The 57,671-nt window shown below is 51.4% G+C and carries 53 protein-coding genes, 1 tRNA gene and 1 other annotated feature (1 of these 55 running past the window's edge); of the genes, 35 read left to right on the forward strand and 19 right to left on the reverse strand.

The genetic code is table 11. From position 1 onward, the window contains the following. Positions 1 to 117: 117 nt before the first annotated feature. The 3 genes from brnQ to NGM66_RS09095 all read left to right on the forward strand — a co-directional run bounded on the left by brnQ (position 118) and on the right by NGM66_RS09095 (position 2,654). Positions 118 to 1,467 carry a branched-chain amino acid transport system II carrier protein gene (gene brnQ, locus NGM66_RS09085; RefSeq protein ID WP_208910921.1) on the forward strand — a complete coding sequence of 450 codons (1,350 nt, stop codon included), beginning with the start codon at positions 118 to 120 and terminating at the stop codon, positions 1,465 to 1,467. Positions 1,468 to 1,574: 107 nt separating this feature from the next. Beyond that, positions 1,575 to 1,841, forward strand: a complete 267-nt coding sequence (locus NGM66_RS09090) for a hypothetical protein (RefSeq protein ID WP_208910922.1) — start codon at positions 1,575 to 1,577, stop codon at positions 1,839 to 1,841. Positions 1,842 to 1,970: 129 nt separating this feature from the next. Then, complete coding sequence (locus NGM66_RS09095; protein ID WP_208910923.1) at positions 1,971 to 2,654, forward strand: YjjG family noncanonical pyrimidine nucleotidase; 684 nt, start codon at positions 1,971 to 1,973, stop codon at positions 2,652 to 2,654. Here the strand turns inward: NGM66_RS09095 and NGM66_RS09100 are convergent. From NGM66_RS09100 to rpmH, 7 genes are all read right to left on the reverse strand, one after another. Then, positions 2,651 to 2,902 carry a type II toxin-antitoxin system Phd/YefM family antitoxin gene (locus tag NGM66_RS09100; protein ID WP_209279985.1) on the reverse strand — a complete coding sequence of 84 codons (252 nt, stop codon included), beginning with the start codon at positions 2,900 to 2,902 and terminating at the stop codon, positions 2,651 to 2,653. The genes NGM66_RS09095 and NGM66_RS09100 overlap by 4 nt on opposite strands. A 352-nt stretch (positions 2,903 to 3,254) precedes the next feature. Further along, positions 3,255 to 5,165: a tRNA uridine-5-carboxymethylaminomethyl(34) synthesis enzyme MnmG gene (gene mnmG, locus NGM66_RS09105; RefSeq protein ID WP_208910924.1), complete on the reverse strand. Its 1,911-nt coding sequence runs from the start codon at positions 5,163 to 5,165 to the stop codon at positions 3,255 to 3,257. Between the two features lie 438 nt (positions 5,166 to 5,603). Then, the gene (gene mnmE / locus NGM66_RS09110) at positions 5,604 to 6,998 is read right to left on the reverse strand and encodes a tRNA uridine-5-carboxymethylaminomethyl(34) synthesis GTPase MnmE (RefSeq protein ID WP_258115564.1); all 1,395 of its coding nucleotides are present in this window, start codon (positions 6,996 to 6,998) and stop codon (positions 5,604 to 5,606) included. A gap of 203 nt (positions 6,999 to 7,201) precedes the next feature. Continuing rightward, complete coding sequence (gene jag / locus NGM66_RS09115; protein ID WP_208910926.1) at positions 7,202 to 7,978, reverse strand: RNA-binding cell elongation regulator Jag/EloR; 777 nt, start codon at positions 7,976 to 7,978, stop codon at positions 7,202 to 7,204. A 784-nt stretch (positions 7,979 to 8,762) separates the two neighbouring features. After that, on the reverse strand, positions 8,763 to 9,596 hold the full coding sequence (gene yidC, locus NGM66_RS09120) for a membrane protein insertase YidC (protein ID WP_209280034.1): 834 nt from the start codon (positions 9,594 to 9,596) through the stop codon (positions 8,763 to 8,765). Between the two features lie 11 nt (positions 9,597 to 9,607). Next, positions 9,608 to 9,964: a ribonuclease P protein component gene (gene rnpA / locus NGM66_RS09125; protein ID WP_208910927.1), complete on the reverse strand. Its 357-nt coding sequence runs from the start codon at positions 9,962 to 9,964 to the stop codon at positions 9,608 to 9,610. A gap of 95 nt (positions 9,965 to 10,059) precedes the next feature. Further along, positions 10,060 to 10,194: a 50S ribosomal protein L34 gene (gene rpmH / locus NGM66_RS09130; RefSeq protein WP_081624573.1), complete on the reverse strand. Its 135-nt coding sequence runs from the start codon at positions 10,192 to 10,194 to the stop codon at positions 10,060 to 10,062. Positions 10,195 to 10,736: 542 nt separating this feature from the next. Here rpmH and dnaA point away from each other — a divergent pair. The 10 genes from dnaA (at position 10,737) to rpsR (ending at position 22,263) form a co-directional block, all read left to right on the forward strand. Then, entirely contained in the window at positions 10,737 to 12,095 is a 1,359-nt protein-coding gene (dnaA, locus tag NGM66_RS09135; RefSeq protein WP_258115566.1) for a chromosomal replication initiator protein DnaA, read from the forward strand. 265 nt (positions 12,096 to 12,360) lie between these two features. Next, entirely contained in the window at positions 12,361 to 13,500 is a 1,140-nt protein-coding gene (gene dnaN / locus NGM66_RS09140; protein ID WP_208907184.1) for a DNA polymerase III subunit beta, read from the forward strand. Between the two features lie 389 nt (positions 13,501 to 13,889). Next, positions 13,890 to 14,117 carry a S4 domain-containing protein YaaA gene (gene yaaA, locus NGM66_RS09145; RefSeq protein ID WP_125574706.1) on the forward strand — a complete coding sequence of 76 codons (228 nt, stop codon included), beginning with the start codon at positions 13,890 to 13,892 and terminating at the stop codon, positions 14,115 to 14,117. Further along, complete coding sequence (gene recF / locus NGM66_RS09150; protein WP_208907185.1) at positions 14,117 to 15,265, forward strand: DNA replication/repair protein RecF; 1,149 nt, start codon at positions 14,117 to 14,119, stop codon at positions 15,263 to 15,265. The genes yaaA and recF overlap by 1 nt, the downstream gene beginning before the upstream one ends. Before the next feature lie 3 nt (positions 15,266 to 15,268). Beyond that, positions 15,269 to 17,215, forward strand: coding sequence for a DNA topoisomerase (ATP-hydrolyzing) subunit B (gene gyrB / locus NGM66_RS09155; RefSeq protein WP_208907186.1), 1,947 nt, complete (start codon positions 15,269 to 15,271; stop codon positions 17,213 to 17,215). A gap of 88 nt (positions 17,216 to 17,303) precedes the next feature. Then, the gene (gene gyrA, locus NGM66_RS09160; RefSeq protein WP_245155356.1) at positions 17,304 to 19,802 is read left to right on the forward strand and encodes a DNA gyrase subunit A; all 2,499 of its coding nucleotides are present in this window, start codon (positions 17,304 to 17,306) and stop codon (positions 19,800 to 19,802) included. Between the two features lie 278 nt (positions 19,803 to 20,080). Then, a complete protein-coding gene (locus tag NGM66_RS09165; protein ID WP_208907188.1) occupies positions 20,081 to 20,878 on the forward strand; it encodes a hypothetical protein in 798 nt (265 codons plus the stop codon). 213 nt (positions 20,879 to 21,091) lie between these two features. Beyond that, positions 21,092 to 21,388, forward strand: coding sequence for a 30S ribosomal protein S6 (gene rpsF / locus NGM66_RS09170; protein ID WP_208907189.1), 297 nt, complete (start codon positions 21,092 to 21,094; stop codon positions 21,386 to 21,388). Between the two features lie 35 nt (positions 21,389 to 21,423). Beyond that, positions 21,424 to 21,996, forward strand: coding sequence for a single-stranded DNA-binding protein (ssb, locus tag NGM66_RS09175; RefSeq protein WP_208907190.1), 573 nt, complete (start codon positions 21,424 to 21,426; stop codon positions 21,994 to 21,996). A gap of 27 nt (positions 21,997 to 22,023) precedes the next feature. Continuing rightward, the gene (gene rpsR / locus NGM66_RS09180; protein ID WP_048733694.1) at positions 22,024 to 22,263 is read left to right on the forward strand and encodes a 30S ribosomal protein S18; all 240 of its coding nucleotides are present in this window, start codon (positions 22,024 to 22,026) and stop codon (positions 22,261 to 22,263) included. A 120-nt stretch (positions 22,264 to 22,383) separates the two neighbouring features. Here the strand turns inward: rpsR and NGM66_RS09185 are convergent, their stop codons facing one another. The 6 genes from NGM66_RS09185 to NGM66_RS09210 form a co-directional block, all read right to left on the reverse strand. Further along, on the reverse strand, positions 22,384 to 23,571 hold the full coding sequence (locus NGM66_RS09185; protein ID WP_208907191.1) for a metal-dependent hydrolase family protein: 1,188 nt from the start codon (positions 23,569 to 23,571) through the stop codon (positions 22,384 to 22,386). 68 nt (positions 23,572 to 23,639) lie between these two features. Next, on the reverse strand, positions 23,640 to 25,247 hold the full coding sequence (locus NGM66_RS09190; RefSeq protein WP_208907192.1) for a peptide ABC transporter substrate-binding protein: 1,608 nt from the start codon (positions 25,245 to 25,247) through the stop codon (positions 23,640 to 23,642). Between the two features lie 84 nt (positions 25,248 to 25,331). After that, positions 25,332 to 25,624, reverse strand: a binding site (T-box leader). 81 nt (positions 25,625 to 25,705) lie between these two features. After that, positions 25,706 to 25,918 carry a hypothetical protein gene (locus NGM66_RS09195; protein WP_208907193.1) on the reverse strand — a complete coding sequence of 71 codons (213 nt, stop codon included), beginning with the start codon at positions 25,916 to 25,918 and terminating at the stop codon, positions 25,706 to 25,708. A gap of 145 nt (positions 25,919 to 26,063) precedes the next feature. Further along, a complete protein-coding gene (locus tag NGM66_RS09200) occupies positions 26,064 to 27,251 on the reverse strand; it encodes a metal-dependent hydrolase family protein (RefSeq protein WP_208907194.1) in 1,188 nt (395 codons plus the stop codon). 99 nt (positions 27,252 to 27,350) lie between these two features. Continuing rightward, the gene (locus NGM66_RS09205) at positions 27,351 to 28,955 is read right to left on the reverse strand and encodes a peptide ABC transporter substrate-binding protein (RefSeq protein WP_208907195.1); all 1,605 of its coding nucleotides are present in this window, start codon (positions 28,953 to 28,955) and stop codon (positions 27,351 to 27,353) included. Positions 28,956 to 29,523: 568 nt separating this feature from the next. Beyond that, entirely contained in the window at positions 29,524 to 30,285 is a 762-nt protein-coding gene (locus tag NGM66_RS09210; protein ID WP_208907196.1) for a MerR family transcriptional regulator, read from the reverse strand. Between the two features lie 247 nt (positions 30,286 to 30,532). Here NGM66_RS09210 and NGM66_RS09215 point away from each other — a divergent pair, with 247 nt between their 5' ends. The 5 genes from NGM66_RS09215 (at position 30,533) to NGM66_RS09235 (ending at position 37,685) form a co-directional block, all read left to right on the forward strand. Next, complete coding sequence (locus NGM66_RS09215) at positions 30,533 to 32,548, forward strand: DHH family phosphoesterase (RefSeq protein WP_209279986.1); 2,016 nt, start codon at positions 30,533 to 30,535, stop codon at positions 32,546 to 32,548. Positions 32,549 to 32,616: 68 nt separating this feature from the next. Beyond that, complete coding sequence (gene rplI / locus NGM66_RS09220) at positions 32,617 to 33,075, forward strand: 50S ribosomal protein L9 (protein WP_208907197.1); 459 nt, start codon at positions 32,617 to 32,619, stop codon at positions 33,073 to 33,075. Positions 33,076 to 33,215: 140 nt separating this feature from the next. After that, a complete protein-coding gene (dnaB, locus tag NGM66_RS09225) occupies positions 33,216 to 34,610 on the forward strand; it encodes a replicative DNA helicase (protein WP_125574695.1) in 1,395 nt (464 codons plus the stop codon). A gap of 661 nt (positions 34,611 to 35,271) precedes the next feature. Continuing rightward, the gene (locus NGM66_RS09230) at positions 35,272 to 36,408 is read left to right on the forward strand and encodes an NAD(P)-dependent alcohol dehydrogenase (protein WP_208907198.1); all 1,137 of its coding nucleotides are present in this window, start codon (positions 35,272 to 35,274) and stop codon (positions 36,406 to 36,408) included. 149 nt (positions 36,409 to 36,557) lie between these two features. Beyond that, the gene (locus tag NGM66_RS09235; protein ID WP_208907199.1) at positions 36,558 to 37,685 is read left to right on the forward strand and encodes an NAD(P)-dependent alcohol dehydrogenase; all 1,128 of its coding nucleotides are present in this window, start codon (positions 36,558 to 36,560) and stop codon (positions 37,683 to 37,685) included. A gap of 76 nt (positions 37,686 to 37,761) precedes the next feature. Here the strand turns inward: NGM66_RS09235 and NGM66_RS09240 are convergent, their stop codons facing one another. Beyond that, positions 37,762 to 38,292: a flavodoxin family protein gene (locus tag NGM66_RS09240; RefSeq protein WP_208907200.1), complete on the reverse strand. Its 531-nt coding sequence runs from the start codon at positions 38,290 to 38,292 to the stop codon at positions 37,762 to 37,764. 141 nt (positions 38,293 to 38,433) lie between these two features. On the opposite strand from NGM66_RS09240, the gene NGM66_RS09245 reads away from it, so the two are divergent. The 4 genes from NGM66_RS09245 to NGM66_RS09260 all read left to right on the forward strand — a co-directional run bounded on the left by NGM66_RS09245 (position 38,434) and on the right by NGM66_RS09260 (position 42,441). Then, entirely contained in the window at positions 38,434 to 39,609 is a 1,176-nt protein-coding gene (locus NGM66_RS09245) for an MDR family MFS transporter (RefSeq protein ID WP_208907201.1), read from the forward strand. A 74-nt stretch (positions 39,610 to 39,683) separates the two neighbouring features. Next, entirely contained in the window at positions 39,684 to 39,953 is a 270-nt protein-coding gene (locus tag NGM66_RS09250; RefSeq protein ID WP_125574691.1) for a hypothetical protein, read from the forward strand. Between the two features lie 448 nt (positions 39,954 to 40,401). Beyond that, positions 40,402 to 42,012, forward strand: coding sequence for a peptide ABC transporter substrate-binding protein (locus tag NGM66_RS09255; protein ID WP_208907202.1), 1,611 nt, complete (start codon positions 40,402 to 40,404; stop codon positions 42,010 to 42,012). Positions 42,013 to 42,204: 192 nt separating this feature from the next. Continuing rightward, positions 42,205 to 42,441 carry a hypothetical protein gene (locus NGM66_RS09260; RefSeq protein ID WP_208907203.1) on the forward strand — a complete coding sequence of 79 codons (237 nt, stop codon included), beginning with the start codon at positions 42,205 to 42,207 and terminating at the stop codon, positions 42,439 to 42,441. A 209-nt stretch (positions 42,442 to 42,650) separates the two neighbouring features. On the opposite strand, the gene NGM66_RS09265 is transcribed toward NGM66_RS09260, so the two are convergent. The 3 genes from NGM66_RS09265 to NGM66_RS09275 all read right to left on the reverse strand — a co-directional run bounded on the left by NGM66_RS09265 (position 42,651) and on the right by NGM66_RS09275 (position 44,079). Beyond that, the gene (locus tag NGM66_RS09265; RefSeq protein WP_208907204.1) at positions 42,651 to 42,962 is read right to left on the reverse strand and encodes a hypothetical protein; all 312 of its coding nucleotides are present in this window, start codon (positions 42,960 to 42,962) and stop codon (positions 42,651 to 42,653) included. Between the two features lie 194 nt (positions 42,963 to 43,156). Then, positions 43,157 to 43,828, reverse strand: coding sequence for a DUF6198 family protein (locus NGM66_RS09270; RefSeq protein ID WP_245155271.1), 672 nt, complete (start codon positions 43,826 to 43,828; stop codon positions 43,157 to 43,159). A 178-nt stretch (positions 43,829 to 44,006) separates the two neighbouring features. After that, a tRNA-Lys gene (locus NGM66_RS09275) sits at positions 44,007 to 44,079 on the reverse strand. A 951-nt stretch (positions 44,080 to 45,030) separates the two neighbouring features. On the opposite strand from NGM66_RS09275, the gene yycF reads away from it, so the two are divergent. Genes yycF through NGM66_RS09295 form a run of 4 tightly spaced genes read left to right on the forward strand, consistent with a single transcriptional unit; the run spans position 45,031 to position 49,821 of the window. Further along, positions 45,031 to 45,747, forward strand: coding sequence for a response regulator YycF (gene yycF, locus NGM66_RS09280; RefSeq protein ID WP_048733642.1), 717 nt, complete (start codon positions 45,031 to 45,033; stop codon positions 45,745 to 45,747). 44 nt (positions 45,748 to 45,791) lie between these two features. Continuing rightward, entirely contained in the window at positions 45,792 to 47,648 is a 1,857-nt protein-coding gene (gene walK, locus NGM66_RS09285) for a cell wall metabolism sensor histidine kinase WalK (RefSeq protein ID WP_208907205.1), read from the forward strand. Further along, entirely contained in the window at positions 47,635 to 48,936 is a 1,302-nt protein-coding gene (locus NGM66_RS09290) for a YycH family regulatory protein (protein WP_258115568.1), read from the forward strand. The genes walK and NGM66_RS09290 overlap by 14 nt, the downstream gene beginning before the upstream one ends. 27 nt (positions 48,937 to 48,963) lie before the next feature. Beyond that, positions 48,964 to 49,821: a two-component system regulatory protein YycI gene (locus NGM66_RS09295; RefSeq protein ID WP_208907207.1), complete on the forward strand. Its 858-nt coding sequence runs from the start codon at positions 48,964 to 48,966 to the stop codon at positions 49,819 to 49,821. Between the two features lie 294 nt (positions 49,822 to 50,115). Here NGM66_RS09295 and NGM66_RS09300 read toward each other — a convergent pair whose 3' ends face one another. Further along, positions 50,116 to 51,372, reverse strand: coding sequence for an RNA-guided endonuclease InsQ/TnpB family protein (locus tag NGM66_RS09300; RefSeq protein ID WP_208910930.1), 1,257 nt, complete (start codon positions 51,370 to 51,372; stop codon positions 50,116 to 50,118). 106 nt (positions 51,373 to 51,478) lie between these two features. Between NGM66_RS09300 and tnpA the strand changes: the two genes are divergently transcribed. The 4 genes from tnpA (at position 51,479) to rlmH (ending at position 55,344) form a co-directional block, all read left to right on the forward strand. After that, the gene (gene tnpA / locus NGM66_RS09305) at positions 51,479 to 51,922 is read left to right on the forward strand and encodes an IS200/IS605 family transposase (RefSeq protein ID WP_208907208.1); all 444 of its coding nucleotides are present in this window, start codon (positions 51,479 to 51,481) and stop codon (positions 51,920 to 51,922) included. A 72-nt stretch (positions 51,923 to 51,994) separates the two neighbouring features. Then, the gene (locus NGM66_RS09310; protein ID WP_258115569.1) at positions 51,995 to 52,822 is read left to right on the forward strand and encodes an MBL fold metallo-hydrolase; all 828 of its coding nucleotides are present in this window, start codon (positions 51,995 to 51,997) and stop codon (positions 52,820 to 52,822) included. A gap of 158 nt (positions 52,823 to 52,980) precedes the next feature. Next, a complete protein-coding gene (locus tag NGM66_RS09315) occupies positions 52,981 to 54,324 on the forward strand; it encodes a S1C family serine protease (protein WP_245155272.1) in 1,344 nt (447 codons plus the stop codon). A gap of 540 nt (positions 54,325 to 54,864) precedes the next feature. Beyond that, positions 54,865 to 55,344: a 23S rRNA (pseudouridine(1915)-N(3))-methyltransferase RlmH gene (gene rlmH / locus NGM66_RS09320; protein ID WP_125573817.1), complete on the forward strand. Its 480-nt coding sequence runs from the start codon at positions 54,865 to 54,867 to the stop codon at positions 55,342 to 55,344. Positions 55,345 to 55,471: 127 nt separating this feature from the next. Here the strand turns inward: rlmH and NGM66_RS09325 are convergent, their stop codons facing one another. Then, on the reverse strand, positions 55,472 to 55,846 hold the full coding sequence (locus NGM66_RS09325) for a hypothetical protein (RefSeq protein ID WP_208907210.1): 375 nt from the start codon (positions 55,844 to 55,846) through the stop codon (positions 55,472 to 55,474). Between the two features lie 194 nt (positions 55,847 to 56,040). On the opposite strand from NGM66_RS09325, the gene NGM66_RS09330 reads away from it, so the two are divergent. From NGM66_RS09330 to NGM66_RS09350, 5 genes are all read left to right on the forward strand, one after another. After that, a complete protein-coding gene (locus tag NGM66_RS09330) occupies positions 56,041 to 56,283 on the forward strand; it encodes a Mor transcription activator family protein (RefSeq protein WP_208907211.1) in 243 nt (80 codons plus the stop codon). A 108-nt stretch (positions 56,284 to 56,391) separates the two neighbouring features. Continuing rightward, positions 56,392 to 56,670 (forward strand): Mor transcription activator family protein, encoded by a 279-nt coding sequence (locus NGM66_RS09335; RefSeq protein WP_208907212.1) that lies wholly within the window; start codon positions 56,392 to 56,394, stop codon positions 56,668 to 56,670. Positions 56,671 to 56,673: 3 nt separating this feature from the next. Continuing rightward, positions 56,674 to 56,976, forward strand: coding sequence for a hypothetical protein (locus NGM66_RS09340; RefSeq protein WP_208907213.1), 303 nt, complete (start codon positions 56,674 to 56,676; stop codon positions 56,974 to 56,976). 53 nt (positions 56,977 to 57,029) lie between these two features. Continuing rightward, positions 57,030 to 57,437, forward strand: a complete 408-nt coding sequence (locus NGM66_RS09345) for a hypothetical protein (protein WP_258115573.1) — start codon at positions 57,030 to 57,032, stop codon at positions 57,435 to 57,437. Positions 57,438 to 57,550: 113 nt separating this feature from the next. Beyond that, positions 57,551 to 57,671 carry the 5' portion of a DUF1643 domain-containing protein gene (locus NGM66_RS09350; RefSeq protein WP_208907215.1) on the forward strand. Its footprint extends 434 nt past the window's final position, so 121 of the gene's 555 nt are visible here — the first part of the coding sequence; its start codon is at positions 57,551 to 57,553; the stop codon falls past the right edge of the window.

Below are 57,671 nucleotides of genomic sequence, written 5' to 3' on the forward strand. Positions count from 1 at the left end.
ACCACTTTACGCCAAAACGAAAGTGGTGAGAAAAGATTCCGTCGAATCATTTCTCACCACTAAGGTTAGTCTGTTTTGGTATGCTAGTCACCAGAAAAACTTAAATAGAAAGTTGCGATGACTTTGAAAACAAAATTAACTTGGCGTCAGATGCTCTTCATTGGTATGATGCTCTTCGGCCTGTTCTTTGGGGCCGGCAACCTGATTTTCCCCGTCTACCTGGGTCAACAAGCCGGTAGCCACGTGGGAGCGGCGGTCGTGGGGCTCTTACTGACGGGGATCGGCCTGCCCTTACTGGGGGTCGCCGGTATCGGCCTGACGCGCAGTGAAGGCGTCTTTGACCTGGCGACGAAAGTCAATCGGCCCTTTGCCTACACCTTCACGATTCTGCTCTACCTCACCGTGGGGCCGTTCTTTGCCCTACCACGGTTGGCCACGACGTCCTTTCAGATTGGCTTAGCGCCGTTCGTGCCTACCACACAACAGGGGTGGGTCCTCGCCGGTTTTTCCATCGTGTTTTTCGCGTTGGCCTGGTGGCTGGCTCGTAATCCCGGCAAGCTGATGACCTACATTGGCAAATGGCTGACGCCGCTGTTCTTGATTCTCCTGGGCCTACTGATGCTCGCGGCCTTTCTCAAACCGATGGGCGGCTTTGGGGCTGCGGCGCGGGGCGCGTACGTGGCCAGTCCGGTGGCGACCGGCTTCACCGAGGGCTATAACACCTTGGATGCCTTGGCCTCACTGGCCTTTGGCATCGTGGTCATCGACAGTATTCGCGCGCTGGGTGTGACCGAACCCGGCCAGATTGCCAAGGACGTGATCAAGGCCGGCATCATCTGCGTGGCCTTGATGGGCGTGATCTACACGCTACTGGCCCTAATGGGGACGATGAGCCTCGGCAAATTCAGCCTGGCCGAAAACGGCGGGATCACGCTGGCCCAGATTGCCAACCACTACTTCGGGACCTTTGGTAATCTCCTGTTAGCCCTGCTGGTGATCGTGGCCTGCCTGAAAACGGCGATTGGCCTGATCTCAGCCTTTGGCGATACGCTGCACGGCATGTTTCCGCGCATTTCCTACGCCTGGCTGATTGCGGTAGCCAGCGTCTTGCCCTGTTTATTCGCCAACGTGGGGCTGACCAAACTGATCAGCTACTCGACGCCCGTGTTGATGTTCCTCTACCCGCTAGCCATCGTTTTGATTGCCTTAGCGGTCCTCTCCCCACTGTTGGGGACCAGTCGTTGGTTGTTTGGCCTGGGGATGCTATTTACGCTGATTCCGGCCATTTTTTCCGCTGTCGCCGCTTTACCGACCGCCTGGCAACACGCCGGCTGGGTCCAAGCGATTTTGACCGTCAATGCTAAACTCCCGCTGGCCGCACAGGGCTTCAGTTGGGTCGTTCCTGCCTTGATTGGTTGCCTTTGTGGCTGGCTGATGAGCAAACTATTAGACGCCAAAACCAGTTAAACTAACAATTACTGTCATTTATCATTTCATTTTATGAGAACATCTGGTAAAATATAATTAAATTATCATATTCTCAGACGATTGTCAGATGAAATGAGGTGAACCGGATGACTCAAGCACGTTACCCCACAACCCCGCTAAAAATTGGCGTGACGATTCTCACGTTGGTGATGTTACTAGCCATGTTGCTAGTTCCAGATCCCGTAGTCGTGGCCTTTCTGTGTTTTAGCTCGCTGATCACAGCGATGATCCATTTCAACGTCTTCGAAAGCAGCGCGGACAAGAACCCGCTCAACCGTATCGACCTCGCAATTCAGGTCGTCTATCTCGTGGCCTCGGTCGCCAAGGCCTTCATCATTGGTGGCCAGGCTTAATCGCCAACCTAAAAAGCCCCAACTAAACCCAGCACATTTCCGTGCATGGCTTAGTTGGGGCTTTTTCATTTTGCTTATTCTGCTAGCCTTGTGCTAAACTCAGGAAAACATTTCTGAAAGGTGACCCGCATGAAAAAATACGCAATCTTTGACTTAGACGATACCCTCCTGGACTTCAGCCGGGGCGAAACGGAAGGCATCACCCAGATCTTCCAAGAAAATGGCGTGACCGACATTGCCCCACTGATGCAGACCTACCTGACGATCAACCATGACATTTGGCATCAGATCGAACAGGGTGCCGACCGGGGGCCTCTGCTAGACACGCGGTTCGCCCGGACATTTGCGACCGTGGGGCTAACCGTGGACAGCATCGCACTGGAGCGCGAGTATAAGGCCATGCTGGCGCACAACTACTACACCCTGCCTGGCGCCAGCGACCTGCTGAGCCACCTCAAACAAGCGGGGCTGACCATCATCGTGGCCACCAACGGCACCAAGTCCGTTCAGGAAAGCCGGCTAGCTGGGGCCGGCATCACGCCCTTCTTTGATCAAATCTTCATTTCCGAAGACGTGGGCTATGATAAGCCCGATCAACGGTTCTTCGCCCCCATTTTTCAAGCGTATCCCGCGCTCACCCGGGCCAATTCCCTAATGATCGGTGACAGTCTGCGCTCAGACATTTTGGGCGCGCGCAATGCTGGGCTGGACAACGTGTGGTACAATCCACGACACACCACCAATACCAGTGCCGTCGTGCCGACCTATGAGGCCCACGCCTTCACTGACCTGGCCCAGTTCTTATTAGCCTAGCCCCACTCCATGCGATCCATCGTCGTGCGCTCGAAGCGCCGCGGCGTCGGTGTCAGGTGTGGTGGCAGCGGCTGTTCCAAGAATGCCAGTTGTGACAAAGCCTCCCACTCGCTTTTGGGCAGGATGACTGCGGCTTTAGCGTCGTCGCCGTCGGTCGGTGTGATCACCACAGTTTCTTGAAGCCGGTGAACGGCAGCCAGGATCAACTCCAGATCCTGTTGCGCGGCTAGCGGCGTATAGTGTTTCAAATGAACTCCCCCTTAAAATCCCCCGTTACCCGCTCAGGTGCCGGGTATCCTGTCATGGCCCGGCTCAGCGCAACGCGCCCACCAGGACCAGACCTACTCGTCATTGATGCTTCTCTCTTGCACTTGGCGGTAACTCCCAGTCGACCAGCATTGTGGCTGGCCCATAGCGGCTCCGTCAGCAGCGCATAACTGCTCTTGAGTCTACCGGTTTTATATGTTATTTCTGCAAAGAACAGGTAAAGGTTTTGTATAATCAAATTTAATTACTAATAATAGTTATTAAGTATTATTAGTAATTAAAAAGAGGTTCTCGGACGACGTCGTCCGGGAACCTCTTTTTTCTAATACTTATTTAGTCAACCTTGGCAATCTTTCCTTGCTCGATGTACACGCTCAAAATCGCGATATCGGCGGGATTGACCCCACTGATCCGGCTGGCCTGGGCCAGCGTTTCGGGTTGAATCTTCTTTAACTTCTGGTGGGCTTCCGTTGCCAGGCCGTCGATCGCATCGTAGTCGATCTTGGCGGGAATGGCTTTGGCTTCCATCCGCTTTAACTTGGCTACGTTGTCCTCGGCCTTCTTGATGTAGCCGGCATACTTCAGGGAAATCTCAATTTCCTCGATGATGTGGCGGTCTAATGGCTGTTCTGGGGCGGGGATGAACTGCGCCAACGTTTGGTAATCCACGTAAGGCCGACGCAAGAAGACAGCGGCTAAGACGCCATCTTGCAAGGGCTTGTCCCCGTGGCTTTCGATAAACGCGTTGATCTCAGCACTTGGCTTGATGCGAATGCTGTTCAGCCGGTCAATTTCGGCCTGCAGCGCCGCCTTCTTAGCCAAGAAAGCTGCGTAGCGTTCGTCACTGATCAAGCCCAGTTCATGGCCCTTAGCCGTCAACCGCAAGTCGGCGTTGTCGTGACGCAAGATCAAACGGTATTCGGCCCGACTGGTCAACAGCCGGTAAGGTTCGTTAGTCCCCTTGGTAACCAGGTCATCGACCATGACACCAATGTAGGCATCGGAACGCTTCAGGGTGAAACCTGGCTTGCCTTGGGCTCGTAGACCGGCGTTGATTCCAGCCAGCAGACCTTGGCCAGCAGCTTCTTCGTACCCGGACGTCCCGTTCGTTTGGCCCGCCGTGAAGAGGTTCTTCAGCGGCTTGGTCTCTAACGTTGGCCGCAATTGGTAAGGCGAGACCACGTCGTATTCAATGGCGTAACCGGGCCGCATCATTTGCGCGTCTTCCAGGCCCTTGATGGAGTGCAAGATCTTTTGCTGCACTTCTTCTGGCATGGAGGTCGACAAGCCCTGTACGTACCATTCGTCCGTCTTCCGGCCTTCTGGCTCTAAGAAGAGTTGGTGGCGTGGCTTGTCAGCGAAACGCACGATCTTGTCCTCAATAGATGGGCAATACCGGGGGCCGACCCCTTCAATCACACCCGTAAACATTGGGGCGCGGTCCAAGTTGGCCTTGATGATCTCGTGGGTCTTTTGGTTGGTGTACGTTAACCAGCAAGACAACTGGTTCTTCAAGTCTAGGTAGGCACTGTCGGGCGTGGTGAAACTAAAGTGGTTCGGTTCCACATCCCCAGGCTGTTCCTCGGTCTCGTCGTAGTGGATCGTATTACCGTCGACCCGTGGTGGCGTCCCGGTCTTGAACCGTTCTAGGTCAAACCCGTACTTGGGTAAGTTGGCCGTCAGCTTGGTGGCTGGCTGCGAGTTGTTGGGACCAGAAGAATACATCAGTTCCCCGATGATGATCTTGCCCCGTGCCGCAGTCCCGGCCGCGATAACCACGGACTTGGCGCTGTAGTGGGCACCGGTATTGGTGATGACACCCTTGCAGACGCCATCTTCTACGATCAAATCGTCCACGATTCCCTGACGCAGGGTCAAATTGGGTTCGCGTTCGATGGTGTGCTTCATTTCGGCGTGGTAGGCGTGCTTATCGGCCTGGGCCCGCAAAGCGCGGACGGCCGGGCCTTTCCCGGTGTTAAGCATCCGCATCTGAACGTAGGTCTTGTCAATGTTGCGGCCCATTTCACCACCCAGCGCGTCGATTTCTCTCACAACGATTCCCTTAGCAGGGCCCCCAACGGATGGGTTACATGGCATAAATGCCACCATATCCAGGTTGATCGTCATTAACAGCGTCTTGTTGCCCATCCGTGCGGCAGCCAAGGCAGCCTCGCTTCCGGCATGACCGGCACCAACGACGATGACGTCGTAGTCCTGGCCGGGGTATGCAATTACTTCAGTCATGGTTCTTTCCCTCCATGTCTAGCCGCTAACACGGTTAAACGATCTCTTTTCAAAAAAATATTATCTATCTATTATCAAATACTAACCAGCTCGCCAGTTGCCTGCGGCTACCAGGGGTTCCGCCTGCTATGGGGGACACCTCCAGCCTAAGAACGGGCTTCCGGTTCGCTTGAAAGCCTGGCAAGAATCGCCAGTCTCTCAAGTCGCCCCACGCTGTAGGTTGAGACAAAACCTCAGCCAACACCGTCGACACAGCTGGCTACACCCCTGGCGACCTCCGGCAAGGGTATCGTTTCAACTAAAACCGGTCTATTTTGACCATGGCCATCATTTAACGACACTCGCTATCAGAGCCGAGAGTGAAGTGAAATATGGGCTCAGCCGTGGGAGTTCCCTTAGCGGCAAGGCGGCCAGTTCATAGCCACGTTGCCGTTGAAATTATTTGCCCAGGCAGAATTGGCTGAAGAGTTGGTCGAGCAGCTCATCTTGGTAGCTGTCGCCGGTGATCTCGCCTAGGAGATCCCAGGCGCGGGTCATGTCGATTTGGACCAAGTCGACCGGCATCCCCGCCGCGATACCACTTTGGACGTCCGTCAAGGCGTCGCTGGCCTGGTGTAACAGGCCAATGTGGCGAGCGTTGGTGACCATCACCGTGTTTTGACTGGACTCGATACCCTCGTCAAAGAACAGGTGGGCAATCGTCGACTCCAGTTGGTCCATCCCCGTGCTTTGCAGAATGGACGTCTCAATAATCGGGCTGTCCTTGGCCTCGGCCTTGACCGCTGCCATGTCTAGTTGATTTGGTAAATCGGTCTTGTTTAAAATAAGGATTCGTTGGGTGTCTTGCGTGGCCTGCAGGAGCTCAGTGTCTTCCGCCGTCAAAGGCTCGCTGGCGTTTAAGACCAGCATGACGAGGTCCGCTGTGTTGATGGCCTTGCGGGAACGTTCCACCCCGATCTTTTCGACCTTGTCTTGGGTGTCGCGAATTCCGGCAGTATCGATCAGCTTCAACGGAACGCCCTTGACGTTCACGTATTCTTCGATCACATCACGGGTGGTTCCGGCCACGTCGGTCACGATGGCCTTGTCTTCGTGGAGCAAATGGTTCAACAGGCTACTCTTACCGACGTTGGGCCGCCCAACGATTGCTGTGGCCAAGCCTTCGCGCAAGACCTTGCCTTGCTTGGCCGTGGCCAGTAAGACCTTGATCTGCTTTTGAACCTCTTGGGCCTTTTCCAGCAGCATTTTGGTGGTCATGGTCTCCACATCATCGTATTCGGGGTAGTCAATGTTGACCTCTACTTGTGCCAGCGCATCGAGGATGTCTTGGCGTAAATTTCGAATCAATTTAGACAAATCACCGTCTAACTGGTCTAAAGCTACTTTCATGGACTTGTCCGTTTTGGCCCGAATCAGGTCCATGACCGACTCGGCTTGTGTCAAGTCAATCCGGCCATTTAAGAAGGCCCGCTTGGTGTATTCACCGGGTTCTGCCAGCCGGGCGCCGTAACTCAAGCACAGCTGCAAGATCCGGTTGGTGGCCACGATACCACCATGACAGTTGATCTCAATGATGTCTTCTTTGGTGTAGGTCTTAGGTGCCCGCATGACGGTCACCATGACCTCATCCACCTCTTCGTTGGTTTCTGGGTCGACGATGTGGCCGTAATGAATCGTGTGACTGGCCACTTGGGTCAGGTCAGCCCCCTTAAACAACTTCCCGGCAACGGCAAAGACTTCTTCACCGCTCAACCGAATGATGGCAATGCCGCCCTCACCAGGTGGGGTCGAAATTGCCGCAATCGTATCAAATTCTGTGGTCGTGACTGACATGAGCCATCCTCCTTTTAACGTTTATCCCCGTTTACGCGGCCCGAACAAACGGACCGGGCGTATCATTTAACGCCATAAAAAAAAGCACCTACTCCACGCCACCTAACTGTGCGTGGATAAAGTACTTTCACTACTTTATCGTAAACTTGATAAGAATGATTGTCTTCACTATAAGGGCTAACGGCGCATTTGTCAAACCCAAACTATGCTGGTTCGATCACAACCGCGCGGTGTGGCTCTTTGCCAGCCGAATAAGTGCTGACATACCGGTTCTTGGCCAGGACCGCGTGAATTTGTTTGCGCTCAAATGATGGCATCGGGTCCAAATAAATTGGCTTACCAGTCGCCACGACCTCGCGGGCCGTCGTCTCTGCCAAGCGCGTCAACGTGGCCGTCCGCCGTTCGCGGTAGCCCGCCACATCCAACACGACGTCTACGTGTGCGGCCCCATGATGGTTCAAATACAACTGGGCCAAACTTTGCAAGGCGTTAATTGTCCGTCCATGCTTGCCGATCAACAGGCCCTCCTTGTCGGTCGTAAAGGCCAGGTGGATCTGCCGGTGGGCCTGGTTCTCGACGTCTAACGTGGCGTCGATGCCCAGTTGCTCGACGATGGTTGCCAAGTAATCCTGGACGCCGTCAATGGCCGCCTGACGTTGCTGACGGCGTTTGGCCGGGTCAACGGTTGATTGGACCGGTTCGGGTGTTGCCGGAGCCGTTTGGGCCTTCACGGGCGTCTGCGGTGCTGGTTGGACTGGTTCTTTTGGTTTTGCTGGTGCAGACGCCGTTGTCGGTTGCGCCAGTTCCTTGGCGACCGGTTTGAGCGTGACGTCGACCATGGCATCGCGTTTACCAATCCCAAACAGGCCCTTACGCGGGGCAGCAACCACCTTCGTAATCACTTGGTCGCGGCTGGTGTTTAGTGCCGCCACGCCTGCAGCAATCGCTGCTGCTTCCGTTTTCCCCGTGTAGATCGTCATCGTCCATTCCTCCATGTCTTTTTCGCTAAAATTCAGTATACCATACGTGGCCACCGACCAGTTGAGATTTCCCGGTGTGATTGTCGCTCATGGATTCCAAGTGGGAACTGGCCGCCTTACCGTTCGCTAGAGATGAGTTGGAACGCTGAGGGCGCCGGGCCAAGCCAAAGAACGGTCTTGACCCTCACCTTGGAGCCGATAGCCCGCGTCTCCAAGGTGTCAGTTCCCTAAGCGCCATGAACCGTGCCGCTAAGGGAACTCCCACAGCTGAACTCATCTCTAGCGAACTCCCGGCTACGGTGGTTGTTGCTGGCGACAATCAGTTCAGTCCTCAACTACACGTCCCTTGTCCGTTGAACCTAGCTCATCCAACATCATCCAAAATGGCCCCATGCTATGCTATCATCAGCTAGGGCTCGTACCAACCAGGATCTCCAATTAGCTAACTTACGAAATGCCAATCTCCCTCAACACCGTCGTAACGGAGCCACTGGTTTAATGTTGCCGCCGAGAAAAAACTAAGAAATCCTTAAGTTCCGGTGCGGATGGGTAACAAAAATCGATTTCATTTCGTTAGTAACAGTATACCCACCTGAAAGGAGGTGAGCACCGCAAACAACTCATTTACCAAAGATAGTCTGTTACTGCCTACACTGGGGGGGAATTCTGGCTGACACCAGCGTTCCGACCTGGCATTTTACGTAACAGCAAGACGATCAGAATCGCCACAAAAAAGCCGCCCAGCGCTTAGCCAGACGACTTGAGAAATGCATTTTTTAAGTAATTACTTGCGTTTGCTTTGCTTGGCCCGCCGAATAGCTTTCTTCACGGCGCGGTCATGCTTGGATTTTTCCCGTTGCTTCTCATCACGTTCCGCTTGAATCTTCCACGGATTTTGGATGAGCAGGGTTTGACCCACTTGGAAAATGTAGGAAATCGTCCAGTACAACGACAGTGATGATGGGACGTTTAGGGCGGTAAAGAAGACCACCACTGGCATCCCAATGACCATCATCGTGTTCATGGAATTGGTTTCCGGCGCTGACTTAGTCGTTAACCACGAACTTGCGAACGTGGCCAGGGCGGCTAGGATCGGCAAGATGAAGTACGGGTCCTTGTGGCCCAATTGTAACCACAAGAAAGTCCCGGACCGCAGAACGGCCGTCCGCCAAATGGCCTGGTACAAAGCCCAGATGATTGGCAGTTGGACCAACGCTGGCAAGCATCCCATTAAGGGATTGATGCCGGCTTCCGAATACAGCTTTTGCTGCTCGGATTGCAGCTTGGCCATCGTTTCGCGGTCTTTAGACGAATATTTCTTTTGCAGAGCCTTGAGTTGGGGTTGAACCTCTTGGGTCTTCCGCATGCTGCGCGTTTGGAAGATCATCAGTGGCATCAAGATCACCCGAATAATAATGGTGAACACGATGATTCCGACACCATAACTGCCGCCGAACAAGTTAGCCAACCAGATAATCGCCCGCGAGAAGTTTAAGACGATCAGGCCGTCCCAAATCCCGGTACTTTGATTGGTGATTGGTTTGTTGCTACAAGCGGAGAGGATAAACACCAGACTCACAATGCCCAGCATCAGTAGGGTACGTTTGTACTTTTTCACGTTTTTCACGTTTATTCCTCGCTATAATTGGAATCCAGCAACTTAGCTAACTTCAACACGTGGACCATACTGCTTTTCGCGTCGGTCATGCTAATGCCATCTGCGCGGGGCCGAGCGATCACGAGAAAGTCCACATCTTGTTTCAAATGGGGCTTCAACTCGAGAAGACTCTGGCGAATCCGGCGCTTCACCCAGTTACGGTGAACGGCGTTACCAATCTTTTTACCGACGGAAATGCCGACCCGAAAGTGTTTCTGGTTAGGCTTCTCCATTGAGTAGACCACGAATTGCCGGTTTGCGACTGAATTCCTGGTTTCAAAGACCTGCTGAAATTCCGCTTCTTTCTTAATGCGGTAAGATTTTCGCATGTGCATCTCCAAAATTCTCGATTTACAGTCCGCGCGGGATTGGTGATCCAGTCTCCCCGCAGATAAAATAAAAAGACCACTGAACCATCAGCGGCCTATGCAGACAATACTTTACGTCCCTTTTGACGGCGACGTGCTAATACTTGACGGCCATTGCTAGTGCTCATGCGCTTGCGGAAGCCGTGGACACGTGAACGGTGACGTTTCTTTGGTTGGAAAGTACGTTTCATGGGTAAGTTCTCCTCTCTTAACGATGACTATTTATTTTTTATCTGGAAAAGTCCAGACAAATACTAAATGCATTTCCTGAACATATTAGCATAAAATCTCAAAGAATGAAACCTTAACTTGGGATTTCACGAAAAAAATTGTGGGGACAAAAATTTGTTTCATGCACTTTGCTTGTGGATAAGTCGATATTTCAGAAAAAGTTATTCGGGAGTTGCCAACCGAGTTATCCACCGTTCCACAGCCTGTGCGCTTTTTGAAATTAGGAATTGTGATTTCTGTGGATAACTTGTGAAACACTTGGTGTTGTCGCATTTGCAATCCACATCGGGCTGTGTATAACTGTTCCGGTCAAAGATTATCCACAGTTTCTCACACCCCTGTGGATAACTCAATTAACTTCCTGTGAAACAATTATGCACAGACCCAAATACCCTGTGGAAAACTTTTTTTCTTCATGCTACACTGGACTTACGTTTTCTTTTGGGCGAGCTACGTCCAAAAGTTCAATGAGCTTTTTAAACTAAAATAGGGGGATACCTCAGTGCCAGATATGTTAACTTTGTGGACTGATATCAAAGCGTTGTTTGAAGAAAACAACTCGAAGACGGCCTATGCGACTTGGATCGAAACCGCCAAGCCGATTGCCTTGAACGGCAACAAATTAACGTTGGAACTCCCATCACCCCTGCATCGTGATTACTGGACCCATCAACATCTGGACCAGCAATTGGTAGAATACGCATACCAAGCCGCTCACGAAGATATTCAGCCCGTCCTCATCTTAGAGGGGGAACGCCAGCAACAAGCGACGCTCAAGGCCAAGACGGCCACCCCTGGAGAAACGGTGACGACTGAACCGACGCCGACCTTTATGAAGGAAACGGCGCTCAATTCTCGCTATACGTTTGACACGTTCGTCATCGGTAAAGGCAACCAAATGGCCCATGCAGCGGCCTTGGTCGTCTCTGAAGAACCCGGCGTGATGTATAATCCGCTGTTCTTTTATGGTGGCGTCGGGTTGGGCAAGACCCACTTGATGCACGCGATCGGCAACAAAATGCTGGAAGATCGCCCGGACACCAAGGTCAAATACGTCACCAGCGAGGCCTTCACCAACGACTTTATCAATGCGATTCAAACGCGGACGCAGGAGCAGTTTCGTCAGGAGTACCGCAACGTTGACTTACTGCTAGTTGATGATATTCAGTTCTTCGCTAATAAGGAAGGAACCCAAGAAGAGTTCTTCCATACATTTAATGCCCTCTACGACGACGGCAAGCAAATCGTGCTGACGTCCGACCGGTTACCCAATGAAATTCCCAAGCTACAAGACCGCTTAGTCTCACGGTTTGCCTGGGGCTTGTCCGTAGACATTACGCCCCCGGACCTGGAAACGCGGATTGCCATCTTGCGCAACAAGGCCGATGCCGATCAGATCGACATCCCCGATGACACACTCAGCTACATCGCCGGGCAGATTGACTCCAACGTCCGCGAACTAGAAGGGGCCTTGGCCCGCGTTCAGGCTTATTCTCAGCTGATGCACCAGCCGATCACCACCGACTTGGCGGCCGAAGCCCTGAAGAGTCTGAATTTGGCCAACGCCAGCGATGCCATCACGATTCCCGTGATTCAGGACCGTGTGGCCAATTATTTCAACGTTTCCTTAAAGGATCTCAAGGGCAAGAAGCGCAAAAAAGCCATCGTCATGCCCCGGCAGATCGCCATGTACCTGTCCCGTGAACTCACAGAAGCGTCACTGCCCCGCATCGGTAACGAATTCGGCGGCAAGGATCACACGACCGTGATTCACGCCTATGACAAGATCACGGAATTCTTAAAGACCGATGCCCAGCTCCAAAAGGACATTGATAGCTTAAAAGATGAATTGCGGCGCTAGGACGGATCGTCGCTGGTCACCAATCGGCAGACTCGCGACGGTCTTTTTGTGACCACTTGCGGTATGATAGAAACAGGTGACCACAGCGCGTGTGGATAAAAATTGAAAACAGCTAAAGTTGTCCACAAGTTATCCACAGGTGGAAAGACTAGTGCGACAGCCTGTTTCTCAAAGTTATCCACAGAATACACCGCTCTACTACGGCTACTATTTTTTTCTTTTAATTAAGTTAAACAACACGCACCACGAAAAGGAGTGTCAGTTTATGAAATTCACCATCAACCGGGCTGCGTTCGTCAAAGAACTGAACAACGTCTCCCGGGCCATCTCTTCAAAGACTACGATTCCCATTTTGACGGGACTCAAAATCGTCGCTAGTGACGCTGGGTTACTCTTAACCGGATCTAACGCCGATATTTCTATTGAAACCTTGATTCGGGCCGATGATCCCGACCTGGGATTGTCCATTGATGAACCCGGTTCGATCGTTTTGACTGCCCGTTTCTTCAGTGAAATCGTCAAGCGGTTGCCTGAAAAGGAAATGACGGTCACCGTGAAGGATGGCTTCCAAACGGAGATCACCTCTGGGGCCGCGGCCTTTAACATCAACGGTCAAGATGCCAACAACTATCCGCATCTGCCCGAGATCGATGCGGCTGATTCCGTGGTCTTATCCGGCGCGGTCTTCAAGGAATTGATCGGCCAAACGGTTATCGCGGTGTCCAACCAAGAGAGTCGGCCCATCTTGACGGGGGTCCACTTCGTCTTGTCCGACAACCAATTTTTGGCGGTCGCCACGGACAGTCACCGGTTGAGTCAACGGCAAATTGAATTGCCTACGCCTAGTGACGCAACGTTTGACGTCATCATTCCTGGGAAGAGTCTGACGGAATTGTCCCGGATGATCGGGGATGACGATGCCGACGTGAAGATGCAATTCTCCGAAAACCAAGTGTTGTTCCTATTAGGTGACACCTCGTTTTACTCCCGGCTGCTGGAGGGCAACTACCCCGATACGTCGCGGTTGATCCCAAAGGAAGCCTCAACGACGGTGGAATTCGAAGCGCCAGAACTGTTGGCGGCGGTCGAACGGGCCTCACTGTTGTCGCATGAATCGCGGAACAACGTGGTCAAGTTGACCTTAACGCCGGCCGATAACCAGGTCACCATCTTCAGTAACTCCCCGGATGTCGGGAACGTTGAAGAAGAGTTGGCCCCCAAGGAATTGGATGGCGACGACCTTGAAATCTCGTTTAACCCCGATTACATGAAGGACGCGCTCCACTCCTTTGGTCAAAGCACGATTCGGGTGGCCTTCACCTCAGCGTTGCGGCCATTTACCCTGGTGCCCACCGAAGATACCAGCAATTTCATTCAACTGATCACGCCGGTGCGGACGTTCTAGAAAATTTCACAAGCCATTTCACAAGCAAATTCACAAGCGTCGTTCTGCGTTGGCGGGCGGCGTTTTTTTGTCCCCACAGCAAGGAAGCGGCAACCACCACGGGGCGTGGGGCGCTATTCGGGGGTGCATCAGGCCCTTTTAGCGGGGAAAAACGCGTGAACCGACCCCGTAAACGGTTAACATAACAATTTTTATGAAAAATCCGGCTAAAATTTGGCGATTTCCGCCATAACCGGGTTATTTTTGATTCTGAGCAAAGATACTGGTTTTTTGGCAAAAATATCAAAAACGGCATAAATCGGCTGAGAGGCGAAAAATAAGGTAGTTCAACTGTACCTTTGCTACAAAAAGCGGTATAATATAAGAGAAGAAAAATAAGGGGTGAAATTGTGAAAAAAGAAGTTTTCATTGAGACGCCCTACATCACTTTAGGCCAGTTACTCAAAGAAGAATCCGTGATCAGTACGGGCGGTCAAGCCAAATGGTATTTACGGGAAAACACCGTAAATGTCAATGACGAGCCGGATAATCGGCGGGGCCGCAAGCTGTATCCAGGTGATACGGTCGCCGTACCTGAGGCAGGATTATTTTTTATACGCTCAAAGCAGGGTGAATAATGTATTTGCAGGAGTTGCAGTTGCAGCATTTTCGCAACTACCCATCCGCTGATCTGCAGCTAGGCCGCGGTATCAACGTGTTGTTGGGCGAAAATGCACAGGGTAAGACCAATCTATTAGAGGCCATTTACGTGTTGGCATTAACGCGCAGTCACCGGACGGCCAACGACCACGATCTCGTCAACTGGCAGGCCAAGACGGCCAAGGTCAGCGGCAAGGTGGTCAAGGCGGCCGGGACCGTGCCGTTAGAGCTGACATTTTCGCGTCAGGGCAAACGCGCCAAGGTCAATCACCTGGAACAAGCGCGTCTGTCGCAGTACGTGGGGCAGCTCAACGTGATTTTGTTTGCGCCGGAAGATCTGGCCATCGTCAAAGGCGCGCCATCCGTGCGCCGGCGATTCATGGACATGGAGTTCGGGCAGATGAATCCGCGCTACCTCTACAATCTGAGCCAGTACCGCACGCTATTGAAGCAACGGAACCGCTACTTGAAGGATCTCCAGCACAAACAAAAAAAGGACCTCCTTTTTTTGTCTGTGTTGTCCGATCAGTTGGCGGCGTTCGGGGCGGAGATCATTGCCCAACGGTTGACGATGCTTAAAAAATTGGAGCATTGGGCCCAGGCGATTCACGCCGAGATCTCGCAGCAACGCGAGACGTTGACGTTTCATTACGCCACGCAGGTCCCAAACGACCAGTTGACGGATGCCAAGACCATTTGTGCGGCGCTCACGGCACTGTACGACAAGCAACGCGATAAGGAGCTTTACCAGGGGACGACCTTGGTGGGTCCGCACCGCGATGATCTGCATTTTCAGGTCAACGACAAGAACGTGCAGACGTTCGGGTCACAGGGTCAACAGCGGACCACGGCGCTCAGCGTGAAGTTGGCCGAGATTGATTTGATGAAAGAAGAGACCGGTGAGTACCCCGTCTTATTGCTCGACGACGTGCTCTCTGAACTCGACGATGCCCGGCAGACTCATCTGCTGACGGCAATTCAGGATAAAGTCCAAACGTTTATTACCACCACCAGTTTGAGCGGGATCACCCGTCAGCTGATCAAGGATCCGACCATTTTTCACGTGGCCGCGGGGTCCGTGGTGGCCGACGCGTCGTCAAACGACGCAGCAACAAAGGAGGATTAGGCAGTGGCTGATTACGAACACGAAACCAAAGCAGAACAGGCACGGGAATACGATGCCAGCCAGATTCAAGTCTTAGAGGGCTTGGAAGCGGTCCGGAAACGGCCCGGGATGTACATTGGCTCGACTAGCGCCCAAGGTCTGCACCACTTGGTCTGGGAAATTGTGGACAACGGGATCGATGAAGCCTTGGCGGGCTTTGCCGACGAGATCCACGTGACCGTGAATAAAGATAATAGTGTGACCGTTACGGATAACGGGCGGGGGATTCCCATCGACATCCAAAAGAAGACGGGGAAACCCGCTTTGGAAACGGTCTTCACCATCCTGCACGCCGGGGGTAAATTCGGCGGTGGCGGGTACAAAGTCTCTGGTGGGCTGCACGGGGTTGGTGCGTCCGTGGTCAACGCGCTGTCGACCGAACTGGACGCCCAAGTCATCCGGGGTGGTAAGAAGTACGGCATCACCTTTAACCGTGGCCACGTGGTCACCCCAATGCGGGTGGTTGAAGAGGGCTTGCCCGAAGATCAACACGGCACCATCGTGCACTTCTTGCCAGATCCAGACATCTTCCGGGACACGACGACGTTTGATATCAAGACGTTGACCACCCGTATCCGGGAACTGGCCTTCTTGAACAAGGGCTTGCGGATCACGATCCGTGATGAACGTCCTGAGACACCAACGGAAGACGATTTCCTCTACGAAGGCGGGATTCGCCACTACGTTGATTATTTAAACGAAAACAAAGAGACCCTGTTCGAGCCCCCAATTTACGTGGAAGGGCAAGAAAACGGGATCACGGTTGAAGTGGCCTTACAATACACTGACGATTACCACAACAACCTGTTGACGTTTACCAACAACATCCACACCTACGAAGGTGGGACCCACGAAGAAGGGTTCAAACGGGCGTTGACGCGGGTCGTCAATGACTACGCGCGCCAAAACAAGCTGATGAAGGATAACGAAGCTAACCTGACCGGGGATGATGTCCGCGAAGGGTTAACGGCCGTCGTTTCCGTCAAGCACCCGGATCCCCAATTCGAAGGTCAGACCAAGACCAAGTTAGGGAACTCGGATGCGCGGACGGCCGTGGACCACACGTTTGCCGATCACTTCATGCGCTTCTTGATGGAGCATCCCGACGTGGCCAAGAAGATCGTCGACAAAGGGAATCTGGCCTCCAAGGCACGGGTCGCTGCCAAGCGTGCGCGAGAAGTGACTCGGAAGAAGAGTGGGTTGGAAATCTCTAACCTGCCTGGTAAATTGGCCGATAACACGTCCAAGGATCCAGAAATCTCCGAACTGTTCATCGTCGAAGGGGACTCCGCCGGTGGGTCGGCTAAGCAAGGCCGTTCTCGCTTGACGCAAGCCATCCTGCCAATTCGGGGGAAGATCTTGAACGTCGAGAAGGCCTCCATGGACCGGATCTTGGCTAACGAAGAAATTCGTTCGCTATTTACCGCCATGGGCACGGGCTTTGGCAATGATTTTGACGTGTCAAAGGCCAACTATCATAAGTTAATCATCATGACTGATGCCGATGTCGACGGCGCCCACATTCGGACGCTGCTGCTGACGCTGGTCTACCGTTATATGCGGCCGTTGCTCGATGCCGGCTACGTTTACATCGCTTGCCCACCCCTGTATCGGGTGCGTCAAGGGAAGATGCAACGGTATTTGGACACCGACGACGAATTGAAAGACTTACTCGGCCAGTTGCCACCAGCACCTAAGCCACAGATCCAACGGTACAAAGGGTTAGGGGAAATGGACGCCGAACAGCTGTGGGATACCACCATGAATCCGGAGAACCGCCGTTTATTGCGGGTCGATGCGGATGACGCCATCAATGCGGACCAAGTGTTCAGCATGTTGATGGGCGATAAGGTTGCGCCCCGCCGTGAGTTCATCGAGGACAATGCCACCTTTGCCGAGTTGGATGTTTAGTGAGTGTTAGGGAAGAACGGAGGGTAAAAATTTGGCTGATGATCAAAACTATTTAGGTCGGATTACCGACGTTGACCTGTCACAAACGATGCGCTCATCCTTCTTGGATTACGCAATGAGTGTGATTGTTCAACGGGCGTTACCGGACGTGCGGGATGGCTTGAAGCCAGTCCACCGCCGGATTTTATACGATATGCATGAACTGGGGATCACGCCCGACAAGCCATTCCGGAAATCAGCCCGGATGGTCGGGGATGTCCTTGGGAAGTACCATCCCCATGGGGACTCCGCCGTGTACGAATCCATGGTGCGGATGGCACAAGACTTCTCGTACCGCTACATGTTAGTCGACGGTCACGGGAACTTTGGGTCCGTCGATGGTGACGGGGCCGCCGCCATGCGGTATACCGAAGCGCGGTTGAGCAAGATCGCCATGGAAATGCTGCGGGACATCAACAAGGATACGATCGATTTTCAAGATAACTATGATGGGTCCGAACGCGAACCCGTCGTCTTACCATCACGATTCCCCAACCTGTTAGTCAATGGGGCTTCCGGGATCGCCGTGGGGATGGCGACCAACATTCCGCCGCACAACTTGACGGAAGTCATTAGTGCGCTACACATCTTGATGAAGAACCCCGATGCCAGTCTGGCTGAATTGATGGAGGCCTTACCAGGTCCCGACTTCCCAACCGGTGGGATCGTTATGGGGAAGGCAGCCATTCGCCGGGCTTACGAGACCGGGAAGGGCACCATCACCTTGCGTGCCAAGGTCGATATCGAAGAAGAAAAGAACGGTAAGCAACGGATCGTGGCCACGGAAATTCCGTACATGGTCAACAAGGCTAAGCTGATCGAACGGATCGCCGAACTGGCCCGGGACAAGCGGATCGAAGGCATCACCGATGTCAACGATGAAACCGACCGGACCGGGATGCGGATCGTCATTGACGTCCGCCGAGATGCCAGTGCCGAGGTCATTTTGAACAACCTGTACAAGATGACGTTGATGCAGACCTCATTTGGGATCAACATGCTGGCTATCGTTAACGGGGCGCCTAAAGTGCTGGGGCTCAAGGCTATCTTGCAGTACTACCTGGAATTCCAGTTGCAGGTCATCAAGCGGCGGACTGCCTTTGAATTACGCAAGGCCGAAGCGCGGGCCCACATCCTGGAAGGGTTGCGGATCGCCTTAGACCACATCGATGCCATTATCACGATCATTCGCCAATCACAAACGGCGGAAGTCGCGAAGAATGAATTGATGACCCGCTACAGCCTGTCAGACAAGCAATCGCAAGCCATTTTGGACATGCGGTTGGTTCGGTTGACCGGTCTGGAACGTGAGAAGGTCGAAAAGGAATACAACGATGTCATGGCGAACATCAAGGACTACAAGGAAATCTTGGCCTCCAAGGAACGCCAACAAGACATCATTTACCAAGAATTACTTGATATTCAAAACAAGTTTGGGGATGCCCGCCGGACCGAATTGATGGTCGGTGAAGTCCTCAGCTTGGAAGACGAAGACTTGATTGCTGAAGAAGACGTTGTGGTCTCATTGACGCATAACGGCTACATCAAGCGCCTGCCAACGTCTGAATTCAAGGCACAGAATCGTGGCGGTAAAGGGGTCCAAGGCATGGGCGTGCACGATGATGACTTCATCGAACACCTCGTGGCGACCTCCACGCACGATATGCTGCTGTTCTTCACCAACACGGGGAAGGTCTACCGCATGAAGGGGTATGAGATCCCTGAATACGGTCGGACTGCCAAGGGGATTCCGGTGATCAACCTGCTCGGTATCAACAATAACGAGCACGTGCAAGCCGTGATCAACGTGGCCAACCCTGGTGAAAACGGTAAGCGTGACCTGTTCTTCACGACGGTGCAAGGAACGGTCAAACGCACGCCGGTCGACGAGTTTGCCAACATCCGGAGTAATGGTCTGAAGGCCATCAACCTGAAGGAAGATGACGAACTGATCGACGTCGACATCATCAATGCCGAGGCCAACATGATCATCGGGACCCATTTGGGCTACGCCGTGAGCTTTGCGGCCCAAGACGTGCGTTCAATGGGACGTTCCGCAACCGGTGTCCGGGGGATTCGCCTGCGCGACAACGATTACGTGATTGGTGCCAGCGTCTTGAAGCCAGATAGCCGCGTGTTTGTCATTTCCGAAAAGGGTTATGGGAAGCAAACGGCCGCCAGCGAGTACCCAATTAAGGGTCGGGGCGGTAAAGGGATCAAGACCGTCAACGTGACGGCCAAGAATGGCCCATTAGCTGGCCTGACGACGCTAGACGGTGACGAAGATCTGATGTTGGTCACCGATAAGGGTGTCATGATCCGCTTTAGCGGCAGTGACGTTTCCGAAACGGGCCGGGCCACCTTAGGGGTGCACCTGATCCGCTTGGCGGACGACACCACGGTCGCCACCATGGCCAAGGTCGACAAGGAAGAAGACACGCCAGAGGACGATGCCAATACGGATAGCAGTGCTGCGACAGAAGCGACGCCAGCTCCCGCAACGGACAACGCCACCACGACGCCGGATTCTGATGCGCCAGAGGCTTAAGTGAATAATGAATGAGACGAAGGGTACCTGCCGGTGTGGTGGGTGCCCTTTTTTTGACGTAAACGATAAATGATAATGAAACTTATACAGTAACTAACTGCTTTGCAAGTTTAGCTGTTTCAACAAAATGCTAATCGGAGAAACAAATATCTAACGAAACTTAATATAATCAAACTTATATAAGATATTTAAATAATTGTATATGGTTTAATATGTTTACTTTATTCTAACGTTTTGGTATCGTAGCAGTAACAACTATTTCACAAGGGGGAAGGACGATGACGGGAGAATCTGTCGGTAGTTATTTGCATCAGTGCCGTCAACAGCAGGGGGTAGCATTGGCTGCTTTGGCGACGCGTCTGTGTCCATTAAATGTGTTAGCAGCAATCGAGCAGGGGCAACAGTCGCCCAGCGTGGCGCAACTGACACAGTTGTATCAGCAACTGCGAGTCGAACGTAATCAGCCGTTGCCACAGGACTACCCTATTCGTCGTCTCCCGACGTTTAACCGTCAGCTGCAATCCTGGTGGCAAAAGCAGGCGTATGAGCAACTGGTGGCTAATGTGGCCGCTGGGGACGTACTCCATCAGCTGACCACCGACACGGATCGCCAAGCCGTCTTGTATTATTACGGGCGCTCCTTGGCGGCGATTGGGGATGTGGAGGCGGCCCAACTACATTTGCGGGCGGGGCTGATGTTCATGACGCCGCAGTACCCGCGTGTTTACCGCTCATTGGATCTCTTGTTGCTGGCGGCGGAAAATAGCGTTAGCGGCCTCACGTCGGCTGATCCGGATCTGTCAGGATTTGAGCGGGCCGTGACCGCCATCCGCCAGGGTCGCGTGCGTGATGCCCCGGAAAATCTAACGTTGGTCTTTTACCAATACGCCCAAACACTCCTGAACCTGAACCGTCCCCAAGCGGCGATCCAGTCGTTGCGTGAGGCTATCGCCTGGGATAAGCAACAGCAGACGACGTATCTCTTGCCAGATTGTTATCTCCTGTTGACCTTGGCCCTGAAAATGACGCAGTCGGAACGCGCAGCTTTCTTTAATTTAGCGGATCAGCCTGAATAATTTAAAAAAATTGGCCAATTTAAAAAATATTCGTGGACTTTTTACGGAGTTGACCTACGTAACGTAAGTAAGCACCCATCGGTCGGCCCCGATTTGCTTCAGCATTAAATCTATGCTATACTACTAGCTTGTGAGTATCTGGCTTACGCTAGTGTCTCTCCTTGCTTCCGCATTGCAGCGGGGGCCTGAAGTCCATAAGGAGGTGTAACATTCATGGAAACTACTAAATACGAAATCACCTACATCATTCGTCCAGACCTTGACGATGCCGCTAAGACCGCTTTGGTTGAACGCTTCGACAACTTACTGAAGGACAACGGTGCAGAATTGATCAACTCGAAAGACTGGTCAAAGCGTCGGTTCGCATACGAAATTGGTGGCTTTAACGAAGGTATCTACCACGTTATCACGTTAAACGCAACTAATGACGAAGCCTTAAACGAATTCGACCGTTTATCCAAGATCAATGACAGCATCTTACGTCACATGATCGTTAAGCGCGAAGACTAATTTAAACTTTAACTTTTGAGAGGAGTTATTCAGCAATGATCAACCGAGTAGTACTTACTGGCCGACTGACACGGGATGTTGACTTACGCTACACCCAAGGCGGTGCTGCTGTTGCCACCTTCACGCTGGCCGTTGATCGGCGGTTCACCAATAAATCTGGTGAACGGGAAGCTGATTTCGTAAGTTGTGTCATCTGGCGCAAGTCTGCGGAAAACTTTGCCAACTTCTTCCACAAGGGTTCCCTTGTCGGAATTGAAGGACGCATCCAGACCCGGAATTACGAAAATCAACAAGGCCAACGGGTTTACGTTACCGAAGTTGTTGTCGAGGACTTTTCGTTCCTTGAACCGCGTTCACGTAACGCGAACAACAACGCCGGTGGTAACTACAATGGCGGTTCCATGAATAATAATGCTCCTCAGCAAAATCAGAATCAAAATGCCAACCCGTACACGAGTGGTAACCCAGCACAGTCTGGTCCCGCTCAAAATGCGACGCCTAATCCTGGAAACAACAATCAGGGGAATGCTGGGAATAATAACTCAGCCGATCCGTTTGCGAACTCCGGCGATTCAATTGACATTTCCGATGATGATTTACCGTTCTAATTTCTAAATACGAGGAGGGAATTTCCTATGGCAGGACAACGTCGTGGCGGCCGTCGCCGTCGTAAGGTTGACTTTATTGCAGCCAACCACATCGAATACATTGATTACAAAGATACTGACTTATTACGTCGGTTTATCTCTGAACGGGGTAAGATCTTACCTCGCCGGGTAACTGGTACTAGTGCCAAGAACCAACGTAAGTTAACTATCGCTATCAAGCGTTCACGGATTATGGGCTTAATGCCTTTCGTCAGTGAAGAAGGTTAATCCTTCAAATTAAGAGACCAACTGCAGAGATGTGGCTGGTCTTTTTATTTGGATAGAACCAAAAAATCATGCCCCAACGCGCGGATTCACCGCCCACGTTGTGACATGATTTTTTGTGACCTAGAATTCCCGGTGGCCGCCTAAGTAGACTTGCTTATCGGCCTGCTTAACGTTAGCTGTGTCCGCTAGGGGATCAGCTTTGAGGACTTGGAAATCAGCAAACTTGCCCACTTCTAGCGTGCCGTATTCCTGGTCAACGCCCAACAAGGCTGCCGAGTTCAGACTTGAACATTGGTAGGCTTGGGCGGGCGTCATACCCACACGCGTTAACAGGCCAAATTCGTCTGGCGTTAGGTCAAAGCCATTAAAGGGAGTGCCGGCGTCGGTCCCACAAGTAAATTTCACACCGAGCTGAAAGGCGCGGCTCAAATTCTCATAGGTATCGTTCAAGGCGTCGGCACATTTCTTCACTTCCCAATCCGGGAGAACGCCCTTGCCAAAGGTCGGGATCGTCCATTCGGCAATCAGCGTCGGGGTGAGGTAGGTTCCTTGCTTGACCATTTGCTTGGCCTCATCGGCGGTGACGTAAAAGCCGTGCTCGATGGAATCTACGCCGGCATCCAAAGCATTTTGAATCCCGGGATTGCCCTCGGCATGGGCGGCGACTAAGCGGCGTTTGTGATGGGCCTCTTCCACAGCCGCTTGCATTTCGGCTACGGAGAGTTGCGGGTCTTCCATGAAATCGTTGGGCGTCATGACCCCGCCAGTCGCCATGACCTTGACGGACTCGGCCCCCGCTTTAAACGCCTGGCGTACGCTCTTACGCATTTCGTCGGGAGAGTCGACCAGGTAGGCGGCGTGGGGTGAATCGCCGTGGCCACCAGTCATGGAGAAGGCCCGGCCAGAGGTCAGCATGTGCGGGGTGTGTGGCAACAAGCCTTGTCGTTGCAGGCGCTTGAGTTTCACGTCGGCGTCGTAAGTGGTCCCGCATTGGCGGACGTAGGTGACCCCCGACTTTAACAGGGTCTGCAAGTTTTGATAAGCAAAGACGGCGACTTCAGATTCGGACTGACCAAATTGGCCGCTAAATGAATCCGGGCTGAGCGTGACGTGGGTGTGCACGTTGAAGAATCCCGGCATGACGTATTGGCCGGCTAAATCGACCTGGTGATCAGCGGCAGCGGGGGTTCCTTGGCCCCGGTCAACGAGTTTGCCGGCGTCGTTATCCACCGTGAACCAAGCGTTGGGTTGGTTCTGATCGGACGTGCCATCAAAGAGGGTGCAGTTAAAAAATGTGGTTTTAGTCATGAGTTATTCCTCCTAAAATTTGGGTAACTTGTGAAATAGATGAAGCTGAAATGGGGCGTTAGCGGCCGTTATTTCCAGTAAGCATATTGGTACTGCGCCTCGTTCAAGAGGGAGTAGTGTAAGCCGCCAACCTGTGAGCTAATTAATTTGGCCTCTGAAGGTTGATACAAAGGCAAGTAGCCCTTAACCTGCATCAAGTATTTGTCGGCCTGCATTAGCGTGTTGTAGCGAGTCAGGCCCGTTTGTTGGTTGGCGGTCGCTAGCAGACGGTTGTAGTGGGCATCCTGCCAATTGGTAAAGTTAACGGAATTGCCCTTGGCTGCGAGGTTGAGGTAATCGGACGCGTCTAACCAGTTGGATGACCAGCCAGTCAGGTTTAGTTCGAAGGTGCCGGCAAAATCGCGGGCGACGTGTTGGGCGTGGGGGATCGCCGTGGTGGTGATCGTTAGGCCCTTCAAATGCTTTTCCATCACGGATTGTAGATAGGTGCCCACCTTTTTGTCATCGTCGGTATCGTCCGTTAAAAGGTTTAGGGTGACCGACGTTTTACCAGTTTCTTTTAAATATTTCGCCCAGTAGGCTTTGGCCTTGGCCACGTTATGGGGTAATAAGTTGCCAACCTCTGTGGCCATGTCTTGGCCCGTTTTCGGATTTGCCTGGTCGCCGCGTGGCACGGCACTCAGAGCAGCCTTGGAGCCATCTTGCAGCACCTGTTGGGTGAGCTGTTGGCGGTCAATGACGGCGGAAAGGGCTTGCCGGAGATTCTGGGACTTGGTCGCGGCCTTCTTACTATTGACGTAGAGGTAGTTCAGGCGGCCGGTGAGGTGCGTGTGTAGGTTCTTGTTGTTACGGTTCGCGCGGACATATTCGCCCGTCACGGTGGTCTCTTGGACCTTGTCACTCTTGAAGAGGTTGGCGGCCGTGTTCACGTCCTTGGTCACGGCGACCTTGACCCGGCTGATCTTGACCTGCTTGGCGTTCCAGTAGTGGGGGTTCTTGACGTAGTGCCAAGTAGAATTACTCCCGGTCCAGCCGACCAGCTTGTACGGGCCGTTGGCAACGGTCTTGGCCGCGCTAGTCCCGTATTTCTGGCCGTATTTTTTAACGGCCGCCGTGTTAAGCGGATAATACTTGCTGGCAACTAGATCGTTAAAGTAGGGTACGGCCTGACTCAGTTGAAATTGGAGCTTGGTTTTGCTCAGGGCCTTAACGCCGAGCTTGGAAGCGGGCAGGGACCCCTTTTGGACGGCCGCAAAGTTCTTAAAGGCGGACAGGATGCTGGCATACTGGGCCTTGGTCTTGGGGTCGGCCATCCGCTGGAGGGCGGTCACAAAATCTTGGGCAGTGACCGCCTGGCCGTTCGCCCACTTGGCATTCTTCTTCAGCGTAAACGTGTAGGTCTTGCCGCCGTTAGTAGGTTTCACCACCTTGGTTGCCACGCCAGGCACGATCTTGTTGGCGCGATTGTAAGTGTAGAGGCCCTCCATGGTTTGGTAAATGACGCTGGCGCTGTTGGTATCAGTATCTTTATTCGGATCAGCGGTGGCGGGTTCACTGGCCAGCGTGACGTTTAGCGTGCGGTTCTTATTCGTGTGACCGGCGGCGGAATGGCCGCAGCCGCTGAGTGTGACTAACAACAATAGCGAGACTGGCGCTACCCAAACAAAATGTTTCATGTGAAACACCCTCCTAGAATACGATTGATTAGAACGTTAGTGAATGCTGGGCACAAAAAAGCACCCCTACAGAAAATGATTCTCTGTAAGGGTGCAGTTAGCACGGTACCACCTTATTTTTGCGACACGTAAAAACGCGTCGTCTTAACTATGAACGGCAGGTTTCCTAGGGGTCACGGCCATGCTAGGATCAATTGAAGCCGTGACGACTCCTGCGATTCACTGCATTGATAACGGATGCTCCCGGTTGACACTTACTTAAATTTCAGCTAACTGCTCCGAAGGGATGTTCACCATGAGTTGGTTGACCCGCTCTCACTTAACCGGGCTCGCTGACAACCAAAATCACAGCTACTGGACTTCATCATCACATTTTAATTTTCTAATCAATTGTTAATGATTGCTAGTTTAGCACCAAATTCAGGAATGTCAAGCCGCAAATTTAAAATTTTTGGTCGTCAGCGGTCCCAAGCGTAGGCCCAATTGGCGATTTCAATGGCTCCGGCGATGCCAAGGATAAAGTGACTTAAAGACAGTAAAAGGTGCCAGTCGTCCCCCAACGGTAGCCACTGAATGGCAGATTCCAACAACCCAAAGATCAGCCAGAAACTCAGCGCGACCGTTACGAGCCAAGCCAGTCCGCGTGCGAATTGGCGGCCAAGATTTTTCATAGGATAGCTCCCCCCGTAGGTTTGTGTTTCCTCAGTATAGCAATGCTGGTGGGGGAGTCAATTGGAAAATCGTTGTCATAAATAAATAAATTTAAGCGACACTGGAACCCGAAACTTCAGCGGGCCTCGCTGTCATCGCTGGTCGTTAAAACTGACGGTGACCACCGAGGTAGACTGCCTTGTCGGGCTGCTTCACGTTGGCGGTATCCGCTAGGGGGTCAGCCTTGAGGACTTGGAAATCGGCAACTTTGCCTACTTCGAGTGTGCCGTAGTCGTCCGCAATTCCCAGCAGGATCGCGGAATTAATGCTGGAGCACTGGTAAGCCTGGGCGGGAGTCATGCCCACTTTGATCAAGAGACTGAATTCATCAGGCGTGCGGTCAAAGCCGTTGAACGGCGTGCCCGCATCAGTGCCGCAGGTGAACTTGACGCCGAGTTTGAAGGCGCGCTTGAGATTGTGGTAGGTGTCATCAATGGCGTCGGCGGCCTTCTTGACTTCCCAGTCAGGCAAAACGTTGCGGCCCTTTTCGGGGATGACCCATTCGGCGATCGAAGTCGGGGTGAGGTAAGTGTTTTGGGTAATCATTTGGTGAGCCTCGGCTTCGTTCACGTAAAAGCCGTGTTCAATGGAATCGACCCCCGCGTCCAGGGCGTTTTGAATTCCCGGGTTCCCTTCGGCATGGGCGGCCACGATGCGCCGTTTGTGATGGGCCTCTTCAACCGCTACCCGCATTTCAGGGACCGATAACTGGGGGTCCTCCATGAAATCATTGGGGGTCATCACGCCCCCGGTGGCCATGACCTTGATGCATTCGGCGCCAGCTTTAAAGGCCTGGCGAACACCCTTGCGCATCTCGTCCGGTGAATCTACCAGGTAGGCCGAGTTCCGACCGTCACCGTGTCCGCCAGTCATTGAAAAGGCCCGACCAGACGCCATGATATGCGGCGTTTGTGGCAGGATACCCGCGGCTTGAAGCCGTTTGAGCTTGATATCGACATCATAGGTGGCCCCACACTGGCGAATGTAGGTGACTCCAGACTTTAACAACCGCTGGAGATTCTTGTAGCCGAAGACGGCGGATTCTGATTCCGACGCCCCAAAGCTGCCGCTGAAGGAGTCGGGGTTACTGGTGATGTGGGTGTGGACGTTAATGAAGCCGGGCATGACAAACTGTCCCTGGAGGTCAATTTGTTCATCGGTGGTGTCCGGATGGCCGGTGCCCTGCGCGGTTAGCCGACCGGTCGAGGTATCCACGGTGAACCAAGCGTCAGCGATATTTTGGTCATCACGCCCCGTGAAGAGGGTGCAGTTGAAAAAGGTTTTTTGGGTCATAAGTGAGTCCTCCTTGATTGATAAATGGTTGTGTAACGTGCGAAATCAGTGACACACAAGAGAAGCGGGGGTCACCACCTTTCCGGGTAGGGGTAAGTGTTATTTCCAGTAGGCATATTGGTATTGGGCGTCATTGATGAGTGAATACGTCAGGCCGCCCACTTGGCCGCTGATCAATTTTGCTTCAGCGGGTTGATATAACGGGACATAACCCATGACGTGCATCAAGTATTGATTGGCCTTGACCAGCCCCGCATAACGCGCTTGGCCAGTCTGGTTTTCAGCCGTCGTCAAAAGCCGGTTGTAAGTCCGATCATTCCAGTGCGTGAAGTTGACGGAATTATCTTTGGCAGCCAAGTCCAGGTAGTCCGAGGCGTCGAGCCAGTTAGTGGACCACCCGATCAGGTTGAGGTCAAAATCACCGGAGAAGTCGCGCGCAACGTGTTGGGCATGGGGTAAGGCGGTCGTGGTCACGGTCAGGCCTTTGAAATGCTTTTCCATCACGGATTGGAGGTAGGTCCCAATCTTTTTATCATCATCGCTGTCGTCGGTCAAAATGTTCAGGGTCACGTGGGTCTTCCCGGTGGCTGCTAGGTATTTTTTCCAGGAAGCCTGCGCTTGCGTCACGTTGTGGGGCAAGAGATTGCCCGTTTCGGTTGCCATGTCTCCGCCGGTTTTCGGATTGGTTTGATCGCCCCGGGGGATGGCGCTGAGGGCTGGCTTAGACCCGTCTTGGAGCACCTGTTGCGTGAGCTGTTTGCGGTCGATGACGGCGGAAACGGCTTGGCGAAGAGCTTGGGAGTCAGTGGCCCGGCGTTGGTGATTGAAGGTCAAAAGGGCCATCCGTCCCAGCAAATGGGTGTGTAAATTTTTCTCGTTGCGGTTGGCGCGAACGTATTCGCCACTAACGGTGGTTTCCTGGATCTTGCCGGCCTTGAAAAGATTGGCGGCGGTCGTGGCATCCTTGGTCACGGCGACCTTGATCCGGTTGATTTGTACGTGTTTGGCGTTCCAGTAATGGGGGTTCTTGACGTAGTGCCAGGTCGCGTTACTCCCCGTCCAGCCCACCAATTTGTACGGGCCGTTGGCAACCGCAGTGGTCGCGCTCGTGCCGTACTTACTGCCATACTTTTTCACTGCGGCCGTATTGAGCGGATAATATTTGCTGGCCAGGAGGTCGTTGAAGTAGGGAACGGCCTTCGTCAGCTGAATGCGGAGCTTGGTTTTGCTCAGCGCAGTGATGCCCAACTTCTTGGGTGAGAGGCGACTGCGCTGAATGGCATCGTAGTTCTTAAAGGCGGACAGCACACTGGCGTATTGCGCCTTGGTCTTGGGGTCAGCCATACGTTGCAGGGAGGTCACAAAGTCTTGGGCAGTGACGCGTTGCCCGTTGGCCCATTTGGCTGTGCGCTTCAGCGTGAAGGTGTAGGTCTTGCCATGATTGGTGGGCTTCACGATTTTGGTGGCAACACCGGCCGTGATGTGCTGCTGGCGGTCATAAGTGTAGAGGCCCTCCATGGTTTGGAAAATGACGCTGGCACTGTTGGTATCTGTGTCTTTGTTGGGATCGACGGTAGCGGGTTCATCAGCTAAGGTGACGTTCAAGGTTCGGTTCTTAGTGGTTTGGCCGGCAGCGTTGCCACAGGCACTCAGCGTGATTACCAGCAGCATCGTCAGGGGAAATAGGACAGTAAAATGTTTCATGTGAAACAACCTCCTAGTATCAATTGATTAGAAATAGTTGTGGCCGCAAAAAAGCACCCCTACGGAAATAACTTCTCCGTAAGGGCGCTGTCGCACGGTACCACCTTAATTTTTACTCGAACATGAACAGCGACACTCCTAGAGGCCAAGTATCATCGGCTAGGTCCGGTGAGTTGGCCAGGTCGCGATTCACTGCAAGGATAACGGTTTGCGACCGGTCGGACTTACTTGAATTTCAGCGGACAGTTCAGAAGGGAGTTCATGTCGTCGGGGTGGACCCGCTTGCACTTAACCGGGCTCGCTAACCAGGACCAACCACACTACTGGTCTTCATCATTACTTTTTAATTTTCTAATCAATTGTTAATGATTGCTAGTTTAGCAGGAATTATGCGAATGTCAATAAGAATTTTTCGTGGGCAGGGGATGGGGCTAACAGTTTGGTTGGGGGACTAGTAGTAGAGATTTGGCCGTCATTATTTTTGGCAGGGCGGTTAATTTGGACGGTAGGACTACTGACATTAGGGGTACTAATCCAGAAAAATAATCAAGCGTAGTTACTATATTTCCTACCGCGCATAGCGTAAAATAATGGCGACCAACGTCTTCGTAGCGTTGGGCAAGCCGACGTGTTCGTTATAGTAGGCGGCAAAACGTTCGTCCGCTGCATACAGATTGGCCAACCCGCGATGAGTCGCAGCTGTGTAATTGTTCCACGTGAAACATAGCCATTGGCGATGCAGTTGGTACACGCGCTGGGCCGTGGCACTGGCCAGGTCGCCACTGTGTGCCACCGCCTTTAATGCGGCGAACAACGCATGTTCAGTTGCCTGCATGGCCTGGTAGTCGGCAGCACTGAGGTGGGCGAATTTTTGTTGACTGTCGGTAAAGGCAGTCGTGCCATAGCGTTCACGCGCCTCATCACCAAAGGCTTGTTCATTTTGGGTGACTTGTGCCCGTTTAAATGCGGCAAATTTTTCGGTATCGGTCATTTGAGGACCTCCGTTTCTGGCCGCAAGGGTGCGGTCTAAGGTAGTCAGCAATTCAGTGAGGTGATCGCGCTGGGCGGCTAGTGTGGCCCGCTGTTTCGCTAGCGCTGCCGTTTGTTGTGCCGGGGACTGTGCGAGTAGCGATTGGATCTCCACCAGGCTGAAACCAAAAGCTTGAAAATAACGAATCAATTGAAGTTGATCCACGGCGGTTGCCGGATAAATCCGGTAACCATTAGTTGGATTACGCTGGGCAGATAATAATCCAATCTGATCATAGTAGCGAAGTGTGCGGGGACTAACACCAGCCAATTTCGCTAGGGCTTGGATGCTGTAAGCCATGGGGACCCCCTCCTTTCTTGCTTAAAATCTACTATAGAGGTTGTCGTAACGTCAAGGTCAAGGGGTGATTTTCCGGTGCGCCTGTTATGCTAAACCAGCCCCGTCATGCCGGGGTTTCATCCGGAAACGGTTGTTTTGTCCTGACCCTGAAGTGTGCTAAAATAAAGGTATTATTTGTAACTTTCTGACCCAGTGCAAATCGCTTGGGTAACCATAACTTTTTCGATGAAACAGATGAGGAGCAAGTATGAATAAAATATTTTCACGAGCCAATGTGCCCGAGTTCTTACAGAATCGGCGGCTCCGCGGAATCGCGCTGCTCATGGCGTTACTGGCGATTCTCGGCATTGTCCTGTCGTTTCTGTTGAACTGGATCTTTGGCCTTGTCATTTTGGTGTTGGTCGGCATCTCGATGCTACTGGTCTTTAATACCATGGCCGAGATTGGGGCCGACACCACGCAGTACATTTCCGACCTGTCGTTTCGCATTCAGCAGGGCGAGCAGGAGGCGCTGATTCGTATGCCGCCGGGTGTCATGATTCTGGGCGACAATGACCAGATTGAGTGGGTCAACCCGTACCTGCAGCACTACTTCGGGGATACGGATGTGTTGAACCGGCCGCTCAATGAGGTTGATAGTGACCTGGCCAAACTGGTTGCGACGACGAAGCCGCAGACCATGACGACCGTAAGCTGGCGCGACTATCGTTTCACGCTGTACGTTCAGCCCGATTTCCACGCGGTCTATCTGTACGACATCACGCATTACCAGTTGATTCAGGAACAGTACGACAACGAAAAGATTGCGATTGGTCAGATCTTCTTGGATAACTACGATGAAATTACCCAGTCGATGACCGACCAGGATATTTCAAACCTGCGCAATTACGTGACCAACGAGCTGTCTGCTTGGGTCCAGCAGTTTGATATGTACCTAAAGCAACTGGATGATGACCACTACTTCGTGCTGGCCTATGCCAAGTCACTGGCGGCCATTGAAGCAGATAAGTTCAAGATCCTCGATACGATTCGGGAGAGCACGTCGAAGCAAAACTTCCCGTTGACCTTGAGCATGGGGATCGCGTATGGCGATGCGAACCTAAATAAGCTGGCCGACCAAGCCCAGAGTAATCTGGACCTGGCGCTCGGTCGGGGTGGGGACCAAGTTGTCGTCAAGGCGGCCGACCAAGAAGCTCGCTACTACGGTGGCAAGACCAACCCGATGGAGAAACGGACGCGGGTTCGTGCGCGGATGATTTCCCAAGCACTGCAGGAACTGATGAACGAATCGGATCAGATCTTCGTGCAGGGGCATACGCAACCGGATATGGATTCGCTGGGCGCTTGCTTGGGGATTCGCCGGATCGCCAAGATGAACAACAAGACCTGTTGGATCGTGCTCGACAAGGAGACCGTCCATTCCGATGTGCAACGGTTATTGGATAACTTGAAGGCCTATCCGGACGTGGACGCGGCCATCATTTCGCCAGCCGAAGCCTTGGAGAAGGCCACCGACCAGAGCATGCTCTTGATGGTCGACCACTCGAAGCCATCCATTTCGATTTCAGCGGAGCTCTACCAACGCCTGGAAAACCGGGTCATGATCATCGACCATCACCGGCGGGGCGAGGAGTTCCCTGAAAACCCACTGCTGGTCTACATCGAACCGTACGCCAGCTCGACGTGTGAGCTGATCACCGAAATGTTTGAGTACCAGTCCCAAGAAAGCGAACCAATCAATAAGCTGGAAGCCACAGCGATGTTGACGGGGATCTTCGTGGACACCAAGCATTTCTCGTTGCGGACCGGAACCCGGACCTTTGACGCCGCGAGTTACTTGCGGTCAGCCGGGGCCGATGCCGTTGAGATGCAACAGTATATGAAGGAAAATGTCGACAGTTACCTGCAGCGCAATCATTTGATCGAAATGGTTGAGTTCGTCAATGAAGACATGGCCTTGATCACGGGGGAAGAGGACCAAACCTACGACCCCGTCACGGCAGCGCAGGCGGCCGATGATCTCTTGAACATGTCGGGCGTCGACGCCTCGTTCGTGGTGACGCGCCGGGCTGACGGGCGCGTGGGCATTTCCGCGCGGTCCTTGGGTGAGATCAACGTTCAGCTGACCATGGAAGCCATGGGCGGCGGCGGTCACTTGTCCAACGCGGCGACCCAGATCAGTGACAAGACGGTTGCTGAGGTCAAACAAGAGCTGTTAGACATCTTAAACCACAGCGCGGAGCCGGAACCAGCGACCACATAGTTAATTGCTTCTGGGCGTGAGGTGGCGTAGGATAAGATTAGATATGCAATAAGTGAGGAGTGAACGACGTGAAAGTTATTTTTGTGAAAGACGTTCGCGGTAAGGGCAAACGCGGGGAAATCAAGAATGTTCCCGACGGTTACGCCCAAAATTTCCTGATCAAGCGGGGCTTGGCTAAGGAAGCCAACCAATCCGCCATGAGTCAGTTGACCGCTGAACGTAAAGCGGAACAACGCCGCGAAGCTGAAGAACTAGCCGAAGCTAAGGAATTGCAAAAGCATTTGGAGGCTGACAAGACTGTGGTTGAAATCGTGGCCAAGGCCGGGGAAGACGACCGGTTATTCGGGTCGATTCCTAGCAAGCAGATCGTTCAAGCCTTACAAAAACAATTTGATTTAAAGATTGATAAACGCAAGGTTGAACTCCCTGAACCAATTCGCACGTTAGGATTTACCAACGTGCCGGTCAAGTTGCACAGCGACGTGACCGCCAAGATTCGGGTCCACGTGGTTGCCAAGCAAAAATAAAGTTAAGGGAAGGTCGTCCGTTCTGGGCGGCCTTTTTGCGTGAAAAAAGCCAGGCACCAGATTCGCTCGTGACCCCATTCCATGGTAAAATGGAACTCTAGTTTCTGTCGGTGATTTTTTTAAAGAGGTAATCAAAAAGCATGGATAATAACGTTCTAACAGATCACACACCACCACAAAGCCTCAGCGCCGAAAAGGCCGTCTTAGGGGCGATCTTTTTGAGTACCGACGCGTTGGTGGATGCGCTGGAATACCTGGCCCCAGAGGACTTTTACCGCCGGGAACACCAGATTATTTTCCAAGCGATGATCGATCTAAACGACCGGGATGAGGCCATCGATGTGGTCACCATCACCGACCGCTTAACGTCGAAAAATGAGTTGGATGACGTTGGCGGCGTCACCTACATTGCTGAACTGGCGGGTTCCGTCCCCACGGCGGCCAATGCCACCTACTACGCCAAAATCGTTCAAGAAAAGGCCATTTTACGGCGGCTGATTCAAACGGCTACCAACATTGCCACGCAGGGATACCAGCAAGATGGCGACGTGGCGGACCTTCTGGACAACGCCGAACGTGACATCATGGGTGTGGCGGAAACCCGTAACCAGTCCGGTTTCAAGCCGATTCGCGATGTCTTGAACAGTTCATTTGAAGAAATCAACAAGTTATCGGAACAAGGCGACGTGATCACCGGGTTGTCGACCGGGTACGCGGAGCTGGATAAAATGACGACCGGTCTACACGACGACGAGCTGATGATCTTAGCCGCGCGGCCAGCCGTTGGGAAGACCGCCTTTGCGTTGAATATTGCGCAAAATGTCGGGACCAAGACGGACAAGACCGTGGCCATTTTTAGTCTGGAAATGAGTGCCGAGTCGTTGGTCAACCGGATGCTCTGTGCGGAAGGGTCTATCGATGCCAATCACTTGCGGACCGGGCAACTGTCCGAAGAAGAATGGCAAAACCTGATCGTAGCGATGGGGAGTCTGGCCAAGGCCAGCATTTACATCGACGATACGGCCGGCAATAAGATTACCGAAATTCGGGCCAAATGTCGGCGATTGGCCAAGGAAAAGGGCAACCTGGGTCTGATCGTGATCGATTACCTGCAGCTGATTGAGGGAACCAACCACGAAAGTCGGCAACAAGAAGTCTCTGATATTTCACGGCAGTTGAAGAAGCTGGCCAAGGAATTGCATGTGCCGGTCATTGCGTTGTCTCAGCTCTCACGGGGCGTGGAACAGCGGCAAGACAAGCGACCGGTGTTGTCCGATATTCGGGAATCCGGGTCGATCGAACAAGATGCCGATATCGTTTCCTTCCTGTACCGGGATGACTACTACGAACGCGAAGGCGACGAGGATGGCGGTGGTGACAACGACAGCGACCCACGTGAAGAGGGCGACCAAGATGTCGGCGAAGTCGAAGTCATTATTGAAAAGAACCGGTCGGGTCCTCGGGGAACGGTCAAGCTGCTCTTCGTAAAGTCGTTTAACAAGTTTTCCTCGGTGGCCTACACCCCGGGACAATAAGATTAAACGAGAGTGGGACAACAGGCGGTTAGCTGGCGAGCATTAAGGCTGATAAGCGAATAATCCCGGGTTTGGATTGTTTGCTTATCAGTTTTAAGCGGAACCAGCTGCCTTTTGGCCCAGGTTTCAACACCAGATATTCGGAGACACAAAGGGTCTGAGACTTTTATCCCAGACCCGTTTTTGTATAAATTTTTGAATAAACCGGTTTCAACTGCATAAAGACAATTCGGTGGGCAAAAATAGGTGGCAAAATGATGCGCAGATTAAAATCACTTGTGGCCCAAAACCCTTGGTACGCTTAGGTTATAACGAATTCAATAGTCAACATATTTAAAATTCATAAGAGTGTGCCAGAAAGTTCACAATTTCATCATATTTTCCCATTAGTATATAAAGCATAGAAGCTAACCAATCGGTTACTTCTACCAAAGATTAACAATCTTTTTTCATGTACTCCTCCTCCCCTGGAATAATGAAAAAATAGTTAACGTCATTCTTATATAATGACGTTACCCCTACTCCGATGACCATCGCTTTCCCCGAGCGGTGGTTTTTTTGTGGTTGTAAAAGCACATTTGTCAAAAATAGTTCTTGACGTTTGTTCACAATAACGGGTATGATGTAAGCGTTACCAAAAGTGAAAAGGAGTGGCGAACAAATGGCAAAAGAAGTGCAAGCAGCAGTCGTAGAAAAACGAAACGATCCCTTCGTTGTGAAAAATGTGTTGGTGGATGACCAACCAGGACCTAAGGAGGTTTTGGTCCACATTGTTGCGAGCGGAATTTGTCACAGTGACGAAGCCGTGCGGGTCGGTGATGCTGGCGACCTGCCGTTGCCAATCGTGTTGGGCCATGAAGGCGCCGGTATCGTGGAAAAGGTCGGATCCGCTGTGAGTGGCGTGGCCGTCGGGGACCACGTGGTGTTGTCATACGCCTACGATGGCACGTGTGACAACTGTTTGGCTGGTCAACCCGCTTCTTGTGAGCAGTGGGTACCCTTGAACATGGGCAGTGGCAAGCGGCCGAACGGCAAGCCCGTCTTTACAGATACCGCCGACACCAGCAAGGGCCTGGGCAGCATGTTTAACCAGGCTTCCTTCAGTACGACCACGTTGGTTCAGGAAAGTAACGTGACGGTCGTGGGCAAGGACGTTGACCTGCGGAAGGTTGGCCCACTGGGCTGTGGCTTCGTCACGGGGTCAGGGACGGTCTTCAACACCTTGAAGCCGGAACCTAATTCAACGATGGCCATCTTTGGGACTGGGGCAGTCGGCTCGGCAGCGTTAATGGCTGCTAAGATCTCAGGCTGTGCCAAGATTATTTCTGTCGACATCGTGCCAGAACGTTTGGCTATGTCCAAAGAAATTGGTGCCACGGACACGGTCAACTCCAAGGAAGTCGATGCCGTTGCCGCAATTAAGGAAATCACCGGTGGTAAGGGTGTGGACTACGCGGTCGACACGACCGGACTGACTGCCGTGATGAAGCAAGCTGTTGATGCCATGGGCATTAACGGGGTCTTCGCACCGCTGGCCGTTTCACAAAAGGAACTGGACCTCGTCCCATTCAATGACTTGGTTGCCACGCAAAAATCCGTGGTCGGTGTCTTGATGGGCAATGCGGTGCCACAGATTGAGATCAAAAAGTTGATTTCCTTCTGGCAAAAGGGCCTCTACCCCTTCGACAAACTGGAAAAGACCTTCAAGTTCGCCGACATCAACGCCGCCGATCAGGCCTCAACGAGTGGCGAAGTGATTAAGCCAGTGTTGATTATGGATGAGGATTATACGGTTTAAATAAAAATTTAGGGCCCATGATGCTGACTTTTCGTTAGTGTCATGGGTTTTTTCGTTACTTTTGTGTTTGGTCGGTCACTTGACGGACCCTGACGTAGCAGCTATTATGAAATTGTTCACAAACTACTGATTAAAAGGAGTGGCGTCTGATGACAAAGAAAGTAGAAGCTGCAGTTGTAGAGAAGCGCAACGCCCCGTTTGAACTGAAACAAATCTTGGTTGACGATAATCCTGGTCCCAAAGAAGTCTTAGTTCATATCGTAGCAAGTGGTATTTGCCATAGTGATGAAGCGGTCCGAGTCGGCGATGCTGGCGATTTGCCTTTGCCGGTTGTTTTAGGGCATGAAGGTGCTGGTATTGTCGAAAAAGTCGGCGCTGCGGTCGATGGTATTCAGGTGGGTGACCACGTGGTTTTGTCCTATGACTATGATGGAACCTGCGACAATTGTCTAGCTGGTCAACCGGCGTCTTGTGTGAACTGGGGGCCACTGAATATGGGTGGCAAACGCCCGAATGGACAAAGCAGCTTTACCAAAGAAGATGGTAGCGACGTCAGCAATTTCTTTAATCAGTCATCGTTTAGCACAACGACGCTAGTTCAGGACCATAATGTGACGGTCGTGGGCAAGGACGTTGACCTGCGGAAGGTTGGCCCACTGGGCTGTGGTTTTGTGACCGGGTCAGGGACTATCTTTAATACCTTGAAGCCAGAACCAGGTTCCAGCATTTCCATCTTTGGGACGGGTGCCGTGGGCGCAGGTTCACTGATGGCGGCCAAAGTAGCGGGTTGTACCCAAATTATTTCGGTAGATATCAAACCCAACCGGTTAGCGACTGCTGTGGAAATTGGGGCGACAGACACGGTCAATTCGGCCGAAGTCGATCCCGTCCAAGCGATTCGTGACCTGACTGGTGGTAAGGGTGTGGATTATGCAGTCGACACGACTGGGATTACCAGCGTGATGAAACAAGCCCTGGACGCGACGGGAATCAACGGGGTATTTGCCCCATTAGCCGTTTCCCAACAGGAAATGACACTGGTGCCATTCAACGATTTGGTTGGCGCGCAGAAGACAATCACTGGTGTGGTTATGGGCAATGCCGTGCCGCAAACTGAGTTGAAACGCTTGATCTCTCTTTGGCAAAAGGGCCTCTATCCCTTCGACAAACTGGAAAAGACCTTCAAGTTCGCCGACATCAACGCCGCCGATCAGGCCTCAACGAGCGGTGAAGTGATTAAGCCCGTGTTGATTATGGATGAGGATTATACGGTTTAAATAAAAAAAATAATGCTCGTGGACAATTGCCGATGAGGTAGTTGCCACGAGCATTTTTTGTTTCACGTGAAACAGCTTAGTGTTGGGTATGAAGCTTAGCGGCCAGTTGCCAGTAACTGCCAGGGAGGTCGGTCATCGCGGCGACATCTCCAGGGCCGTCAGCCGTCACGGTCGCTGTCCCTTGAAATGACATTTTGAGCCATTCGCAGGAGTGTTGGACGGCTTGGGTGATACCTAAAGCCTTGGTCTGGGGCGCATCGGCACCGACGACCAGAAGATAGAGACGCTTATTGGCAAAGTCAAATCCGTTGGTGTAGCTGTCAAACCAGCGGTCCATGAAGACCTTGAGCTGGCCGGTCATTCCGTACCAGTAGACCGGGGTGCCCAAGACGATATCATCTGCCTGCGCAAAGGTGGTCATCAACTGTTCGTAGTCATCCGTCGAATCGCGTTGTGGGCGGTCGGTGTCGCGGTTGTCCTGGACAAAGTGAAGGGGATGGTCGGTGAGGTGAATAGTGCTGTGGGGATAGTCTTGCAAGAAGCGTTCGCCTAAGGTGGCAGTGTTGCCGTGCTTGCGGGGACTACCATTAATGAACAAAAGTGTCATGATTCAGGGCTCCTCTCAAGCCTAGTTTACGGGACGCGGTCGCTAAAAAGCAATTAACTCGTCGGCCGGAGATAGTGTTTGGCCGGAAAAATATGTTAGAATTAGTCTAATTAAATTTTAACTTTAGAGAGAAGGCGGCTTATGCGCGAAATTCGACTCCGCTGGTTATTGCTGGGCGCCTTGTTCAGTAGTATTGGTATGAGTTTCATTTGGCCCTTAACGACGATCTACATGCATAACCGATTGGGGGCGTCGTTGACGTCAGTCGGGGTCATTCTTCTGTTGTACTCCTCAGCCAATGTGGTGGGAAGCGTGATTGGTGGCCGACTGTTTGACCGGTACAATCCCTTCTACCTGATTGTGGGGAGCGTGACCACGTCATTGGTAACGTTAGGGAGTCTGATCTTTAATCACGACTGGCCGGCATTCCCGATCTCCCTGATCTTCTTGGGGTTGGCCTCGGGGTGGACGCTGACGATGGTCAATTCACTGGGAACGACCATTCACAGTCGCGATGGTCGCTACATCTTTAACATGCTCTACTTTGCGCAGAACCTCGGGGTCGTCTTGGGGACGGCGCTGGTGGGCTTCGTGTATAGCGTGAGCGTGACGCTGCTGTTTGTGATTGCGTTCAGCCTGTTCGTGTGTTTCTTAACGGTCGTGGTGACCTGTTACCATGCACCCGCGGTGATGCAACGGCAGGTCGTGACCCAGACGACGCAGGTGATCACGATTCCCCGGCCCAACCGGCGGATCATGGCAACCTTTTTTATTTCGCTAATCGTCATTTGGGTGATGTACGAGCAGTGGGTCTCTAACTTGTCCGTGTACATGACCGGGATGGGGATTCCGATGCGTGAGTACAGCCTGTTGTGGACCATCAATGCGGGTCTGATCGTGGTCTTCCAGGCGGTGCTCAACTGGTTGGCGAACTTCTTTAGCAATCTGTACCTGCAGGTCTACGCCGGTATCTTCTTCGTGGCGCTATCGTTTGCGACGCTGATTTTTGCCAAGGATTATGGCCATTTTGTGTTAGCCATGGTCATCTTGACGCTGGGCGAAGCGACGGCCTTTCCGGCAATCCCAGCGATTGTGAACAGCCTGACGCCCCGCGCGGTCAAGGGTAAGTATCAGGGCATGGCCAATGCCTGGGCCAATGTGGGCAAGGCATTCGGGCCCTTATTCGGGGGCTTGGTCATCGATCACGGTTCTTATACGCTGCTATTCGTGATCGCTGCGGCCGCCAATCTGGTGATTTTAGGGGTCAATGGGCTGATGATTACCAGCAACCAACGGAATGTGGAAATTTATAAGTAAGTTATTTGCCTTTTGGGTGTATAATTGACTAAGAGGAAGTATTACGCACAAAAGGGAAATCAGGGGACAAGCACATGACAAAAAAAACAAGGGGAATCAGTGGTATCTTGCTGGGCCTAGTGGCTGGGGGCTTGCTCTTCAGTCAGGTACCGCAAAGTCAATCCACTGTAACAGATTCGGTCGTTCAACCGGCTTCCGGGCAAACGGCCGTGCAATTGGATACCACCGGCAAGGGGCACGTGGCAGTCAAGACGCAAACAACGACTAGTCAGGCGGGCAAAACGGTGAGTCGGCAAACGACCACCGTGACGCAGGGCCATCGGCAACAAGACATGCATAAATAAAAAGTTTGCGGGCGATTTTACAGGCGTGCAACGCAAATATACAAGGAGACGAACCTACGGCGACGCGGGTTCGTTCTTTTTTTACGCGATTATTCAGAAAATATACATAAAAATGAATGTTTATAAAAGGATTGACAATCAAAATGAATGATGATAAATTTAATATCAATCAAGAAGACGTTGCCAGAAGAGTAACCCGCTACCGTTTGCTTAGCGAGTCCGGAATGATGAGAGCCGGATCAAACGCACGGGTGAAGCGCATCTGGAAGTCGGCGCGGTGAAATTGGTAGCCCCGCCTGGGTCGTGTCCATTACCACACGGTGCATCAGCACGCTGAGAGATAAAACAAGGTGGTACCGCGAGTCGTTCGCCCTTGTTGACCAGAGATGGTCGACGAGGATGGGCGACTTTTTTGCTTGGTACCGACAAAAATTGAGGAGTAATCAATATGAAAAAACTTTTAGGATTAGGATTGGGATTCATGGCCATCACCGCACTGGCCGGTTGTGGGGCCACACAGGCACAAAGCAACGCTGATAAGGCGTTAAACGTCACGATGATTGGGAATCCGGCGACCGCCGACCCAGCCATTTCGGGTGACAGTAACAGTTCAAGCCTGATTGCGCAAACGGAAGAGGGACTCTACACGCTTGATCAAAACGGCAAGGTCGTGGCGGGCGTCGCTGAAAAGGTCGTAAAACCAACCAAAAACGGCACGGTCTACACGTTTAAGATCAAGAAGAATGCCAAATGGGCCAACGGGGATGCGGTCACAGCCCAAGACTTCGTGACCTCCTTTGACTGGCAGGTCAATCCCAAGTCCAAGTCACAGGTGGCCAACAAGCTGAAATATTTAAAGAATTATGACGCGGTCCAAGCCGGTAAGAAGGCGCCATCCGCGTTGGGCGCGAAGGCACTGGACAAGCAAACCTTACAGCTGACATTGTCACAACCCCAACCATGGTTGCCAGATATCTTGGCCACGGCGGCCTATCCCATGAAGACGGACCTCTTTAAAAAGTATGGCAACCAGTACGGGACCAGTGCAGAAAAGACGATGTCTGAGGGACCTTATAAGTTGGTAGGTTGGAGCGGCTCGACCGACAGTTGGTCTTACGTAAAGAATCAGCATTACTGGAATGCCAAGGGTGTGAAGATCGCCAAGGTCAACGTGCAAGTCGTCAAGGATCCTGGGACCTCCGCCAACCTCTTCAAGTCCGGCAAGGTCCAAGAAACGGTCCTGTCTGGTCAATACATCAAGCAAAATGCCAATAATCCTGAATTGAAGACCACACTGAACAGTTCGATGCGGTTCTTGGAATTCAATGATAAGAAGACGGTGACGCACAACACCAAGGTTCGGCAAGCCTTCTCCTACGTCGTTGATCGGCAAGCGCTGACCAAGAACGTCTTACAGGATGGGTCGGCGGCTGCTAAGAGCCTGATTCCGACCGGTGATGGCGATGACCCGACGACTGGTAAGGATTTCACGGCTGATGTCGGTAATCTCTTGAGCTACAATCCCAAGAAGGCCACGCAACTGTGGAAGCAAGCCAAACAAGAACTGGGCATCAAGAAAGCCAATTTGGAGCTCCTGACGGCGGATACCGATGAACAAAAGCACGTTGCACAGTACCTGCAACAACAGGCCCAAAAGTACATGCCAGGGCTGACGATCACCATCAAGTCCATGCCACTGGCCCAACAGATCGCCAAGGGCGCCGCTGGCAACTTTGACATCGACCTCGACGGGTGGACGACCGATTGGCGGGACCCTGCTGACTTCTTGCAAATGGCCGACGGTACCAGCTCCGTGAACTTTACCAAGTGGGATGACGCCCACTTCAACAAGCTGATGAAACAAGTCGATGATACGGCCAACCACACCACGCAACAACGGTGGGATCTGTTAAAGGAAGCCGACACCTACGTGACGAAGCAAGCCGGTCTGGTGCCGCTCTATCAACAGGCTAAGGCCCACCTGGTTTCGGATTCTGTGGGTGGACTGAAATACACCATGATGAGTGATGCCCAATATAAATATGCTTATTGGAAATAGTCACTGAGAAAAAAGTCGTTTCGCTATTTAGCGGAACGGTTTTTTTTCGACAAATCAAATAGTCAGGCTGGTGTTTACAGATTAAACGAGTGTATACTTACAGATAGAAACTATTTGGTTGCTTAACTTTGGGGATAGCGTGGGGAAAACGCTAAGTGGGGCAAGTGGCTTGAATCTAGAGGAGGCGCGGGGATGGAATTTCAACGCTTATTGAAGGAACAAATCGTGCAAACGGTCGATCTACTAGGGGTTTTCTTGTGTTTGTTAGTACCAGTTTTCCTGGTGAAAGGGGTCGTGGACCTCATCACCTTGGGCGAACTGTTTTGGGTCGACTATGGCGTCTTCTTCGTGGAAGCCGTCGTGGGATTTATCGCGTTATTCGCGGTAATCGACCTGATTGAGGTCGCCTGGCGGTACTGGCATAAGTAATATAGGTCATGTAAAGCGGGTCTAGGACAAAAGTCTCAGGCCCTTTGTGTCTCCGAATATCTGGTGTTGAAACCTGGGCCAAAAGGCAGCTGGTTCCGCTTAAAACTGATAAGCAAACAATCCAAGCCCGGGATTATTCGCTTATCAGCCTTAATGCTCGCCAGCTAACCGCCTTTTGTCCCACTCTCGTTTTTGACGTGGAATCTGGCCTACGCAAAAACCAGGCCGTGGTAGCGGTCTTCTTTTTTCCAGGCCTTGATCAGGTCCTGGGCGAGAAAATGGTAGTCTTTGGCTGACATTTCTGGCCGTACCTGGTGGAGCTGTTCGGCGACGTCAGCGGCGGATAATGCCTGACGGTAGAACAGGCTCTGGTTTAGGAATCGGTCGAGGCCGGTAATTTGGGTGTCGGTAAACGGAAAATTTAAAAGTAGTAGCGCGCTGGGGGTGATGCGAGATTTCTGCGCGAGCACGTTGAGCGCTTCTAAGATCAGTGCGTCGCGGGTCAATTCAACTTCATTCATGACTAATGATGCCTCCCTTATTTTGCTAGAATACGGGATTTTTACGCAGAAAGCTAGTGAAATTGCTTATAAATAATTTCATAGTGTAAACGCCAGTCATACCAAGGGATACAGCCGCTCACAAATTTAATTTTGACACCACTTTCACTAAAAAAACCGGCATCCTCGTCGTGAGAATGCCGGTTATAATTCGGTTAATGTGAGACCCGGAAATTGTGGTACAGGTGAGGCATAATGTGCTTGTCCGATGCGGCGATGATGACCCCATTGAAGAGAATGGAGTACAGCGTGCCGACGTTGACGGAGTAAATCTGCCGGGTAAAGAAGTAGCAGATGGCGATCATCACGATTGGCGGGATGAAGTCCACGAACTGCGAGGCCGTGGCCCGGCCGCCCAGGTACATGAAACGTAGGATGTTGGACGTGTCATCGTTGGGATGCATGATGAGGTTGGCCCGTTGATAAATTGAAATCGAACAGGCAAAGATCGTGACACCCAAGATGCTGAGGAGCATGCGCCACCCGAGACCCAGCGTGGGAATTCCCCATTTGGTAAACATCGCCACAAAAATATCAATAAAGTAGCTGAAACAAGAAATGAAGACGACTTCGCCCACAAAGCGGGGAATATCGACTTGATGGATCAACACCTGATTCAACAGCGCGCTGCAGACCCCCACAATCAGGAGGATGACCCCCACGTTGCCGTGAATCCAGTAGGCGATGTTGACGGCCGCCGCGGTCCAGATACCACTCCCGGCGTTGGCGGCGACGCTCAAGGCGTTACCAAACGCATTTAACACTAGTCCAATAATTAACGCGACGACCCGATAAGACATGCGATTCTTCTGCTGTTTCTGTTCCAAAACGACTCACCTCGACAAAGTTTCCGTAGCGTTTCTTCTATAGATAGCAGTTAGCTGGGCGCAAAATCGTCGCGGCCCGTTATGAATAGATATTAAATGTAGCGGATATTTATTACCTAATGATACAAAAAAATCAGCAACCACGAAGTTAACTTCGTGAAAGCTGATTAGTAAGTGATGGGCAGTCAGGGGATCGAACCCTGGACCCACGGATTAAGAGTCCGTTGCTCTGCCAGCTGAGCTAACTGCCCATGTGATTAAGTTGTTGTATGTCTTCCATATCAACGAGAACTATCATATCATGCGGACGGGGGGTGCGCAACCCCTTTTGCGAAAAAAGTTGATTTTTATTCAAAAAAACTGGGTATTTTATCAAAAACCTGGAACCTAAAATCCCGGTTTAACGCGGATTATCATTATTTTTGTGCCGGACAAAAATTTTTTCGCTTTTTTTGAAAAAAAGCCAAAATCAGGGCCAATCAGCCCTCACTGCGAGACAGTGGAACCAAAAAAACCGAAATTTTTTTGAAATTTCGCTCGATGATGGGTTTTGCCGACAGATTTGACGGATTCTCCCTCAGTTCGGTGTGAGAAAAAGCTATGCAATGAAAATTTTTGGAAAATAAACTGCCTCCAGCTACGCCAGAACCAAAACAATTAGCCGGCACTCGTCAAAATAACGGCTCACCGTCTCACCGGGGCAGCAATGACTTGACCACCGGCTTAAAAAAATATCGTTAAAATCACGTTACGCAATTGCAAAAAAACTGCCGTCAAAATGTAAGAATCCCAAAAAGCCTGGGAGCCAGGCCCGATTTTTCATGAAAACAGCCTACGATAATAGGCATATTTCAATATTTTGTTCAGGAAATACCAATATTTCCCGGGAAATATCAAGTTAAAACAACCTTAAATCCTTGATAGACTAGGACTGAAAGAAACTTCATGATGTGTTATAATTCAGGTAGCGTTGCTCTAAACGGCACTGGAACCTTATCAGGCCGGGCAACGTCCCTGAGAACCACGGGGCGCCAGCAAAACGGGCCCCACTATTCCTTGACTTTAAACGATGAAATAAAACTGAAAACACTAACTGGAGTGGCCCCATTGACGGTGGTAAATTGACACCCAATGGCCGGCCTGCCGGTAATCCTGCAATTACCGGATTCGCTTGTATTTCCCTTAAGGAGGAAATTTTTACTATGCCTAAGAAAATTCTCGTTGTCGATGATGAAAAGCCGATTACTGATATTATGAAGTTTAATTTAGAAAAAGAGGGCTACGAAGTTGATGTGGCCTACGACGGTGAAGCCGCCATTCAGCAGGTCGAAGAGGGAAACCCCGACCTGGTGATCTTGGATCTCATGTTGCCTAAAGTCGATGGGCTGGAAGTTGCCCGGGAGATTCGCAAGAAGCATGACATGCCAATTATCATGGTAACGGCCAAGGATTCCGAATTAGACAAGGTCTTGGGTCTGGAATTAGGGGCCGATGATTACGTCACGAAACCCTTCTCGAACCGTGAACTGGTAGCCCGGGTCAAGGCCAACTTGCGGCGGCAAAATACCGCAGCACACGCCCAACCCGAGGAACCAGAGAACCAAGACATTGAGATCGGTGATCTGACGATTCATCCAGAGGCCTATTCTGTCTCCAAACGGGGCGCCAACATTGAGTTGACCCACCGGGAATTTGAGCTCTTGCACTACCTGGCCCAACACATTGGCCAAGTCATGACCCGGGAACACTTGTTACAAACGGTCTGGGGCTATGACTACTTCGGTGATGTCCGGACGGTCGACGTGACGGTTCGGCGCCTGCGTGAAAAGATTGAAGACGCGCCTAGCCATCCAACGTGGTTGGTGACGCGGCGGGGTGTCGGGTACTACCTGCGCAACCCAGATTCCGACCAGGCTTAAGCTAGCGGCAACGCTAAATCTCGCATTGAGGAGTATGTGACTTCGTGAATAGTAAAATAAAATTTTTCCAGTCGATTCACTTTAAAATCGCGCTGGTCTTCGCGCTACTCCTACTTTTAACGCTGGAGATCGTTGGCGCCGTCTTTGTCCGCCAGTTGGAGCGGCAAAACCTAAATACGTTTAAAGCCCAACAGGTCGTGCAGACCTACATTGTGAATCGCTTGTCTGACGAGTTGACGACGACCAATACCACGAAGAGTGATAAGCAGATCAAGTCAACGCTGTCTGAGATCAACAACACCAATAACGCCCAGATTCGGGTGATCGACAACAAGGGGACCATTCGGGGAACCAACGAGGTCGATAACCAAGGAATCGTGGGCCAAAAAACCACGGATAACAATATCAAGAACGCCATCTACAATAACCGAGACGTGGTGCGGACGACCTATAATTCGCAGAACAACAGTCGCTACTACACCACGATCACGCGGCTGATTCGCACGCAGGGAAATAACAGCGAGTTGGTCGGGGTTATTTACATGCGCTCAAGCCTAGACTCAGTCTACCAAAACATCAACCAGATCACGCTGATCTACGTCTCCGCGATGTTTGTGGCCATCATTTTGGGACTGGTCATGGCCATCATTATTTCCCGGGCAATAACCCGGCCAATCGATGAAATGAAGAAACAAACGCTGCGCATCGCCCGTGGGGATTACTCTGGGCACGTCCACGTTTACGGCAACGATGAGCTGGGACAACTGGCCAGTGCCGTCAACAACCTGTCTGTGCGGGTGGAAGAGGCGCAGGAGTCCACTGAGTCCGAGCGCCGGCGGCTAGATTCCGTCATGGCGCACATGACCGATGGTGTCATTGCGACTGACCGCCGCGGGAACGTGACGATCATTAACGAAACAGCCAGCAGCTTCCTCGACCATGAGCCGGACGATGCGGTGGGCAAGTCGATTTTGGACCTGCTAGACATTCGGGACGACTATACGTTGCGTGAATTGCTGGAAGATCCGGACGACTTGGTTCTGGACTTCTCGACTGACGAACATGATCTGATCTTGCAAGCCTACTTCTCCTTGATTCAACGGGAATCTGGCTTTATTTCTGGGTTGGTCTGTGTCTTGCATGACGTCACGGAACAACAGAAGATCGATCAGGACCGCAAGGAATTCGTGTCCAACGTGTCCCATGAATTGCGGACGCCGTTGACCAGTGTGCGGGCCTACATCGAATCCTTGTCCGAAGGGGCTTGGAAGGATCCTGAGGTGGCCCCACGCTTCTTGAAGGTCACCCAGGAAGAAACGGACCGGATGATTCGGATGATCAACGACCTGTTGACACTGTCACGAATGGATTCCGGGACGCAAAAGGTTGACCTGGAAATGGTCAATTTGAACGAGTTATTTAACTATGTCTTGGACCGCTTTGACATGATGTTGAAGCAAGACGACAAGCCTGAAAAGACGTACACCATCAAGCGGGACTTTACCAAGCGTGATCTCTGGGTCGAAATCGACACGGACCGCTTCACGCAGGTCTTGGATAACCTGATGAATAACGCCATCAAGTACTCACCAGACGGCGGCGTCGTGACGGCCCGCTTACTGGAGACCCACAACAACGTGATCCTGAGCGTCTCTGACCAAGGGTTGGGGATTCCGCGCGCAGATATTCCGCGAATCTTTGACCGCTTCTACCGCGTTGATAAGGCCCGTTCTCGGGCACAGGGTGGTACCGGTCTGGGCTTAGCGATTTCCAAGGAAGTCGTCCAAATGCTGGGCGGTCGAATCTGGGTCGATAGTCGCGAAGGTCGCGGGTCCACGTTCTACATTTCCCTGCCTTATAAGCCGTACGATGAGGAGGATCTTTGGGATGAAGATAACTAAAGCATTTCTACCACTGGGGTTGACCCTAGCCGTGGCAGTCAGTGTGGCGTTATCGGCCATGATCTGGACGAACCCGGCGCAATATGAGCGCAGTCGGCAGCGCAGTTCGAATACGCCGACGACCGAGCTCAACACCCGGCCACAAAAGGATGTTTACCTGCCAACGGAGGTCGTGTCTACTGACGTCAACGGCAATCAGGAATTGTTGAACAACCGGAAAGTCAACTTGACGACCGAGGTACGTGAGGCCCTGTCCAAATGGGACCTGGGCGGCATTCGGCGGGTGCGGACCGGTTCACAGGCGAGCTACATGCGCTACCTGACGATGAAGAACAGCCTGTTGCTATCGTACTCGGCACCGGTCAATGTGAAATTGTTCAATACCGTGTTCGGCAGTCGCCTGGCGCGGCTATCGACCGAGTTCTCGCGGATCATGATTCCCCTGGACAACACCAAGGCCCTTTACCTGCTGGACGACAGTGGGCAAAAGGTCTACCGGGTGACCGTGCGCAAGAGTGATCTGAAGGCGATGCGCAAGATCCTAAAGGAAAATCTCTTCCGCATCAACGTCAAGATGCAGTGGTTGAACTGGTCGGCCATGCCGTACGTCACCAATACCGTGACGGTGCAGGCCTACAGTTACTTGGTCAACCAGCAGTCGACGGATTACTTCACGACGCGCTTGTTGAACAAGGGTGAGTCGACCAACGTGTCGGCCAAGCGGAATAAAGATAACACGATCTATAGCGACGGCGCCTCGCGGCAGTTGACCGTTTATAACAAACGGGGGACGGCCTTGTACGAGGACTACAGCGCGCTACAGTCGTCATTTACCTTTAGTCAGGCCCTCACGGCGAGCTATAACGCGGTCAAATCGATCGGAATCCCCATGGAAAACCTACGTTACTACGGGTATACCAAGAGCAACTCGACCGTGACCTACCGGAGCTTTGTTGAAGGGTTCCCAATCTTCAATCAAAGTAACTACGGTGCGGCCCGGGTCCAAATGTTGTCACAAGGCGTGCGGCGCTACAACTTCTCGCTTTACAGCCTGCAAGTGCCAGTGCCCACGGATAAAAAAGCCGAGAGTCTTCCCAGCACGCAGCGGGTCATTGACCAACTGACGGCGGCCGGGTATAGTCAAAAGAAAATCGTCAGGGTGCAGTTGGGTTATCAATGGCTGGCCTCGTCCTCCTCGGATAAGGTGGTCAACCTGACGCCAACCTGGTACGTGTACTATCAGGGGTCCGGGTGGAAGACCTATAACCAACTGTTGAAGCAGCAATAAACCGGTCAAAAAGGAGGGCGGTCTGGCATGGATTTTCGCCGCATCGAGTGGTTATTTCTAGTCGCGTTCATTGTCATTGATATCTTCTTGTTCGCCGCCTTTCAGCGCGATACGTCCGGTGAGACCGATACCACATCAGCCCGCTCGGCCGATAGCGATACGACCATCATCAAGGAAATGCGGGCGGACGACATTACCTTCAGTGCCCCGTCCAAAAAGATTGGCGAGGGCTACTACATTTCCACCAGCAACGACGATAGCATCAAGAGTAGCTTGACCAGCCTGAGCGACCAAACCGTTCGGTACCACACGGATGGCACGATTGCGTCAACGTTTAAGACCCCCATCACCGGCGTCGACCCCAAGCATCCGGACAAAACGCTGGATACCGTGGTCAACAACGGTGCGTTGATCTTAAATGGGACGAACTACTATTACAATCAGCAGTTGTCGAGCCGTAACACCGTAGTCTACACGCAACACGTGACGGATGGTCAGATTTATTCGCGGTATGGCGAGATTCGCTTCAGCCTGACCAATGACGGCCAGGTGACGGGCTATACGCAAGGCTATTTGGCCAACGTCGCCACGTTGCGGGAAAAGACGGAGACCATTTCAGAACGCAAGGCGTTGATCTGGCTGTACCAATATAACCAGATTGCCAACAACACCAAGATTGTCTGGACCAAGCTGGCCTATACCCGCTACTTCACGTTGAAGAACAGTAGCGTCTACATCCCGACCTGGGTCATCGCCGTCAAGGCCAATAGCGGCAACAACGCCGGCGTCTTGCAGCTCAAGCACGTCAACGCCTTTACCGGAGCCATCTTGACCAATGATAGCAACGTGAAGACGGTGAGTGGCACGTCGAGCACCAGCGATTAATCTGACAGCGTTTATAATCAAATAGCAGCACAGAGGCGGCCGTGAGCCGTCTTTTTATACTGGTAGGGTGGCAGCCAATACAAACAGATTAATATTAGTTACAAGACCGGTGAAATGCGGTATGATAACGGTAATCAACCACCCCTGACTAAAGTCAGAGGTTTGTGGGAACAACATCCTAAAATGTTACGACCACAATTTGCTTAGATACAGCGATTGCCTGCATGCAGGTCTTACGGGCTAATTAACAAAGCCTTTAATGTCCGCAGGTTGCCAGACGGACGATGTCTTTTACTAATCTGTTAGTGTAACTAACCCCTTAGCTAAAATATTCTTAGCAGCGTTATGGTCACGAACGTGGTAAGCGGCACATCGCGGACAGGTCCATTGGCGATCAGTCAGAATCAATTTTTGAGTTGCCTCAGTACCCATAACAAAGCTGCAAGTACTACACATTTGCGTGGTATTTCGTGGGTCCACGGTCACAAATTGACGTTTGTACAAATCGGCCTTATATGCCAGCATGCCTAAGAGTGTCCGCCACCCGACATCGGCAATACTCATGGCCAGGGCATAGTTGCGTAACAGATTTTTACTTCTTAACTCTTCGGCGACAACCAAATCGTGGTTCTTGATTAGTGCTGTCGAAACAAGATGTAAGAAGTTTTTCCGTCGATTAGCTACCTTGCGTTGAATAATAGCTACCCGTTGCCGTTGTTTCTGATAATTTTTAGATTCACGCAAGGAGCGATGGGCTTTCTTAGCGCGCGTTGCCCGTCGAGACAGTGTCCGCTGAGCCTTAGCCAACTTACCCTTGATTGACCGGTAGAATCTGGGGTTAGCAATCACATTGGCGCTGGAATCCGTCAGAAAATTATCCGTATTTAGATCAATGCCAATGGCTGCCCCAGACTTGGACGTCACTAAGTTAACAAATGGCTGGTCAGATGCCAACTGGAGGGAAATGTAGTAGCGGCCCGTCGCGTCCATGGAGATAGTCGTTGTGCCAATACGAATTTTAGCTTTACGCTTGATCAATTTGGATGGCATTCCCTTAAAGCGTAATCTTCCCAGCTTGGATAGCTGGATATGCTTGTCATCTAGCAGGCGAATACTGCCATTAAGCATATTGGGCGTCTCAACTTTACTGGCATAGTGATTGGAAGTCTGATATTTTTGTTCGGTTCGTTTCTTGTGGAACACGGGTGTTCCCGCTTGATGAACTTTACGAAAATTCTTCCAGGCGGTGCGATAATTCTTGATGGCATTGACCTTCATGTTGCTGTCGAGCGCTTTGTCATTCAACCAACCGTGAATATTAGAAATGTTAATAGCCGGGTGCTTTAATCGTTGCTTCAATGTTTCAATCCGTGTTTGAACTAGCTTAATAGGCGTTTTAACTTGGCGCAACGCAAATAACTCCCGGTTCATGCCGTTCATCTCGTTGTAAATAAATCGACTAGCATCGCTATTCAGCTTAATCAAGCGTTTCTGCTCATTCGACGGAAAAACTCTTAATTTTACGCCGTAATGATATGGTAACTGGGCCATCGTTTTACGCAAATCACTTCCTCCTTTCACTATGAAATTATGATATCATATAAGGTAATCAGAACATACTGAATACACTTATAAATAAATTTATAGGAGGATGCAGATGAGTAAAGAAGATAGTCGGTTACTGGATGCAATTTACGAACGAGGTTATGTCTACAATTTCCATTTTCACCTAATTTGGGTCACAAAGTACCGAAAGCCTATTTTTACGACACCAACGCTGGTGTCTGACATGAAGAAAATTTTGACACGAATTGCCCAACTAAATGAGGTCACCGTGGAAACAATAGCAATCATGCCAGATCATGTTCACCTATTAATCAGTTTCAAGCCTAAATACGCACCCACAAATATTGTCAAGGCATTTAAGGGCGCTTCTGCGCGGATGTTTTTTGAGAAGCATCCCGAAACCAAGCAACAACTCTGGGGCGGACATCTCTGGTCAAATAGTTATTACATGAGTACCTTGGGTAACATGAGTAAAGAAATCGTCGAAAAATATATCAAGAACCAACCTACCAAGAACATTCGAAAAAAACAGTGACTGGCATTCCTCTCCTGATTGAAATCAGAAGATTCCTGCCTTAGCTATCATTGAATTTAAGGAGAGGTCGAATTGGATTTGCGAACGGATACAGCAGTAGCAGATGATTTGCGCATTAGCATCTTGTCGAGCGGAAGTACGGGTAACGTGGCCTACGTGGAGAGCCCCAACGAACGGATCATGATCGACGCGGGACTCAGTGGCAAGAAAATTGAAAAATTAATGGGCGACATCAACCGCAATATGTCAGACGTCAATGACCTGCTAGTGACGCACGAGCACTCGGATCACCGCCAGGCCGTGGGCATCTTGGCGCGGCGCTACGAGCAGTTGAACGTCCACGCCAACGCCGGGACCTGGGACGCCATGGCGGGGAAGATTGGTAAGGTCGACCTGGCCCAGAAGCACATCTTTGCGCCGGACACGGTCCAAACCTTTGGCGACATTGACGTCGAGAGCTTTTCTGTTTCCCACGATGCGGCGGAACCCCAATTCTACGCGATCCACTATCATGGCAAAACGTTTGTCATCTTGACGGACACCGGCTACGTTTCCGAGCACGTCGAAGGGGTCATCAAGGACGCCGACGCCTATCTGTTGGAATGTAACCATGACGTCGAGATGCTGCGGATGGGCGAGTATTCCTGGCCACTGAAGCAACGGATCCTGGGCGATAAGGGCCATTTGTCTAACGAAGAGGGCGCGGATGCCTTGATGGATGTCTTGGGAAATCGGACCAAGAAGATCTACCTGGGCCACCGCAGTCTGCACAACAACATGCAGTCGCTGTGCCACCTGACCGTCGCCTCCATGATGGAGAACCGCGACTTTGGTGTGGGCCATGATTTTCAGTTGATCGACACCAATCCAGAAGAGGCCACCCCCTTAGTCGCGCTATAGTCCGCGTCAGTATAAGTTTTGGTAAACTTTAGGACTTCAGCACCGAATCATCAAGAAAAATTCATACTCAGTCGTTACTATAAAAACTATTAAACGACCGGTCGGTGGCTGTGACCACTGACCGATGAATGGGAGGGTTCGCGCGTTAGCGCAATGTGATGGATAACAACAATAATCAAAATAATAATTTGAATGACGAAAACCAAGCAACTCCAACTCCAACGCCTACTCCGGAACCAAAAAAGCGGGGCGGCCTGACCTTAACCAAGGTGGCTGTGACCGCACTGGTCGCTGGCCTGTTAGGTGGGGGTGCCGCTTACGGCGGAATCACTTACCTCAACAACAGTGGTGTCAACGATACGGCGGTGCCGACTGGCAGTAATAAGAGTGGCAACGCGTCAACGTCCAACGTGACGGTCAACGTGTCTAGCCAATCGACCAAGGCCTTCAATAAGGTCAAGGGCGCCATGGTCTCCGTGATCAATTTACAAAAGCAAAATAGCAGTAACAGCACCTTAGGGCAGTTGTTCGGCCAGGAATCTTCTGGCTCGAGCTCGAAGTCCAAATCTGAACTGGAAGAAGCCTCCGAAGGGTCGGGGGTCGTCTACAAGAAGAGCGGTAACACCGCCTACATCGTGACCAACAATCACGTGGTGTCCGGGTCATCCGCCCTGCGCGTCGTGACCAGCTCGGGTAAGCAACTCCAAGCCAAATTGGTCGGGAAGGATTCCGTCACCGACTTGGCCGTCTTGAAGGTCAACGGTGCGGATCTGAAGACCGTGGCGTCATTTGGGAACTCCGACAAGGTCAAGGTCGGTGAAACCGCGTTGGCCATCGGGTCGCCACTGGGTAGCCAGTACGCGACCTCGCTGACGGAAGGCATTATCTCCGCCAAGAAGCGGACGATTGAAACGACCAACTCCTCCGGGACGCAAACGGGGAACGCGACGGTCATCCAGACCGATGCCGCCATTAACCCCGGTAACTCCGGTGGGGCGTTGATTAACGTCGGCGGGCAAGTCGTCGGGATCACGTCGTCCAAGATTGCCAGTGATGCGGAAGGGACGAGCGTTGAGGGGATGGGCTTTGCCATTCCATCGAACGAAGTCGTCAACATCATCAATCAGTTGGTCAAGAAAGGGAAAGTGGTTCGGCCGGCGTTAGGCATCACGTACGTGGACTTGGCCAACGTTTCCAGCGCCCAACAGAAGTCGATCCTGAAGCTGCCATCTAGTGTGGAAAGCGGGGTCGTGGTCATGAGCGCCAGCGCCGGGTCACCAGCGAAGAAGGCCGGCTTGACCAAGTACGATGTCATCACGGCATTGGGTGGTCACCAGATTTCGGATCAATCCACGCTGCGAGACATCCTGTACAAGTACAAATTAAATGATACGGTCTCCGTGACCTACTACCACAACGGGAAGAAGAAGACCGGGAACATCAAGTTGACGGAAACCTCTTCACAATTGCAGAGTAGCACGTCAGCCACCTCAGAGTCATAATTTAACGAAAATGAAAGCGTCCGCGGATTTTTCCAGCGGGCGCTTTTTGGCTGTGGTAAGCTGTTTGATGAAAAGCCGAAGTTTAAGGTGGCGTTAGAGGAAATGAAAACGTCCCCGCTGGTAACTTTCACGAACGAAAAGTGAGCGACGCCTGGCGGTAATTCAGGCCCAAAACTGGCGGCGAAAAAAGCTGTGGATAACTTGGGGGATAAAAGGGTACAATAGACAGTGAAAAAGTTATGAACAGGAAGAGACCGGCAATGGAACCGGTGTAAAAGTTATCCACAGGCAGTGAGGATAACTGTGGATAGAAAAAGTTGATGACTCGATTCTGCGTCTGAAAGCCAGTCACCATGCGGTTTGTAAGCGGATAGACCGAACGGGCGTTTCGTCTGTGACCGGTGGATAACTAATTTTATATTGACATTTTACAAAAAATCAAATGTGGGGGGTCACCCAGAACTTACCCCCTATATCTAGGAAAACAGGTTGTGCACCTGTGGATAACTTTGTGGACAACCTGTGTACAGGAGGCTAATTATGAACATCAAATTCGTGGTCGTGGGTAAATTGAAGGAAAAGTATTTTAAACAGGGGATTGCGGAATACGCCAAGCGATTGTCGCGTTTCTGCAAATTTTCAATCGTCGAGGTCCCCGATGAAAAGGCCCCAGAAAATCTCTCGCAGGCCGAAATGGACCAGGTCATGGCTGCGGAGGGCGAGCGCATCTTGAGTAAGATCAAGGACCGCGAATACGTCTATGCGTTGGCCATCCTGGGCAAGGAACGCTCGTCAGAGGAGTTTGCCAAGGAAATCAAGGACTTGACCACCTACGGCCACTCAGACATCACGTTCGTCATTGGTGGCTCCCTGGGCCTCACCCCAGCCGTCCTGAAGCGCGCCGACACCCAAATCTCGTTTGGCCGCTTCACGCTACCGCACCAGTTGATGCGGTTGGTGTTGACGGAGCAGGTTTATCGGGCTTTTATGATTAATGAGGGGTCACCTTATCATAAGTGATGCGGTTTTTCTTGTGATTACTCGTTGTTAGACAGGTACGGTAGTCCTTATCACAAGTAGTGCGGTTCTTAGAATATGTGTAGTATAAAAGCCATCCGTAAGCTGGATGGCTTTTTTGAAGCATACATTAGTTAGTATGGCTGAGGACTTTAAATGACCCCTTCTTGAAGTGAGCACTGTAGCCATACTTGCTGGTCATTTTATATTTGTGAGGACTTTTTATAATAAATTCAAAGCCTTCATGACCAGAGTATGTAGTCTTAACGATAGAACCCTTGTGTAAGGTGTAATGACCAGTGACCTTGTTCTGATAGGCAAGTGCTCCGTACTTGATGCGTTTAACTTTAGTAGTCTTCTTGATTTTCACTCGATACCATCCGTCAATGTATTTCATTTCCCAAGCGGATGCCTGTGCAGTTTGAGCCGGGCTAATTAATGGTGCGGCAACTGAAAGTCCTAGAACAGTAATGGCCGTCAGTGCAATTGATTTTACTTTTTTCATGGTGTGACCTCCTACTTGATATCCTCAGTATACAAAATTCGGAAGCCAATTCAAGTGAACAATAGCCCGTACTTTTCCTTATAAATGGTCTAATGAAAATGAGTTATCTAAGTTTTCAAATATATATTATTATCATGAAGGCTTAGTGTATCTAACACTAGGCCCATTTTTGTGTACAGAAAGGATGTTGAATTATGAGCAAGAATGTTGTCTATGATGCTCTATTTCCAATTTACCAAGAGTTAAATGATTTAGTGGGTGAGGAGAAGATGCTGAAGATTTATGGCTATTGGCGAGGGTCACAAATCAGCCTACCAATGCGGCTATACAACCCTAAGCAGTTGCGACCGATTTTAAAGGCATCAAGGGACAGCAATAAAGATTTAGCTAGACTATACGGGTATTCTGAGCGCTGGGTTCGAGACAATCGTCGGTAAGAAGTTAGTGCAGAATTCAAGGAAAGTGTAAGTACATTTGTAAGGACGTTAAGCAGTTACGAAAAGAACCAGTATCAACTAAAATTTCAATTGAGAGGTGGCGAGTTAATGGCCGAAGATGTTGAGATTAAAGCCCTACACCAGTTTTACCGAAGCTTAAGTGAAGTAGTTGGCACAGAGGCTATGTTGCGCATCCATGCTCAGTACAAGGGAACCCAACTGAGTATCCCAATTCATCTGTACGACCGTAAGCTGGCCGCTCAACAAGTGAGAGAAGAGTTTGATGGACACAATCAAATGGCATTGGCTCATAAGTATGGCTACTCACAAAAGTGGGTGTACAAAGTCTTGAGACGAAATGAGGAAGGTAAGGCAAAGGAGGAATAAGTAATGGGATTTATTTTGTTAATTGCTGTTATCGTGGGAGTTTGGATTGCACATAGCAAATTTGGTTTAGGTTGGGGTAAAATAGGAGCTGGGGTCGCGGCAGGATTCATTTTTTTGACGCGATGGGCATTTAGTCAAGATCATGAACGTAGTCAGAAGATAGATGCACGGTTTAAACGATTGAGTCAACTGACCAATGAAGAGTTGAAGAATTACGCTAACGATTACACAAACTCTCCTGAAGAACGAAGCTCAGCACTTAGAATGCTGAATACGCGTCGTGAGAATGGAACTGGACCGTTCTGATTTTCTAAATGCTGGGATTCATTATTAATACTTATTAATTTGGAGGTAAGATGATGGGAAAATTTAGTAAGGCGGCTGTTACAGCAATGACCGTGTTTCTTGTGGGCGGAACGGTATCAACTACGGCCAGTGCCGCGACATGGCATAAGGGAACGCCCAAAGCTTTGAGGGGTAACTGGAAACGTAGTTATAACGATCGTGGTTCAAAGGTTACTATTCACTTTCGTATCAAATCCAAGTCGATGAATATTGGTCGTCCAGGCTGGGCCGCGGAGAGTTGGTCAAGCTTGAAGTATCAAAAAGTGGGAGCTGGTACCTACAAGATTAAAGGCACGTATCGAAATGGTGGTACGTTAACAAAAAAGAATTCTCATATGAAGTTAGTGAAGAAGTCAGGAAAGGTCACTTACAAAAATTCGTGGTCTAGTAGCTACTCATATCTTGGCTGGTTTCACAAGTAATAATTAAAATAGTAATTATAATTTCAGGGCCAATCGACGTTGTACAGAAACGTCGATTGGCCCTATTTTTTGTGCACTGGATCATAGGAACATAGAAAAAGGAGAACGAAATTATGACAGAATCAGCAACGACAAGTCCTGTAAATTTTAAGCTTGAAGGAACGGTAAAATTCAACAAGGCAAAGACTCACCGGTATGAATTGAAAATAACGTGGAATCAACCGGCTAAGAAAT

The sequence above is a fragment of the Levilactobacillus yiduensis genome, from assembly GCF_024718525.1.
GTDB classification, from domain to species: domain Bacteria; phylum Bacillota; class Bacilli; order Lactobacillales; family Lactobacillaceae; genus Levilactobacillus; species Levilactobacillus yiduensis.

Coding starts and splice junctions, on each gene's coding strand:
- brnQ (WP_208910921.1), top strand. CDS start 118: ATGACTTTGAAAACAAAATTAACTTGGCGTCAGATGCTCTTCATTGGT.
- NGM66_RS09090 (WP_208910922.1), top strand. CDS start 1,575: ATGACTCAAGCACGTTACCCCACAACCCCGCTAAAAATTGGCGTGACG.
- NGM66_RS09095 (WP_208910923.1), top strand. CDS start 1,971: ATGAAAAAATACGCAATCTTTGACTTAGACGATACCCTCCTGGACTTC.
- mnmG (WP_208910924.1), bottom strand. CDS start 5,165: ATGACTGAAGTAATTGCATACCCCGGCCAGGACTACGACGTCATCGTC.
- mnmE (WP_258115564.1), bottom strand. CDS start 6,998: ATGTCAGTCACGACCACAGAATTTGATACGATTGCGGCAATTTCGACC.
- jag (WP_208910926.1), bottom strand. CDS start 7,978: ATGACGATCTACACGGGGAAAACGGAAGCAGCAGCGATTGCTGCAGGC.
- rnpA (WP_208910927.1), bottom strand. CDS start 9,964: ATGCGAAAATCTTACCGCATTAAGAAAGAAGCGGAATTTCAGCAGGTC.
- rpmH (WP_081624573.1), bottom strand. CDS start 10,194: ATGAAACGTACTTTCCAACCAAAGAAACGTCACCGTTCACGTGTCCAC.
- dnaN (WP_208907184.1), top strand. CDS start 12,361: ATGAAATTCACCATCAACCGGGCTGCGTTCGTCAAAGAACTGAACAAC.
- recF (WP_208907185.1), top strand. CDS start 14,117: ATGTATTTGCAGGAGTTGCAGTTGCAGCATTTTCGCAACTACCCATCC.
- gyrA (WP_245155356.1), top strand. CDS start 17,304: ATGCGCTCATCCTTCTTGGATTACGCAATGAGTGTGATTGTTCAACGG.
- NGM66_RS09165 (WP_208907188.1), top strand. CDS start 20,081: ATGACGGGAGAATCTGTCGGTAGTTATTTGCATCAGTGCCGTCAACAG.
- rpsF (WP_208907189.1), top strand. CDS start 21,092: ATGGAAACTACTAAATACGAAATCACCTACATCATTCGTCCAGACCTT.
- ssb (WP_208907190.1), top strand. CDS start 21,424: ATGATCAACCGAGTAGTACTTACTGGCCGACTGACACGGGATGTTGAC.
- rpsR (WP_048733694.1), top strand. CDS start 22,024: ATGGCAGGACAACGTCGTGGCGGCCGTCGCCGTCGTAAGGTTGACTTT.
- NGM66_RS09185 (WP_208907191.1), bottom strand. CDS start 23,571: ATGACTAAAACCACATTTTTTAACTGCACCCTCTTTGATGGCACGTCC.
- NGM66_RS09190 (WP_208907192.1), bottom strand. CDS start 25,247: ATGAAACATTTTGTTTGGGTAGCGCCAGTCTCGCTATTGTTGTTAGTC.
- NGM66_RS09195 (WP_208907193.1), bottom strand. CDS start 25,918: ATGAAAAATCTTGGCCGCCAATTCGCACGCGGACTGGCTTGGCTCGTA.
- NGM66_RS09200 (WP_208907194.1), bottom strand. CDS start 27,251: ATGACCCAAAAAACCTTTTTCAACTGCACCCTCTTCACGGGGCGTGAT.
- NGM66_RS09205 (WP_208907195.1), bottom strand. CDS start 28,955: ATGAAACATTTTACTGTCCTATTTCCCCTGACGATGCTGCTGGTAATC.
- NGM66_RS09210 (WP_208907196.1), bottom strand. CDS start 30,285: ATGGCTTACAGCATCCAAGCCCTAGCGAAATTGGCTGGTGTTAGTCCC.
- NGM66_RS09215 (WP_209279986.1), top strand. CDS start 30,533: ATGAATAAAATATTTTCACGAGCCAATGTGCCCGAGTTCTTACAGAAT.
- dnaB (WP_125574695.1), top strand. CDS start 33,216: ATGGATAATAACGTTCTAACAGATCACACACCACCACAAAGCCTCAGC.
- NGM66_RS09230 (WP_208907198.1), top strand. CDS start 35,272: ATGGCAAAAGAAGTGCAAGCAGCAGTCGTAGAAAAACGAAACGATCCC.
- NGM66_RS09235 (WP_208907199.1), top strand. CDS start 36,558: ATGACAAAGAAAGTAGAAGCTGCAGTTGTAGAGAAGCGCAACGCCCCG.
- NGM66_RS09240 (WP_208907200.1), bottom strand. CDS start 38,292: ATGACACTTTTGTTCATTAATGGTAGTCCCCGCAAGCACGGCAACACT.
- NGM66_RS09245 (WP_208907201.1), top strand. CDS start 38,434: ATGCGCGAAATTCGACTCCGCTGGTTATTGCTGGGCGCCTTGTTCAGT.
- NGM66_RS09250 (WP_125574691.1), top strand. CDS start 39,684: ATGACAAAAAAAACAAGGGGAATCAGTGGTATCTTGCTGGGCCTAGTG.
- NGM66_RS09255 (WP_208907202.1), top strand. CDS start 40,402: ATGAAAAAACTTTTAGGATTAGGATTGGGATTCATGGCCATCACCGCA.
- NGM66_RS09260 (WP_208907203.1), top strand. CDS start 42,205: ATGGAATTTCAACGCTTATTGAAGGAACAAATCGTGCAAACGGTCGAT.
- NGM66_RS09265 (WP_208907204.1), bottom strand. CDS start 42,962: ATGAATGAAGTTGAATTGACCCGCGACGCACTGATCTTAGAAGCGCTC.
- yycF (WP_048733642.1), top strand. CDS start 45,031: ATGCCTAAGAAAATTCTCGTTGTCGATGATGAAAAGCCGATTACTGAT.
- NGM66_RS09290 (WP_258115568.1), top strand. CDS start 47,635: ATGAAGATAACTAAAGCATTTCTACCACTGGGGTTGACCCTAGCCGTG.
- NGM66_RS09295 (WP_208907207.1), top strand. CDS start 48,964: ATGGATTTTCGCCGCATCGAGTGGTTATTTCTAGTCGCGTTCATTGTC.
- NGM66_RS09300 (WP_208910930.1), bottom strand. CDS start 51,372: ATGGCCCAGTTACCATATCATTACGGCGTAAAATTAAGAGTTTTTCCG.
- tnpA (WP_208907208.1), top strand. CDS start 51,479: ATGAGTAAAGAAGATAGTCGGTTACTGGATGCAATTTACGAACGAGGT.
- NGM66_RS09315 (WP_245155272.1), top strand. CDS start 52,981: ATGGATAACAACAATAATCAAAATAATAATTTGAATGACGAAAACCAA.
- rlmH (WP_125573817.1), top strand. CDS start 54,865: ATGAACATCAAATTCGTGGTCGTGGGTAAATTGAAGGAAAAGTATTTT.
- NGM66_RS09325 (WP_208907210.1), bottom strand. CDS start 55,846: ATGAAAAAAGTAAAATCAATTGCACTGACGGCCATTACTGTTCTAGGA.
- NGM66_RS09330 (WP_208907211.1), top strand. CDS start 56,041: ATGAGCAAGAATGTTGTCTATGATGCTCTATTTCCAATTTACCAAGAG.
- NGM66_RS09335 (WP_208907212.1), top strand. CDS start 56,392: ATGGCCGAAGATGTTGAGATTAAAGCCCTACACCAGTTTTACCGAAGC.
- NGM66_RS09340 (WP_208907213.1), top strand. CDS start 56,674: ATGGGATTTATTTTGTTAATTGCTGTTATCGTGGGAGTTTGGATTGCA.
- NGM66_RS09345 (WP_258115573.1), top strand. CDS start 57,030: ATGGGAAAATTTAGTAAGGCGGCTGTTACAGCAATGACCGTGTTTCTT.